Genomic DNA, 57,671 nt, shown 5'->3' with positions numbered 1-57,671 from the left:
TCGCCTGTTAGAAATGCTCCACAAATCCCCATTAATAGAAAATGTACCATGGCATGGAAATAGCGACCACGCGTATCCCAGTTATCACTTGCATACCATAAAACTGGTACTGCTAATGCGTAAGTCAGTGCCAGCATAAAGGCTGAAAGACGATCGAGTACAAGCACAATACCAAATGGCGCGGACCATTCACTTAATTGGTAAACAGTAATTTGCCCCGTGCTGGCGTAACTAAGATAAACAATAGCGGTAATTAATCCGGCAATTGCTGAGATAAGGCTAATGCCACGACGCCAAGGTTGGCGCCAGTCATCTTTTAAAGCACCTGCCCCAGGGTTGCCTAACAGTAATAAGATAAAAGCAGTAAATGCTGGGATGAGAATGCTAAAAATAGGCGTGTGTTGTTGCCAAAAAGATAAAAAATCAAACATCACGGCTCATCCTCACGTGGGTCGTATGTTGGAGAAGCATCTTCTTTAGCATCAACATGATCACTACCTGATTCATAACGGCTACGTAGCGCAAGTTGTACAATAAACGCTGTAGTTGCAAAACCGATCACGATGGCGGTTAACACCAACGCTTGAGGGAGTGGATCGGTTATTTTTGTCGTTTCAGTTAAAATTGCTGGTGAGCTGATTTGTAATCGACCCATAGCAAATAAAAATAGGTTTACTGCATAACCGATTACAGCCAATCCGAGCACAACAGGGAAAGTACGAGCACGTAAAATCAGATAAATACCTGTGGCAACAAGTAAACCAATAGCAGAAGCCAGTAAGAATTCTAAACTGATCATGATGATTCCTCCCGATGTGGTACAGGACCGGACATACTCGAATGACGAGAGTCGCCTAATACAGAGATGAGCAACATTGTCGCGCCTACAACGGTGATATAAACACCCAAGTCAAAACTTGCAGCTGAAGCTAGATGTAGTTTTCCTAGAATTGGTAATTCAACATAGACATGAGCACTTGTGAGGAACGGACGTAACCAGAACCATGCTGCTATACCAGTCAGACCTGCAATCGTTAATCCTGTGCCAATCCAGACTTCGTAAAGGCGGCCAGACTTCGCTTTTAACAGCTGTTCTGCTTGATCTTGACCTAGTGCAATATATTGAATGATTAGCGCCATTGAGGTGATTAGACCTGCAATGAAACCACCGCCTGGATAGTTATGTCCTCGCAAAAAGATATAAACACTGACGACAAGCGCTAGAGGTAATACCCAAGAGGCCGTAATACGGAACATAAGCGGAGAAGGATTAAAACGGTAGGTGAGGCCTTGCGTCATGGTTGTGCCGTGTACACGCATACCATCCATTAAACATAGGGCACCAATCGCAGCAATGCCTAATACCGTAATTTCACCGAAGGTATCGAAGCCACGGAAGTCAACTAAAATGACATTTACAATATTTGAGCCACCACCAAGTGGTAAAGACTGTTGGGCAAAGAACCAAGAAATTGAATTATGATCACGGGTTAAAATCAGCCAAGTAATCCAGCCAATTCCTAGACCTCCAATAATTGCTAAGGCAGCATCTCTCAAACGTCTAGAACGACGAGATTCATACGGCGTGAGCTGTGGAAGTAAAGATAAGCTCATTAATAAAAGAACAGTCGTTACAACGTCTACTGTAATTTGAGTCAGCGCTAAATCTGGTGCTGACATGGTGACGAAGACCATCGTTACCACTAGACCAATTGCACCACTAATAAGTACTGCTTTAATGCGCTCATGGTGGAACCAGAGCATCATCCAACAGCCTGAGAACAACGTCAGCCAAAGAACCACAGCAATCCATGGAGCATGGGTGAGTTCACGTGTACCTGTGCTCAGCCCTTGATTGAGTAAAGGCATAGTGACCATGATGATGCTAAAAGCAATGATCCAGAACAAATAACTTTGCAATGAACCATTTTCAGTTTTTTGTTTGATTTTTCGGCTTGTAAGCAGCAGATGTTTTAAAAATAAATCAAATAAGATACGGCCTTGTAATTTGCCTAGACGTGGGTCAAGGTCAATTTTACGAATCATGCCGTCTTTTGCTAAAGCAAAGTAGAACAGCGTACCGCCCACTAAAGCAATAATACTCATCACAAGAGGAGCGTTGAATCCATGCCAAATTGCAAGGTGTGTACCCGCAAATTTTGGCTGCATCATGCTTGCTCTAGTTACGCTATTGACCAGTGGTTCTACCAATAAGGAAGGCAGAACGCCGACCAAGATACAGAGTACAGCAAGAAGAATGGCTGGAGCACGCATCCCGATAGGTGGTTCATGTGCATCTTTATTTGGAACTTGTTTACCAATTGGGCCGTCAAAGAACACACCATGCACTAAGCGAATTGAATAACTTACTGCGAAGATACCAGCCAGTGTTGCGATGATGCTGGCAAAGATAACTGTTGAACCTGAAAGATTTGCCAATAGCTCGGTAAAGAACATCTCTTTTGAAATAAAGCCGTTGGTAAGTGGTACACCTGCCATAGAGGCAGCGGTAATCATGGTGAGTGTGGCAGTGAAAGGAAGTAATTGCCAAATACCACTGAGTTTTCGAAGATCACGTGTGCCGGTTTCATGATCAATAATCCCTGCAAGCATAAACAGCGCTGCTTTAAATGTTGCATGGTTAATAATATGGAAAATAGCAGCGGCAACCGCTAAAGGAGAACCGATACCGAGTAAACAAACAATAAGCCCTAAATGACTAATGGTTGAATAGGCTAACAGTCCTTTTAAATCTTCTTTGAAAATGGCAAAACACGCTGCCATACAGAGCGTAAATAGGCCGACAAACGTAACGATATTATGATAAATCGCAGCGCCTATAAAAATTGGAAGTAAGCGGGCAAGTAGAAAAATCCCCGCTTTTACCATGGTCGCAGAGTGTAGGTAAGCAGACACTGGTGTGGGTGCCGCCATTGCGTTAGGTAACCAAAAATGAAAGGGAAACTGAGCACTCTTCGTAAATGCGCCAAGCAAAATAAGCAATAACATTGGAATAAAAAGAGCGTGGGCTTGGATAACATCTTTCATGCCCATGATTTCGCTAATTTCATAGGTTCCGGTGATTTGTCCTAATAGAACAAATCCACCTAGCATCGCTAAACCGCCCATTCCTGTAATGGTGAGTGCCATCCGAGAGCCACGTTGAGCAGCTTCATAGTGACTCCAATAACCCACTAACAAGAAAGATGAAATACTGGTGAGCTCCCAAAAGACTAATAAAATAATAAGATTATTAGAGAGCGAAATTCCCAGCATTGCTGCCATAAACAGCATGAGTAAAGTATAGAGTTTACTTAATGAGTTTTTAGGGCCTAAATAATAATAGGCGTATATATAAATGAGTGTACCGATACCGGTAATAAGAAGAGAAAATAATAAACCAAGAGCATCAAGTCTAAAGCTCAGATTGATCCCTAATTGAGGTAGCCAATCCCAGCTTTGTTGAATGCTTGCACCACCAAGCACAGTTTTAGCTTGAGTCAGTAATAAACCAAAACTGGTTAAACTGACTCCAATTGCCCCTAAAGCCGTTACTCCACGCGAGAACCGTTGAAGCAATGAAACAAGGGTGGTGCCTAATATTAACGGTAATAAGATAATTATCGGTAGCACACTCGTATCCATATGTGATTTAGGTCGAAACCTAAAGGTGAAATTTTAATTTCAGAATAGATAGGAATTCAAAGAGAGTTCCAAAGCTTATTATTCCGAAAACCCAACCAAATTAGAAAATAAAGCGAGAAACAAGTTGTATTGCGCAACTTGAAGAATAAAAACGCAAAATGAAATTTATTGTACACTAAAAAAGCATTGAAAATCTGATGTTATTACATGTAGTAACAACATCTAGTTATTTTAATGCCTAAAAAACCGTACTCCACCATATATTTTGTGAGTGTGGTTTTTTTTGATTATAAAACTCAAACCGAAGGGCTTTCTTCCGGTGCGTCTCCCGCATGAATCATCCTTAATAATTCATTTTTTTGTTGTTCATTTAAACCCTGAATCTGCTGAAATAAAACTTCAATCGGTGCTGGTGTTGGGTCTATTAAACTCAAAGGCTGTGCTTCCATAGATGGTATTAAAGGTTCGCTTCTTTGAAGTAAGGTGTAGATATGTTCAAGCTGTTGTTTGGTGGTGTTTAAATCAAGATGGCTAACTTTACCGTGCTCTAATTTTAGACATTGATAGGTTGAAGCATGTTCGAGTAACTCTTCACGACTTCCTGTTGCAATAATTTGTAGGCGTGGGAATGCTTGATGAAGTCGATTTAAGATCTCGGAGCAATGTGTTGAGTCGAGCTGTGCATCAATCTGGTCAATGAGTAAAATGCCGTCTCCTTCAAGGCAAGGGTTTAAACTTAATGGATTGAGTAAACAGAGTCTGCGGGCTATATCGCCTACTAAAGCAATCCAAGTTTTGGTTGTATTTGAAAGCTGCTGAAAAGGTAAGGTTTGACCTTCATAATCAACCATAAGTTGCAACCGAGGCTGATATTGTAAATAGATATCTTTAAGCTCAGGTAAAACTATACTTAATGCATTCTTGAGGGCGTAGAGATTGGGTGAAGTGAGCTGTTTAGGTTGCCCTGATAACTCTTTTTGGAGCTCATTTAATAATTCTGTTTGATCTTGCTGATCTGACTGTTTAGATCTAATCCGTTGTACTAGATATGCAGCTTGAGCATTTTCAATATCACTGATTTCTCGTAGCCATTCAAAAAAGCGTGTAAAAGTTGTAAACGGTAGTGGGCTAATATCATAGGCTGAAATGGCTTGAGTAATGCCAGGTAAATTTTTATTAAGCAGATTAATATCATTTACAAATCGCTCGGCTGGGTAGTAAGCGATTAAGGGAAGTCCTTGTAATGGATCTTTTTTTATGACTTGTTGATAAAGAGCCATGGTTTGGTCAAGTTGCTGAGTTTCAACTTGGCTCACTCCAATCCCACTTGCATTTAAGGTTTTAAAAAGCTTCCAGCTACACAGTGAAGAATCTACCTGCTGAGCAGAGGTACTTTCTGGCAGATGACCAATTTCTGAAGGAACTTGAATAGTCACTTCAATTTTTGATTGTAGACGTGACTGAGTAATGTCTTGATCAGGCATGACAATACCGGGACTGCGCAAATCTTTAAGGCGAGCAGGGAACCAAGTTAAAGCATGGTAAGTATGTTTGAGCAACATACTTTTACCAGTTGCCTGTTCACCTAAAATTAAGGTGATTGGCTGTTTTTCATAGTGAAAGTGTATTTTAAGGTCGTGAAACAGAGCAATATGTTTAAATTGGACAGATTCAAGTTTCATAGGCTCACCTAAATATGAGCGCTTCAACCAACCGACTGACGAAGACTTAAAGGCGCCCTTAGTTTTAATTGTTGTATCAGATCATAAAGATGATGGATATTTAGACTTACTTTAGCACGAGTACAGGCAACGTACAGTAATCTTAATTCTTCATCGGTAATCTTGTGTTCTAACCCATTAATTTTAAATTGATAGTCATCTTCAATATGAACGCGGTTCCATTCTAAGCCTTTCGCTTTGTGGGCTGTAGAGATGACATAATCAGCTTGCTCAAGTGGTGTAATCTTTGCAAGCGCTTTTTTTAGTGGGTCGGTACCGTGGTCATCGACAAGTTTAACCAATGGCTTAATATCACTACCTTCATTAGTTTCACAGTATTCATGAACATCATGCCATGAATTAAACCATGCTAATTCAGGTACATCAGTAACCCGTTTTCCTTGCTTTAAGAGGCTTGCAGCATCTACAAAACGGTTTAGTTTTTGATGGTCAGCCTGCAAACTTACTTTATCGCCGTGAACTAAACCAGCTAATAAAAGTTCCATTGCACGAGCATTGGTACGGCACAAAATCGCATCACGCATTTTAGTGTGTGGTTTATTTACAACACTTGATTTCTGGTTTGGATTACCAAGCAGAGGAACAGTTTCATTTAAGCCGCCCAGCAATGCATTGGCAACATCTGCAATCGTTTCACCAAAACGAAAAGAAGTGGTGAGGCGAGACTCTGGCAATGGTAATTGCTGCATGGCATTAATTGCACCACGCCACGCGTAGATTTGCTGATGTGCATCGCCAACATAGATAACCTGAGTATTTTTTTGACGAAGCAAAATGCCCAACATTAAAGGATCGGCATCTTGTGCTTCATCAAATAGTACATAATCGGCTGGAATGTTCGGTTCAGACAATGCCCAAAGTTTGAGGTAAATATCGTGACCAATTCCTGCCTGATGATTTGGGTCGATCGACTCTAACCAGCGGCGTTCAACAGCAGGGTAAAGATGAGTTTGTAACTCGGTAATATCGTCTGGATGTAACCAGTTTGGTGCCTGAATATGTCGAGGAGCAGGGTATTGCGAGCTGGTCGAGCAAAAATAGCTGACAGCATTGGCGACAAGACTTGCGAGGCGACTTGGCATTAAGACGTATTTTTCATAACGTCCACCCATCATGCGTCGCAAAGTTATAGGTTGTAGTCGATATTCTTTTGCAATAAAGCTTGGGCTTAAGCGAGGTAAGCGTAATTTATCAGTCACACCTCGTGGCACACTGCGAAAAGCGAGGGAGTGAAAAGTACGACAATCTACATTACGATGAAATTTGTTTTGTGCTTCGCCTGCAATTGCCTTGTTAAATGCTAGATACATACCGCGCCGTTCAGGCATGGCATCACTAATCATTTGTAAGGTAGTAGTTTTACCTGTACCCGCATAGGCAATCACTTTAAATGATTGCCCAAGACGTGCGTTATCTATGGCAATTGCTTGCTCATAGGTGGCTTTAGGTTTTTCGATATTCGACACTGAGTGATTTTAAACCTTGTTGCGGTTAGCTTTTTCAACTAAACCAGATAAACCCTGACGACGAGCTAATTCGTCAATAATAAGTTGTGGATTAAGATCGAAATAACCCAACATGACAATGCTATGGAACCACAAATCGGCAGTTTCATAAATCAAGTCATTTAAATTACTTTCTGTATTTTGAGCAGCGTAGTCTTTCGCAGCAATAATGGTTTCTACGCTTTCTTCACCGACTTTTTCCAAGATTTTATTGATGCCCTTTTTATAGAGGCTTGCAACATATGACGTATCCGCTTCTGCTTGTTTACGCTCTTGCATTAATTGCCCTAAGTGAGCAAGTACATCCACTTGTTCTGTCGTGTGATCATGATCGTGGCTTTCAGTTTTGGCTTTATCGCCATAAATTGCAGTAGGGTCTTTTAATTGTGCATCGACAATTTCCCAGCCCTGTGGGGTAAGTTTACGGTAGAAACAAGACTCACGACCTGTATGGCATGCAATACCGCCGTGTTGCTCAACTTGTAATATGATTACATCGCCGTCGCAGTCCAGACGAATTTCATAAACCGTTTGGAAATGACCTGATTCTTCACCCTTGTGCCAAAGTTTTTGGCGAGAGCGAGAGAAATACACCGCCTGATTTTTTTCTGCTGTGAGCGCAAGTGATTCACGGTTCATCCACGCCACCATCAAAATACGTCCGGTTTGATGATGTTGAGCAATGGCAGGGATAAGACCTTGTTCGTTAAATTTTACTTCATCGAGCCATTGCGTGTTATTCATGAGGAATCACCAAAGAAATATGAACTATAAATTGATTTCAATCAGATGCTAAAAATAGCTTGTATAGTGTACGGCATCAACGTCGCTTTGCGGAAAAATTCTTTGTCCTTTTTGTCTTTGTCAGCGTAATGAGTAGCTTGTACTTTTTACTCATAAGTGCCTTATTCAGATGGCTGAGTCATTAGAATATTTGAAATCTCAATCAAATTTTGATCTGGATCACGAATATAAACTGAAAGAATAGGATGCATTGCACCAGTACGTTCAATCGGACCTTCTTCAATTTGAATATTTAATTGATTAAGGTACGCAACTACTTCTGAAATGGGAGTGTCAGAAATAAAACACAAATCGGCAGATCCAGGAGTCGGCTGTAATGCCTTGGGTTCAAACTCATTGCCTTGCTGGTGTAAATTTATTTTTTGATTTCCAAACTTTAGGGCCTTTCTATTACCTTTAAACGTGATGACCTCAAACCCCAATACGGTTTGATAGAAATGACAGGTGGTTTCAATATTCGAGACAGTTAAAACAAGATGATCAAGATGGCTGATTTTCATGTGTTACTCACTATTATTTGGTGGGGTTAATAGTCAGACAGAGATTCGCTTTCTAAATGAAATGCACTGTTTTCTTTAGGCGTTTGAGCTACCTGATCATAATCAAGTTGCTGGAATGGACCAGTCTTTAAGCCTGAAATCGTAATTGCCATTTCTTTTCGAAAATAAGGGATTTGATACATCCACGGAAAAACTAGATCTCTTAAACCTCCAGCCCACCAATGATCAGATTGATAAAGTGGTGTTAATAAGCGACTAAGAAATTGATAAAACTGGGTGGATGAACGGCGAAGCTGGTGGTAGTGCTGCCAGAGCAGGGACCAATCAATACTCTGGTTCTTTTGAGCATGTTGTAATGATTGAGAGAAAGCCCAAGCATCCAATAATGCCATATTTGCACCTTGACCTAACTGTGGACTCATCGCATGAGCTGCATCTCCAATTACTCCAACTCGACCCTGACCAAATTGAGTCAGGACCACATCGCGGTAGTTTGCAGATAGCCATTTAGGCTGAGTTTGACTGTTATACAAAATTTCTTTCAGCCATTCTGCAACTTTGGGCCAACGTTCTGAGACTTGCTTTAACCAAGCTTGTTTAGCCTGCTCATCTTGTAAAAAGCTTTGTAGTTGTGGTGTAGGTAGACTCCAAAAAACACTTGAAAGGCGCTGTTGAGGTTCAGTTGGAATCGCTCCTGTAGGAAGAATTCCCATCATAATTTTCGAGCGATCATAAAATTGATGCAGAATTTCAGAATCGAGAACTTGGCACTCAGGTACGATACTCCATGCCGCACCCCAAGGATAAGCTTTGTCAACCTTTACCCATGCTTTAGGGCGTAACTGGCTACGTGCACCGTTGGCAATGAGTAGGCTATCAAAGCAAGCATCAAACTTTTGGTTTTGATGACTGCCGAATATCCGAACTTCATCATTATGTTCTTCAAAACTTTCAACAGAATGGTTCATATGCCAAGTGATCTGGCTTGAATACTCGCTAAGCTTTTGAGTGAGTACATGACACAAAGTGGCTCGGTGTATACCTAGACCATAGAGGTTTGCTGATGCTTCGTGATAATGACTATTAACTAAAAGGCGCTTGTCCGGAAGTTGTCCTTCTAGGCCTGTTACTCTTGCGCCTAATGTTAAGGCTTTTTCGAGCACACCTAAGTGTTCAAATACAGCTAAGCCCGCAGGTTGTAGTAATAAACCGGCACCTACCGGAGATAACTCATCAACTTGTTCAAAAATAGTAACGTTATTGCCTTGGCGGGCAAGCAAAATAGCAGTGGCTAAACCTGCTGTACCTGCACCGATAATGGCAAAATGAGGTGTTTTCATTGTTTGTTCTTTTGAAGCATTTATAGCTTCAATTTAGCAATGAACGAATAGCTGATCTATAAATTTTTTGAAAATTAAATTTTTTCCATAAAAAAATCCCTTGCATTGGCAAGGGATTTTGAACTTATTTCAATATACGCCAAAGCGCTAATAAGCTACTCAGCACAATTAGAATAATCGAAACAAACCAAGGGCTAATAATTGCAATAGTCAGCAAAATCAGCATAGTACTGCCGAACATCCAACTACGGCGTTGCTGATGTTCCATTTGCAAACGAAGTTGCTGAATTTCGCGTAACTGGCGGTCTTGCCAAGCTGACTGATTTTTTAAACCATTTAAGCTATCAATAATTAAGCTTGGGAAATCTTGAGCGCCTAAAAGCAGGTCAGGTAATTGCTGGCCGAGTTCTTTTACATTTTTGACTGGGTTCATGTTGGATTTGACCCATTCCGTCAAAATTGGTTTTGCCAATTTCCAGATGTCGAGTTGCGGGTAAAGGTCAGTCCCTAGGCCTTCTACATGCACTAAAGTTTTGAGTAGCAGCATGAGCTGTGGCGGAATCTCAAGATGGAAGCGACGAGCAATGTCCATCACTTGAATTAAGATACCCGCAAAATCAAGCTGGTCCATTGGTTTAGATACCATTGGCCCAACAGTACGGCGCATTTCACGTGCTAAAGCATCTTGGTCTGTACCCGGTGGAATCCAGCCAGCTTGATGCACAATTTGAATGAGCTGCATAAAGTTGCTGTTCATGACAGCAAGCAACATACGGGCAACTGTCATCTGGTCGTGCTTAGAAAGCTCACCCATAATCGCACAGTCCAGCGCAATAAAGCGTGGATTGCTTGGATTAATGGTTTCTACAAAGACGTTACCAGGGTGCATGTCTGCATGGAAAAAGTTATCGCGGAATACTTGCGTAAAGAAAATAGTTAACCCTTTTTCTGCAAGTTGTGCGCGATCCATGCCTAAACGGTCAAAGGTTACCGTGTCTGAAATAGGCACGCCTGTAATGCGCTCAGCCACCATGACATCTTTGGTGTCCATGTAGACTTCTGGCACATACATCATGGTTGAGCCAGTAAAGTAATGGCGCATACGACGGGTGTTATCAGCCTCAATACTCAAGTCCAGTTCATTTAAAATGATCTGGCGGTAGTCTTGAATAATTTCGGTGAGATGCAACGCACGAGCAGCTTCAAGGCGGCTTTCTAACGTATTTCCTAGCCATGCCAGAATTTCAAAATCTTGTAAAATTTGATTGCGAATATCAGGGCGAGTCACTTTAACAACGACTTCGCGACCATCATGCAATGCAGCAGTATGCACTTGGGCAATTGATGCAGCAGCTAATGGCTGGTCATCAAAGCGAGCAAACAGTGTATTAATGTCAGCTTTTAAAGAATCTTGAATACGTTGTTTGGCAACATCTCCATCAAAAGGTTTTACTTGATCTTGAAGTAAAACCAGTTGAGCGAGTACCTCAGGTGGAATTAGGTCACGGCGAGTAGACAGTAATTGACCAAGCTTGATTGCAAGTGGTCCCATATCTTCTAATGCTTCTTTGAGCTTTAAAGGATTTTTACGTTCACGACTCGACCATGCAGCTGGATGCATTTTAATAATATTTAATGCATGCTGAGCTTTAACTGGTAATTCATCCGCAGGGAACAACGTATCGAGTCTATAGTGCGCTGCAATACGCCAAAGTTCGAGTAAACGTGAAACGTGCGGAATCATATACAGTCTTACCTAGTCTTGAGAGGGTTGTAGTTGTGCATTGAGTTGCTGCAATCTTGCTTCAAGACGGTCAATGTCTTGATTAAGCTTGCGAGTTGCTTGAGTTAAGTCGTCCATTTCCCAACGAGGGGCAAATAGACCGCTATCTTCTTTTAATGCGTCTTCTGCGAAAAATAGATGACTTTGCACCGAGCGTTTTAAATGTTTTGGTGCAAGTTGAATCTTGCCAATTTCATGAGCGAGTTGAGGACCGACCCATCTTGATAAATGCGCAGCTAAATCAGGTTCAGCTTGCTGCATAATCTTTTGAATATCCTGTAGGAGGTGGTAATCACCTTGCAATGGGATATTGCCAATCTGGTCTGGATCGCTGATCAATAATTTAATCAGTTCAACGACATCTTTAACATGCAAAGTTGCGGTTGCTTCAGAAATTTTTAATTGGGCATCAAAAGGACGCTGTTCAAAAATAGAAGGCTTTTCACTATGACCTGTTACGGTAGGTTCAAGACGTACTTTTTCTTGGTCAAAGAACACATCGACAGAAAGCTGCGGGCTATCAATCACAACACGCAACATTTTGCCCTGTAACTGATTAAGCTGAATGCGAGTAACCGCATCCAGATCTATCAGATGATGAATGATACGTTCGACTGCACCGAGTGCCAGAATCGACCACATATCGTTATCCCTTACAGTTTGAAGCCACGGTGAACAGCAACGATACCTGCAGTAAGGTTGTGATAGTCACAGTTCTGGAAGCCAGCATTTTCCATCATACCTTTTAAAGTACGTTGGTCTGGGTGCATACGGATTGATTCAGCCAAATACTTATAGCTTTCTGAGTCATTCGCAACCAATTTACCCATGATCGGTAAAGCGGTGAATGAATAGAGGTCATAAAGTTTCGAGAATGGCTCAAATACAGGTTTAGAAAATTCAAGAATCAGTAAACGGCCGCCTGGTTTTAACACACGGAACATAGATGCAAGTGCTGCGTCTTTATCTGTCACGTTACGTAAACCAAAGCTAATGGTTACAAGGTCAAAGCTGTTGTCTGCAAAAGGCTCTAAAGTTTCTGCATTGGCAAGAACGAAGTCAACATTGGTACAGCCTGCATCAATTAGACGGTCACGGCCAACATTGAGCATAGATTCGTTAATGTCTGAAAGTACAACATGACCTTGCGGACCAACTTCACGGCTAAATACTTTTGCTAAGTCGCCTGTACCGCCAGCAATGTCTAACACGTGTTGACCACGGCGAACACCAGACATGTTAATTGCAAAACGCTTCCACAAACGGTGAATACCAAATGACATCAAGTCATTCATCAAGTCATATTTGCTTGCAACTGAATGGAAAACTTCTGCAACTTTTTGTGCTTTATCTTCAGTTCTAACAGTTGAGTAACCAAAGTGTGTGGTTTCACCAACGTTGCCAGTATTACCAGCACCACGAGGTAAATTGTATTTAGGTACAGAACCATTCACAGGTGTGTCTGTTAAGGTTTGCTGTAAAGTTTGTTGTTGCCCTTGAGGAGTACCTTGAGGTAAAGGTGAGCTTAGGAATGGGCTAACTTTGTCTGAACTTTGTGCCTGCTCAGTTGGAGATGTTGGCTTTTGGTTTTCGTTAGACATATTGTCTCTCCTAGACTCAAACTCAAGTGAAACGGAATAAGTTCTGCATGATGACAGATTTTGTCTATTTTTACAGGCATCATCATGCAAATATAATGAATAAAATCTCAACTTCGTGAGGTTGAGTTTTTCTATGTGCCGACCTTATCACACTCTAAACGGATTCGGATGCCCTGAATGTACATTTTCAATAATCTGGCGTTCTTTTTCAGTAAAAGTCTTGATAAAGGTCTCGGCTGATTTTAACGGTTTCATCGCACTAAAACCATCTTGAATGAAATCATACATCAATTCGAAGTGATATTTTTGGGCAATACCTTTACACATTTTAAAAGCAGTAAACATCATAAATGAGCGCATGTATTTATCGAGTGCTGCACCTAAATCGTCAAGAAGAGCAAGTTGTTGATAACGAGCTTCGGCCTGATCCAGCTTGATTAAGGTTAAACGCATAATCTCATCAGTGAGTACGGTATCTGCCGGATAGTCCTCAAGAAGTTGCATTGCTACTTGCTCATCAAGTTGAGTTGCAAGTACAGCTAAACTTACCGATTTAGTGCCTGTTTTAATTGCATTTTCAGGTAAGACTTTTTCGGCTTTATGCGCATATTTCAATAGGCGTTCAATTTGAGCTGCTAAAGCATCAAACTCTGGACCGCCATATAAACGATTTAAAAAATACTCTGACATGAGCTTGTGCGCTGGCAAATTAAAAAAGTCGTGATGCGTATCTTTCATCCGCTCTTTTAGCCATGTTTGTACATCTTGCAAACGTTGGACAAGCACAGGATTATCGTGATAATTAAATGTTTTATATTGTTGTAAAAGATCATCAAAAGCAGCGAGTTTAGACATTTAAGGCTCTAATATTGGGCTATTTGCAAAAAATCATAAAAGGCATTGTAACCTTGTACTATGGCGAGTAGATGTAAAAAAAATGATTCATGCGTCAATTTTTAAACAGAATTTTGTCGCAATGACATAATTTGTATAGCAATTCATCATTTAACCGCATAAGTTAAAGATCATCGAAATTAAACAATAAAAGATTAGAGCCGTGGACTATGAGTGAACAACAACCAAAATTTGAGATTCGTGATGAAGAACAGCTTTCAGTCGATTTGATTGAAGCACAATATGCGTTAAAAGAAAGTCGGGGCAAACCCAACGCTAAAAGCACACTGATATTAATGAGTGGTATTGAACTGGCTGGAAAAGGCGAGGCCGTTAAGCAGCTTCGTGAGTGGCTAGATCCACGATATTTACGAGTCAAAGCAGACGCGCCACGTGTGCTGACAGACACAGAAGCATTTTGGCAATCTTACTCGGAGTTTATTCCGACTGAAGGTCAAATCGTGGTGATGTTTGGCAATTGGTATAGTGATTTGCTCGTCACCGCAACGCATGTTTCCGAGCCTTTAGATGATTCTCGCTTTGATGAATATGTTGAAAATATGCGGGCATTTGAACAAGATTTAAAAAATAACTATGTCGATGTGGTTAAAGTCTGGTTCGATCTATCATGGAAATCGCTGCAAAAACGTTTAGATAAAATAGATCCGTCAGAGCAACACTGGCATAAGCTGCATGGTCTAGACTGGCGTAATAAAAAACAATATGACACTTTGCAAAAGTTACGCCGTCGTTTTACCGATGATTGGTACATTATTGATGGCGAAGATGAAAAGCAGCGTGATCAATTTTTTGCTCAATACCTTTTACAACACATGCGTCAACTTCCAGAGCATGAAACTGAAGTTAAAGGAAAATGGCAGCAAGCTAAAATTCCAGAGAGTTTATTAAAACCTTCTAATGAACCACTTGAAAAAGCTGAATATAAAAAAGAGCTGGATAAGCTGAGTAAGAAAATTGCCGATGTCATGCGTTTTGATAAACGTAATGTCGTGATTGCTTTTGAAGGCATGGATGCAGCCGGTAAAGGTGGGGCCATTAAGCGAATCGTTAAAAACTTAGACCCACGTGAATATGATATTCATTGTATTGGTGCACCTGAACGCTTTGAAGCACGACATCCTTACTTATGGCGCTTTTGGAACCGCATTAATGAAGCTGAAAAAATCACGATTTTTGATCGGACTTGGTATGGGCGTGTGCTTGTTGAACGTGTCGAAGGTTTTGCTTCACCTTTAGAATGGCAGCGTGCCTATGATGAAATAAACCGCTTTGAAAAAGATTTATTTGATAGTCAAACGATTGTAGTAAAAATTTGGCTAGCGATTAGTAAAGATGAGCAAGAGCAGCGTTTTAAGGCCAGAGAAGAAACACCGCATAAACGTTTTAAAATTACCGCAGAAGATTGGCGTAATCGTGATAAGTGGGATGATTATTTAAAGGCAGCAGCCGATATGTTTGAGCGAACCAGTACTGAATATGCACCTTGGTATATCGTTGCAACTGATGATAAATATACGGCACGTCTGGAAGTATTGAAGGCCATTTTAAAACAGCTGAGAGCAGACTAAGCTCTCAGCTACAAGGCAAACATTAATTTACAATAGTGCCACGGCTTTTTTGCTGAATACGTTTTGCAAGGTTATAACTGTCATTCAGATGAGTTTCTGCTATTTTTTTCATCATGAAATAGCCTAAACTTGCTGCTACAATTTGTCCGCCTAGCGGTATAAATTTAGTCACCTGTTTTGTTACGATTTTGCCTAAAAAGCCGTTAAATGTTTTTTTAACGGTAGTACGTGCGACTACAAAACCTGAAAATTCAAAACCGCGTTTACGTAACTCATCCCAATGAATAGTTTTAGTTTTTGGGTCGTAAACGCTCACGTGCTCAGGTGCTAAACCAAAACGGGAATTGATATCTGGAATCAGGTGCGACAAAATTCCCAAATCTACCGCCACGTCAAAAAAAGGAATCGGTACAATTGCCGCTCCGGCTGAGACGTAAGCTCTTTTTTTGATGAGATCATGGCACTCATCGCGAATTTGTTCCAGATTTAGGCTAGGATCAATATAGTCAGGAATCTTGTCAATTTTCATAATGTCTACCTGTATAAGTTCTTGATGGCGTCATTCAAACCAAGTGTAAGTGACACCTTGAGTTAAATTATGCTGTGTTTAAACCAACGTGACATAGTCAGATTCAGTTGTATAGTAATGAATGTTTATGATTTTGTGCATAAATTATGCAAGCAGGAAATGAAATAAATGGGGATCCATGTTATTCAAAGTCAACGTATTGATGTGTTGTTGCAAGGTGTATTGGCGTCTACATCTCAAGCTTCAACGCATCCATTACAGGTTTTGAAAACCCAACATTTTATTGTTCCAAGTCCTGCGGTCGAGCAGTGGCTGATACAAAAACTTGCAGAACAGCAAGGCATGAGTGCCAATTACCAGTTTCACCAACGGGTACGAGGTTTCCAATGGTTTGCCTATCAGCAAGTTTTAACTGCGCATAAAGAACAGGTTCGTAAAGCGAACATCCCGCGTTTGATTTTTAAATGGCGGGTGCATCAGGCTCTACACGAATTTATTCAACCTGACACGATGAGCATCGATACGTCGCATCCTTTACATTCTATTGTTCAGCGTATTTATGACAGTGCAGATCGACTCGAACAAGGCATAGATAAACAATTAAAAAAACAAAAAATGCTGTATTGGGTCGCTGAGCAGGTTGCCGATCTATTTAGCAACTATATGATTTATCGTGGACAGTGCCAGCGTGGTTGTGAAAATAGTTGTACCTGTCCGGAAAACTGGTTGTCTGCTTGGGGACAGGGCCGAGCACTCGATATTGAAAAATATATTGTGAAGAAAGATGAAGAAGTGACTGCTTTTGCATTACATCAAACTGAGGAGCTAGAGCGTTGGCAGCGTTGGTTGTGGCAGCAACATTTTCATGATGATTTTGTGCAAATGCAGCAAATTGACGCGTTGTTTTGGCAAGAGTTAGATCATCCAGACCGTGGTAAGCGTGCTATTTCAAGATTACCTAATCAAGTAGTGATTTTTACATTATTAGATTTGCCACCAAGCCAGTTACAGTTTTTGCGCCGTTTAGGCCAATATATTGATGTCTTGATTTTGCACTATAACCCTTCACAAGAATATTGGGCCGATAGTGTCGATCCACTCTGGAAACAGCGTTATGACTTAGGGGTAAAAGAGCGTTTTATTGCGAAAAATCCAAAGGCTACTGATGCTGAAATTAGCGATTTCTTTAATAAATTCACACTCAACTTTAATGCTGAAGCGCGTGAGTCTAGACATCCGCTTTTAACCAGATTGGGTAAACAAGCCCGCGACCACTTTTCTTTATTATCGAATTTATCTACGGGTGAAGAAGGTAAGTGGGTGGATGCTTTTGTAGATGATTTCCCTGAAAGTTTACTCGGTAAAGTTCAGTCAGATATTTTGCATTTGGTAGAACCGCAAGCTAAGCAATATGAGCTTGTTCCAGACGATGACTCGATTCAGATTCATGTTTGTCATTCGACTTTACGTCAGCTTGAAGTTCTAAAAGAGCAATTGATTGGCTGGTTGGCTAAACCACATGAGCAGCCGCGCCGACCAAACGATATTTTAGTTTTAGTTCCTAATTTGGCCGACATAGAACCTTTAATTCGAAGTGTATTTCCCGCTACTGCCACTGAGCAAGGTGTACATTTGCCAGTGAAAATTGCAGGTGTTGCATCACTTGATGCACTTAATGCTTGGCGTGCCGTAATTGGGCGTATTCAACTGATGCAGGGCCGTTTTAGCTTTGATGATTTTGCTGATTGGTTAAGCTTGCATGCGACCCAGCAACGTTACGAACTTGAGTATGTTCAGGTCGAGCGAATTTTAAATTTACTTGCCGATGCAGGCTTTAAACGAGGGCTTGATGCAGAACATCTCAAGCGCAGTTTGTGTGACGGTGATGATGATTATCGATATAGCTTTAAATTTGCCTTAGAGCGATTGGCTCTTGGTATTGCCGTGCCTGTACATGCGACGTTTAATCAGGTATTGAGTTATGCCAAAGTTCAACCGGGTGATTTCGAGCTGATTGGTACACTCATTCAGATTTATCAAGATTTGAATGAGCGCCGTGATTGGCTGACTCTGCATGAACAAGGAAAAGTCTATACCGTTGAATATTGGCTTCAGGTACTAGGCAAAGATATTGTTGAATTTGAGCAGGTTGGTGTTGCTGCTTTAAAAGCTGTGCGGGAAATTGTTAAAAAACAAGAACGGATGTTGACACTCGCAAGTTATTACGCCGAGACAGAAACCGGAACTTTGCGCAAAATTACTTTGCCTCTGCCTTATATTATTGAAGAAATTCAACGGACATTAGAAAGCCAAAGTGCACAAGCTGAACCGACAGGGCAAATTACCTTTGCCCAAATTGGACACATTCGACCGTTACCTTATCGTTTAATGGTCATGCTAAATCTTGATGCAGGGCAATTTCCAAACCGTGATACACACGTTCCATTTGATTTGATGGATGCACTGCGCCAACAGTTAGGTGATCGCTCTCGACTTGAAGATGATCAAGGTGCTTTTTTAGATGCTTTATTATTAGCCCAAGAAAATTTATGGCTGTTTTATAACGGCTTTGATGTGAACGATGGCGAGGTGCGCGAACCTTCCAGTATTCTTCAAGAGTTTCGTGAACATCTTGCGTTGATCGTGAAAGCTGAAGATGGTGTATCTGAAAGTGTCGTTATTGAAGGAATTGAGATTCCATCACAGTTAAAACAACTCTATCACTTACATGATTTACAGCCCTTTGACCCGAAAGGTTTTACTGTAGAGAAGCGTGTTATTCGCTACCAAGATCACTGGTTTAAGGTCGCTTCACAAATTCAGCAAGTTTCAGGAAGCCGTCAACCTTGGGCGAACACAACCTATCCGCTACAAGCGCCTGACATGCTGGTTTTAGAAAGTCAGCAGTGGATACAGGATGTGACGTTCCCTGCACGATTATATTTGAAAACTTTAGGGGTAGAAAACTTAGGAAGCGTCGGAGTACTCGACCAAAATGAACCTTTATTATTAGATGGTTTAGGGCGCTATGCGATTCGACATTTTTTACAACAATCTGAACAGCAAGCACAACCTGAAGTATTAATTGATCAGTTGCCTGTCGGTAAAGTCAAATATAGCGCATGGCAACAAGGTGTTTTTGAGCAAGAATGTTTACTTGAACGCCTTCACCATTATGCACCAGCAGTGACACAAACAACTCAGCGTATTTGGCGAATTGCTAAACAGCTTCATATGAATATTACGGTTCCGAAGTCTGAAACTCGGGACTGGGTGAGTATGGAACCTTCAAGCGCTCGCGCAAAAAGACGTGCTAAAGTCTGGTTAGAATATCTGCTCTGGTTAGCTTATTTGAATGAGGGTAGTGCAGGAGCTGAAAAGCGCCGTATTGTGGTTTTTAGCGATCAAACTGTGATTTGTAGTGGGATTAGTTCTGAGCAAGCTCGGCAATATTTACAACCATGGTTTAAAATCTGGCGCCATGCACAGCAACAACCATTGGTTTTACCAGCAGCCTTATTATTAAAGCCATTAGAAAAAGCTAAAGCATATCAGTGGGAAACAACAAATCAGACAGAAAAAGCAAAACTGGATGAGAAGAGCTATGCTGAGCTGCTAAAATACTGGAATGAAACAGGGTCATTTACCACGATGGATATGACTCAAAATGAAGCTTGTAAGTTGCATCAAGACTGGAGCTTTATTTTGCAAGAACAAGATGCGCAAGCTTTGCTTCAACATGCTTGTGATGAGTTTGCGTATGATTTGTATCATCCGGTTTTTCAATTTCAACATTCGGAGTAAGGCATGAACTCAAGAGTACAGGTGTCTTATCAACCTATTATTGATATTGAATTTAGTGGTTTACACTTAATTGAAGCTTCGGCTGGTACAGGAAAAACCTATACCTTATCCAGTTTGATGGTCCGTATCTTTCTTGAAAAATACTTGCCTAGACAAGTGATTGCGACCACGTTTACCCGTGCTGCTGCTGCCGAGTTAAAAAGCCGTATTCGTGCACGTTTGGTTGAAACGTACCGTTATTTAGATGCCAAGCGTAGTTTTACAGAACAAGAATTACTTACGCAGGCAGAGCAAGAACCTGATTTATTACTCCAGCATATTCTAAAGCATTTTGCGACGCGTATTGCCTATGCGTGTGAACGTTTGAAATTGGTTATAGATCAATTAGACGAGTTATTTGTCGGGACACTCGATAGCTTTAGTCAAAAACTATTACGTGAGTTTGCTTTTGAGAGCGGCAAAATTGAACGCGCTCAAATTACGGATGATGCTAAAACTTATAGTCGGCAACTGATCCATGATGTACTGCGTGAATGGATACAGTCTCAACCTCAGACTGTGATTGATGCGTTGTATTTGGCAGGTGAGCTTAAGAGTGTCGACAGTTTTGTCAAACTCGTTGAAGACTCACTGAATTTTAGTTCGGCTCATTTTAAGCTTCCCGAAAAACCAACCATTCAATTTGAACAGCTTGCTCAGCTCAAACAATTAGCGACAGAAATTGATATCAGCCTTTTAGAAGCATATTACTTGCTTGATGGCGAGCACTATAAACATGTGAGCGGAACAGTATTTAGAAATGGGGCATTTAATAAACTATTTAGTGAATGTTTACCGCAGCTACTACAAGTTCTAAAGCAAAGCGACATTATTTTAGTTTTTGACTGGTCATTAGCCGCACAAAGAGAACTTATTTTTAAGTTTTTAGGTCAACTTGCCGATCAAAAAGTTTTCAAAAAATGTCCTGCTGAAATTTCAGATGGTTTCTATCAACATCCTTGTATTCAACAGATTCAACAGCTATTTGGTGTGCTGAAAAACTACGCTGAGCAGTTCGACCAGCTTCATATTTTTTTAAAAGCCTATTTATGTGTAGAGGTGAAAAAACGTTTACCTCAGGTTTTGCAAAATAAAGGTGAAACTACTTTTTCTCAGCAAATTCGTACACTTTCAGAAGCTTTAAAAGGTGAGCAGGGGCAACGTTTTGCTGTATTTGTTCAGGCACGTTATCCCTTAATTTTGGTCGATGAATTTCAAGACACTAACCAAGATCAAGATGATATGCTCGCCAGTATTTGGCGCCATCCAGAGCGCTACCAAAAAGGTTGTATGATTATGGTGGGTGACCGTAAACAGGCGATTTATGGTTTCCGTGGTGGGGATATGCTCACCTTTTTAAATGCCTATAAAGATATTCAAGCCAAACATGGTCGTGAATATAAGTTAATTCATAACCATCGTTCTGTTGCTGATCTGGTTGATGTGGTCGACGCCTTATTTCAACGACAAATTGATTTTGGTGAAGAAGTTCAATATGACCCAATTCGAGCAGGCACTCGGCCTCATCCTGTACTGATTGAGCAGAATAATCATAATCCTCACCCTTTACGCTGGTTAATGCTCAAAGATAAAGAAACAGAGGCTCAGCAAGTTGCATGGAAGATTCGAGATCTACTTAACCAGTCACATGCTGGACAACTATATTTTCAAAAAGATACTCAGACTCAAACCTTAAACGAAGATGATATTGCGGTATTGTCTCGTAATCATGATGGGCTGGATAAAGTTCAATTTGAGCTAGAACGTTTAGGAATTAGGGTTAATAGGCCATCAAAACGAAGTGTTTTCGATTGCTCGATTGCTCAAGACGTGGGGGCTTTGCTGACCGCCATACTTCATCCTTACGATGAAGCAAAAGTGAAGCGAGCTTTGATTAGCCGTCTATTTGCCATGGATTTAAAACAACTCTTGCAACTTGAGCAGACAGCCGAAGGGTTAAGCCAGTTTATGACTGGTTTTGACACGATTAGAGAGTTGTGGTCCACTCAAGGCTTTTTAGTGGCATGGCAACAATGCCTCATCCAGTTTGATATATGGCAAAATTTGGTTGCAGCTCAAAGTAAAGATAATGAACGGGTTGTGGTGAACTTGCGTCATTTAACTGAAATTCTGAGTCAGCACAGTGAGAAATACTCAGGCGCGCAAAACCTTTACCACTGGTATCTCAAACAGTTGAGTTCTCCTCTGGATCGTGATTGGGAGTTAGAGCGTAAATTGTCGAGTGAAGCTGGTGTTCAGCTCATGACCATTCACCAGTCAAAAGGACTGGAATTTAAGATTGTTTTCTTATTAGGTGCAGACAAGCCCTTTCGAGAAAATAATAAAACTCTGAATTTTTCGACCCAAGATGTAGTCCAACCAGACTCAAGTCAGACCTTAACTCAACGTGTCGTTGCGATTGCTGATAAGACTTATTTGAATGAAATAGAACTTAAGCAACACGAAGAACGAGCGCTTGCTGAACAGAATCGCCTTTGGTATGTCGCTTTAACGCGAGCAAGCCACCGCGTCTACGCTGTTCTACAAGATCTTGATGGCAAGTCAGTATCAGGACTCGCATTTTGGAAAAATAGAGCTGAGCCTTTTCAACACCGTTGCTGTACGGATGAAATGGTTTTGGAACAGATTCCACAAGCAATTCATTTAACCAAGCAAACCAGTGTTATTGAAATACAAGCAAAACGGTTTCCTGAACAACGTTTTTATTCGAGAGGGAAAACCAGTTTCAGTTACTTGGCACAGCATTTAAAACATAAGGCTGGCACAGATTTATTGGCTAGCCAGAGCAATGATGCTGTATTGGCAGAAGATGAGTTGGACTTAATCAACACTGCAGAAGCAAGCAGTGCTCAGCCGATTGACTGGATAAAGAGTAACTTTCCGCGAGGAACGCTTGCTGGTAATTTCTTACATGAAATCTTTGAGCATATTGATTTTCAATGTTCAGATGACTGGGTTATAGAAATACGTCGTCGTTTTAAAAATGACTATAGCAGCCTTTGGCAAGATTTACTCAGTAAATATAACGAGAGCTTCCCAGAGCAAGAGGACGCCGAGAACCTGCTTTACCAGTCAGTTGCAGACTGGTTGAAAGATATTTTGCGGACACCGCTTTATCAAGGCTTTCGATTAAATCAGCTCCAACAAGATCAGTATTTATCAGAGTTTCCTTTTTATTTAGCTCTTTCAGATCGGGTTTTAGCAATGACACGTATTCAGCAGCTTTTTGCTGAGTATGGTTTGCATATGCCAGAACTGCTTGAAGCTCGTTCAGCGCGTTACCTTAATGGTTCTATCGATTTGGTTTATTTTGATGGGCAGCGTTACCACATTGCCGATTATAAAAGTAATTATTTAGGTGATGATCTTGCAGATTATCGTAGCGATAGCATTGCCCAAAGCATGTCTTTGGCAAGTTATTGGCTACAGGCAGGTTTATATCTCGTTGCATTACATCGCTATTTGCAAGTCAAAATGCAGGATTACCAAATTGAGCAACACTTAGGTGGGGCAACTTATCTTTATTTACGTGGCATGAATGGTGAAGCTGAGCAGGGCTATTATTACTGGCAGCCTAGCATTGAGTTTATTCTGCGTCTTGATGCCATTTTGGGGTATTTTGCTGAGGATAAAATAGCATGAAAAATGCTGATAAAATGCGTAATTTTAAGATTAACAAATACTTGACATGTGGATAAGCCTGTCTATAACCATGTGGACAAGCGTGTGGAAAACTAGGTGGATAAGTGTGTGGACAATCTAAACAGCCCTGAACAAGCCGATTTAAGCTGGTTAACAACGTGGAGTAACTTCTTAAATCAGGCTCCATTTACTGAACAATCGCAAGTGTCAGAAGCTACTTCTTACTTGCAGCAGCTTATTGAAGCGAGCTTACAAGGCGATAGTTGTATTGATATCAGTTCAGAGCAAATTGCAGCACTTGGTCAGCTTGCTATATCTGCCGATCAAGCAACCTCAAAAGTTGCGCCGTGCGTCTACGATGAGCAGGGGTTGGCATTATACCGATATTGGCACCTAGAGCAACGACTTGCAGAACAAATTTGTCGATTAAAGCAACAATTAATTCAACCTGTCTCTTGTGATGACTATTTAGACCTGCTTACCGATCTTCATCAACAGGCAGCTTTACAAATGGTTGCTCGGCAGAGCCTGAGTATTATTACCGGTGGGCCGGGTACAGGTAAGACTTATACGCTGGCACGTATTATTGCTGTGCTGAGTCAAGCAATTCCGCATATTCGTGTGGCGATGGCTGCTCCAACTGGTAAGGCAGCACAGCGAATGCAAGAGGCTTTACAGAACTCATTTAACGATCCTAAATTGCTTGAGTCCGGATTAGTGAGTGAAGAGCTCAGAAATCAGGGAACACAAACGATTCACCGTTTGTTGGGGATGGGACATAGCCAGACACCACGGTTTAATCAAAAACAGCCTTTGCCTTATGACGTGATTGTCGTCGATGAAGCTTCCATGCTGGATTTAAATCTGGCTACTCTTTTATTTGAAGCTGTGCCTGAGTCTTGTCGAATTATTTTATTAGGAGATGCAAATCAGCTTGCTTCTGTCGATGTCGGCGCGGTTCTTGCAGATTTGCAGCAAATACAGGCGTTGGCTGATAACCGAGTACAATTACAAACCAGTCGTCGTTTTGCTGAAGGTGCATTGATTGGGCAGGTGGCACGTTTTATTCAAATGCAAACCAGTCAGATTAATCATGAGCAGGTTTTGCAACAGTTTGAAATCGACATTGTTCAGGTTTCAGAATTACGTTCAATTCCTTTAGAAGTTGATATGCCCGATGTGGTTCAGCTTGAGTATTTGCCAGAAGGGAATCACGCAGAAGTCGAAATTTACTATCAGAAGCTCATGCTCGGTTTCCAAGGGTATGTACAGAGTCTAAAAAATTATTTAAAAGAAGAGCGCTCGATTGAACAGATCCAAAACGTAGTAAAAGCATTTGATGACTACCGGATTTTAACCGCGGTTCGTCATGGTCCGTTTGGATTGCAGCAGTTAAACCAATATGCGCAGCGTTGGTTGCAGCAGCAACTTTCAATAGTGACAGCAGGGGGATGGTATGTCGGTCGTCCTGTAATGATGACCTATAACGATTATCAGCTCGGTATTTCAAACGGGGATATTGGTTTGTGCTTTGAGCACAGGACTCAGCCACAGCAGTTTGAAGTATATTTTCCAAGTTTGAACAAATGGGTTGCTGCAAATCGATTACCAAAAAGTATTCAAAGTGCATTCGCTTTAACGATTCATAAATCGCAAGGGTCTGAATTTACCCATACTGCTGTCGTTTTAGATCAGGCTGCCAAGAACTTATTAAGTCAAGAACTTATTTACACTGCGATTACACGAGCTAAGAAAGTAGTCAGTCTTTTGGTGCATCAAGAGGCTTTATTACAAGCATTTACAGTTCGTACTACACGAAAAAGCGGTTTAGTTCAAAAAGTTAATCGGTTAGTTCGTTAAGACAAACTTAATATTTTTACCCTTGTAAGAAAAAGCTTACATAGATTCGAGATATTTGCTGCTAGAGTACACCCCGTGTTTTTGAGATTATAAACGCACAACGAGCTTGGCACGGAATGTCGGGCAAAATCGCACAATAATAATAACTTAAGTCGAGAGACTGCGAACTTACAATGAAGTAGGTGTATAAAGAGGAAACTTACAGCCGCTAAGCCTTGTAGTTTTGGGAGAGACTACAGGGCTTTTTTATATTCTACTTTTCACCATGTTTCAAAAAGCATTCGAACATTTCGTTTTTAACACTATCTTCACTCTGTTTTTGTCTAAAGATTTAAATCAATAATATCAATATATTTATCTATAATATGATTTCAAAACAGGCATTTTTCCTGTGAATTGTTAAGTTATATGTTATACAGAACTGTACGTTAAAGGTTAAAAATGGCTATTTACCAAATATTATACAGACCTGTACGTTTTCACTTACATGATGATAAGAAAAATACTACTTTTCTTCATAATTGGATATGTCACAATACATCACATAAGGAAATAGAAACAAAAACATCGGAAGTGAGTTAAAACAACAAGAAGGATGTGACTAGCATCTCACCAACGACAATAAAAACAGCAATAACACGATAAACAAAAACTACAGCGCAAAAAACCCAAGCAGAAATGCTTGGGTTTTTTATTTGTTTCTACACTAAGTCAGCTTCATGAGAATCACTACCAAATAACGAACGGCGTTGATCTCTCGATATACGTGGACATTGAGTTGAGATTTGATAGAGTACTTTAGCCAAAGCAGGTAGGTGAGTACCCACTACAGATTTACCAGTTGTTAATAAGGAAACACTGATATCTCTTTCAGGGTCAGCCCAACATAAAATGTTAGAGAATCCTAAATGACCAAATGCTTGTCCTGTCATTGGGCCAAAAAGTCCTACAGGATTGCTACCTAACATTGGTCCTAAAGCATAGCGCATTGGAATTAACAAAGTACGGTCAATGTTAACGCCTGTAGTTGGCAGTGTTGCTCTGAAAATTGTTTTCTCACTAAAGATTTGCTGACCGCCGTAGCTTCCTCCACTTAAAAGCATTTCAAAGAAGCGGCCGGCTTGTTCTGCACTGGTATAGATGTTTCCAGCTGGGCAAATGGTGTCCATAAAACGACTATCGTTAGTCACATCAACTGCAAGTTGTAAACCGCCACCTAACACATGATTCAGGTAGTGATCGGTACCAAGGCGTGGGTGCAGACCTGTTGCACAGTTTAAGGCGACTTCTGAACGGTATTCTGGTTTTAAGCCATAATTGAAATAAGGCATCCCCATTGGTTTTTCGATAGTTTGATGTACAAATTCACGTAAATCCTGCCCAGTCACCCGTTCAATGACTTCTCCTAAAATATAACCTGCCGTAACAGCATGATAGGCAAGGTGATTGCCAGCAGGAGACACAGGTCGGGCAGCATATAAACGTTTTAAAATTTCGTCTTTATCAAATAATAAATCTGGTGTGACATCGCCATCAATATAAGGAATGCCACCACGATGTGCTAATAAATGAAAGATCGTGGCACGACGCTTACCGTTGACTCCATATTCAGGAACATAATAGCTCACAGGATCAAGCAAATTGATTTCGCCTTTTTCATCTAATAGATGAATCAACATGGCTGTGATCATCTTTGATGCTGAAAATAGGCAAACAGGTGTATCAGGTGTTGCAATCAGGGCATTTTCTTGAAGTCCTGCCGGAGAGTTTCCTTGGGCATATCCAATACTTCTATTTAGCAAAATTTTACCTTGCCTGCGTAAACAAAAGGTAATGAGTGGATAGTTTCCGGTTTTATATAGTGCTTCTATACTTTTCCAGATTTTTTGAATCTGGTGATCACTCATTCCACCCTGTTCAGCAGCAACTTCATCTTTTTGTCGAATGACTTGCTCAATATTGTCCGGTACTGGACAAGTGTTGGTTGAAAAAATTTTCACACGTCCCTCGCGCTTCTTTCTTTTTATTCGAGGCTAGTGTGCAGGGTTAAGGTCTTCATGTCAGTGTCTAAAATGACAAGTTACTGAAAACTATTTTGCAATCCACCTATAGATACCTTAAAATAGGCGACTTGCTGTAGTGATGCACGGCAGTCAGTTGCCTCAACTGATTCATATCGTTTACTTTTTTAAGCATCTCGGAGAAATCGAATGGCTTTAACTAATGCAGACCGCGCAGAGATCATTGCTAAATTTGCTCGCGCTGAAAATGACACTGGTTCACCAGAAGTACAAGTAGCTTTATTGACTGCTCAAATCAATGATTTACAAGGTCACTTCAAAGCTCACAAACACGACCACCACAGCCGTCGTGGTTTGATCCGTATGGTTAACCAACGTCGTAAATTGCTCGACTACTTAAATGGTAAAGACCACGGTCGTTACACTGCTTTGATCGGTGCTTTAGGTTTACGTCGTTAATTCGATTTTTACTTTGTTTTCGCTATTTCGCATGTCGCAATGCTTTATCGCTGAAAAGAGAGTTTCACTTAATGTTAGGTTAAGTGATTTTTAGAAGGGGCGCTTGTGCGCTCCTTCTTTGCGTTTAACTTATTTTAAATAATTGATCTAGTGTGATGGCTTCTAAGCTTTGTCATTTATCTACCAATCGGTGTAGTCTGAATGCCAAACCTTAGGGGTCTCACTAGAATAAAATTAGGAAAATACAATACATGTCAATGTTTAATATCGTTCGTAAAGAATTCCAATTCGGTCAACATCAAGTCGTTTTAGAAACGGGTCGCGTTGCACGTCAAGCAAACACAGTTTTAATCACTATGGGTGGCGTAACTGTTTTAGTTGCAGTTGTTGCTCAGCCTAAAGCAAAAGCGGGTCAAGACTTCTTCCCGTTAACAGTGAACTATCAAGAAAAACAATATGCAGCTGGTCGTATCCCTGGTGGTTACGGTAAGCGTGAAGGTCGTGCTTCTGAAGCTGAAACTTTAATTTCACGTCTTATTGACCGTCCAATTCGTCCGTTGTTCCCAGAAGGTTACTTCAACGAAATCCAAGTAACAGCAACAGTTGTTTCTTCTGACAAAACTATGGATGCTGACATTGCAGCAATGCTTGGTACATCAGCAGCATTGTCTATTGCTGGTACTCCTTTCCGTGGTCCAATTGGTGGTGCACGTGTTGGTTTAATCAACGGTGAATATGTTCTTAACCCGAACTTCGAACAGTTGAAAGAAAGTGACCTTGACCTTGTGGTTGCAGGTACAGAATCTGCTGTATTGATGGTTGAATCTGAAGCGAAAGAACTTTCAGAAGACCAAATGCTGGGTGCTGTTCTTTTCGGTCATGACGAAATGCAAATTGCAATTCAAGCGATTAAAGAATTTGCTGCCGCTGCTGGTGCTGTTGAGTCAACTTGGGTTGCTCCAACTAAAAACGAAGCTCTTCTTGAGCAATTAAAAGCAGCTTTCGAAGCTAAAATTTCTGAAGCATATACAATTGCGGTTAAACAAGATCGTTACGCAGCACTTGATGCACTTTATGCAGAAGCTGTAGCTCAGTTCGTTCCAGAAAATGACGAAACTGGTATTGCTGATGAAGTAAACGAATTATTCGAAGACCTTAAATACCGTACAGTACGTGACAACATCTTGTCAGGTAAGCCACGTATTGATGGTCGTGATACTAAAACTGTTCGTGCTATCGACGTTCAAGTTGGCGTATTAGATCGTGCACACGGTTCTGCCTTATTTACACGTGGTGAAACTCAAGCGTTAGTAACAACAACTTTGGGTAATACTCGTGATGCGTTAATGGTTGATACCCTTGCTGGTACTAAAACTGACAACTTCATGTTGCACTATAACTTCCCTGCATACTCTGTAGGTGAAACAGGCCGTGAATCTGGTCCTAAGCGTCGTGAAATTGGTCACGGTCGTTTAGCACGTCGTGGTGTTCAAGCAGTTCTTCCTGCTGCTGACCGCTTCCCGTATGTAATTCGTATTGTATCTGACATTACTGAATCTAACGGTTCATCTTCAATGGCTTCTGTATGTGGTGCTTCATTATCACTTATGGATGCAGGTGTTCCGCTTAAAGCACCAGTTGCGGGTATCGCAATGGGCTTAGTGAAAGAAGGCGAGCGTTTCGCAGTACTTTCTGACATCTTGGGTGATGAAGATCACTTAGGTGATATGGACTTTAAAGTAGCAGGTTCTGCAAACGGTATTACTGCGCTTCAAATGGACATCAAGATTGAAGGTATTACTGAAGAAATCATGGAAGTTGCATTAAACCAAGCATTTGCTGGTCGTATGCACATCCTAAACGAAATGAATAAAGTCATTTCACGTGCTCGTGCTGAAATCAGTGCTCATGCACCGACGTTTGAAGTGATTAACATTAACCCAGACAAGATCCGTGATGTTATTGGTAAAGGCGGCGCAACTATCCGTCAAATTACTGAAGAAACTAAAGCTGCAATTGATATCGAAGACAACGGTACAGTTCGCGTATTTGGTGAAACTAAAGCTGCTGCTAAAGCTGCAATTGCTAAGATTCAAGCAATTACTGCTGAAGTTGAACCAGGTAAGATCTATGACGGTAAAGTAATCCGTATCGTAGAATTCGGTGCGTTTGTAAATATCATGCCAGGTACTGATGGTCTTCTTCATATTTCGCAAATTTCAAATGAACGTATTGCGAACGTAACTGATGTTCTTAAAGAAGGTCAGGAAGTGAAAGTACAAGTTGCTGATGTTGATAATCGTGGTCGTATCAAATTGACTATGAAAGACATTGAACAAGCATAATTGTTCTAGTGACATGAAAAAGTCCGCTTGATGCGGACTTTTTTATGGCATGATGCAAGTAATACAAAAACAGATCATTGTGGTATGCAGGTTTATTACTTTTATCGCCATCAAGCTGACGGTTATGTCTTTTTAAGCCGTGAACAGCATAATGAACACATTCTGGAGTTTTTCTGGATTGATAGTGTCAGAGCTGATGTGGTGAACCATAACGAAGAATGGCAACAAAAGATTCAGCAGCTTTCAGGTGTGGTTATTAATGAATTTCATATGCGAGATATTGCGAATATTGAGCACCCTTGTGCATTTGATACGCTTGAAGAATATGACCTGCTTATTTTTAGAAAGCTCGTTACACCTGATGATGAAATTAAAAATGGGGAATCCCATGAGAGTGTATTTGGCCTAGCAACCACGCCGATTAGCTTTATTTTTACTCCTAAAGTTCTGATTAGTGTTCGTGAGCAGGGCAATAAGTCGATTGAAAACTATATTCAACGTCTCGAAAATATTTTATGTAAAACTTTGGAAGAACAAAACAAAACCCGTAAGCTGCCTAATTCACCTGTAGATTTATGTTTACGACTGCTTAATAGTATGGTGGATGGCTACCTTGATATCCGTTCACCTTTGACTAGAAGGGTCGAGCATTGGCAACAGCAATTGCTGCAAGGTAATCGCCGTTTTAAACAATGGCATCAGCTGTTTCATGAAAACATGGCCTTTCAGCAGGTTGAAAATTTATGCGAAGAGCAAATCGAAACCTTACAAGAGTTTCGAGATGAAATTGTAGAAAACTATCATCATGTTATTGGTGAGAAGACACATAATTCTCAAGATCTTCTGTTAGTTCGTTTGAATGATTTAATGAGTCATGTCGAACGTATTCAAAAACATACTTTACGTTTACGTAGCGCTATTCAGTCAGCGATTGATTTGCACTTCTCAGCAATTGCAAACCAGACCAATGAGAATATGCGTATTCTTGCCATTATTACTGCCGTATTTGCACCGCTTACTCTTTTAACGGGTATTTATGGAATGAACTTTGAGTTTATTCCAGGGCTTAAGTCACCAGTAGGTTTCTGGATTATGCTGGGTGTCATGCTGCTAAGTACGATTTTCTTGCTTTATTACTTCTATCGACAACATTTGGTAGGGCGCGGTGAAAAAAGTGTGATTGATTTATTGGCTCAACAACATCGTCAGGATCGGATGAATTTGTTCTGGTTTTTGGAATATGAACCGATTAAGCAGACTTTGAAGGAAGTGGAAAAGATTACTCGGTTGAAATAATTCTTCAATTTTTATTGAATTTTTTCCAAATTTGCTTGAGCTAAGCGTCATCCACAACCTGCCCATAATTTAAAAATTATTGTTTTTGCAAAGTAATATTTTAAATGAAAGTAGTGAACAGGTTTTGTGGATGACAATGGTTTTGGTTACTTTTGCCAAAACAAAAGTAACGTAATTAACTGATGAAATAGATAGGGAGTGCCAGTAGGACTCCGTCGTGACTATCTAATCTAATGAAAATGCTTCAACTGTTTTCTAAGTTGTTGCACTTCATCAATCAAATCTAACATCACAGCAACTGCCGCCAAACTTGCGTCAAAGTCACGTTGTAGACGATACGCTTTACGTGCACGTGCGACATCTTCGCCCATAAACTGGTGTGCTTCAGGTGTGTTCTCGACTGATAAAATATCATATTCAATGAGCTGAAGAATCCAGTCAGGACTTTGGCCGCAAGCTTGGGCAAATTGTTGTAAATCAAAAGTCGATTGTTCATCAACGACCTCTGCACTAAAGGTATGGCCGTCATATACAATTTCTCGATAGTGAATGGTTGTCATGATCTTGCTCCCTAATGAGATGAACGAGGTTCGAATGAAGCAAATGCTTCTGCCAGTTGCTGATACGCTTCTTTTTCTTTTTCAGAATTTGCAGGCGGGAATACAATATTTAAAATTAAATACAGATGCCCTGGCGTTTTATTTGGTATCCCTTTGTCTTTTAAACGTAGCTGTTGTCCTTGTTTTGCATTTTTAGGTAAATTTACATGTAAAGATCCTGCTGGTGTTTTTACTTCAATACCTTGGCCTAATGCTGCTTCCCATGGAGCTACATCTACAGTCAGATATACGTCACTGCCTTCGACATGAACACGATCTGTATCTTTATACTGGATTTCAATATAAAGATCGCCGTTGGCACCACCATTAATCCCACTTTGGCCTTGCCCACTTAAGCGGATTTGCTGACCTTCTTTCATGCCTTTTGGTATTTTTACCTGTAAAGTTTTACGTTGAACTTCAGGCTCACCATAAGCATTCATGGTTGGAATTTGCAGAGTAATTTGCTGGGTTGAACCATGATAGGCAATATCAAGATCAACCTCTATGCTGGCATGTTGATCTTCACCGCGATAACTACGTTGTTGTCTTTGATATTGTTGTTGGCCACCGCCAAAGCCTGCACCAAAGCGTCCAAATAAATCTTCAAAACCGCTAAAGTCTGCTTGTTCACCGCCTGTAAAACCTTGACGATAAAACTGTGTTCCATCAAAACCACCTTGTGCAGCACCTTGACCAAAGTTATTAAAACCTTGAGGATGATCTAACATTTGGTCATATTCGGCTTTTTTATCCGCATTGCTTAATGTGTCGTAGGCAACATTAATGGCCTGCATTTTTTCTTCTGCATCTTTTTCTTTGCTGATGTCGGGATGATATTTACGGGCTAATTTTCGATAAGCTTTTTTAATTTCATCAGCAGAGGCTTTGCGTGTAACCCCTAATTCTTCATAATAATTTTTTGCCATAATGTTTTATCACGATGGTGTTGTTTATTTCATTATGAAACGATTTTTAGAGTTTTCAATAAGCTAGATTGTATAAGAGTTGTTCTATTACGAAATTAAATTAATAGGAAGAGGCATAGACAAATTAGACCATACCTCTAATGAATTAGATAAAGCTCTGATACAAGCCGTAAAGGGCAATCAGTAAAAGTAATAAACCACATAGACCCAATATTTTTGGATATAAATGACTGTTAGAAAGGCGGCGGAAAAAGATATAAACCAAAGATAGGGTGAGGAAGTCTAAAACGATCCATGTCAGCGTAAGTAGGGTTAAACTTAAATTTAATTGAGGAGTAATAGAGACGAATTGCGGAAAGAAAGCCGAGAAAAAGATAATATCTTTTGGGTTTGAAATACCAACAAGAAAACCTTTTTTAAAGCCGCCATTTTGTGCTGAAACTGTTTGTATCGCTTCTGGATGAGGGGCCTGAATCACTTCTTTGAGAATACTAAAACCTAAATAACCAATATATAAGCAGCCTAAAATACGAATGATATTGAGGTAACTATCATTAACACTTAGTACTCCTTTTAAAACCAGTACTGAAATAAAAATTAAAACAAGGGATGCTAGGTTTGTACCAAAAATGGTTTCCAGTGCTTTTTTATAGCCTCCTTTAAGTCCAGCGCTTGCAACTAAAATCATGACAGGGCCAGGGGTCGCAATCATGATAACTACACTAAAAATAAAGAGAAAATAATCAAAATAATTCATGGTATTTAGGCATCTTATTTATTAGGCTATAAAGTAGTCTTATATTATCCTATTTAAATTAACATGTTGAAAATTATCATCAAAAAATACAGCTAAATAAAAAAGGCGGTATAACCGCCTTTTTATAAAGTTAAAATATTAACTTAAATGTTCACCAAATAACGCTAAAGCTTCTTCAGCGGTAAAGGTATATTGCGTATTACAGAACTGACAGTCCATACGAATCGGGTTCTGCTGTTCTAAGGTTTCATGAACAGCGTCTACACCAATTTGAATCAGGGCATTTGCACAGCGTTCTTTTGAACATGTACAGCCAAATTTTAATGCTTCAATTTCTGGTAAACGAACTTCTTCTTCGTTATATAAACGATATAAGATTTCATTTGCATCTAAATTGGTAAGCTCTTCAGCTTTTAATGTTTCGGTCAACATTGTCAAACGTGGCCATAAATCTTCATCAACCAAGTTTTGCTCTTCTTCATCATGACGTGGTAAGAGTTGAATCAGTAAACCACCAGAACGTTTATCTGTACTTGCCAACACAATACGAGTTGGAATTTGTGCAGACAAATCATAATATTGCATCAAGCAACCTGCTAAAGTCACTTGATCAAGCGGCACGATCCCTTGATAACGTTCGCCAAATTCCGGTTCAATATTAATAAATAAAACCGGATTAACTAAAGCGCCAAGAACTGTACTGCTGTCTGTTGCTTCAACAAAGCGAGGGTCGGTTTCATAGTCGGCTAAAGCACGAACCTCTCCTAAATGGTTACATTCAGCCATCGCCCATTTGAAGGTACCGCTAGCCTGGATTTGCAAGCTGATACGGCCTTTGATTTTTAGTGTACTTGCAAGTAATGCAGTCGCACTCAACATTTCACCTAGCAGAATTTTAACCGCAGGCATATAGTCACGTTGAGCTAAGATAGTTTGTAGGGCTTCTTCTAGATGAACTACTTCTCCACGTACTGGAAAGTTCTCTATATAAAAGCGTTGGCGTAAATCAGACATAATATTCTCCAGGGCCCTAAGCAGAGTATAACTATTTCGTTTTAATCAAGCTCAGGAAATGCAGCTAAGCCGCAAGCCGGACAGGGGCAGCTTTGTGCCCATTGTCCAATTATTTAGGCAATGTGAATAAGTCCTTAATATAGCCATTTTCTGAAATCTCAAGTTATTCTAGATGATCTCTTGTAATGTCGATGCGATTTGGTTGTAAATGACGCTTTAAATTAACATCATGTTTTGATGTAGCCTGTTGCTGCGCATCACTTTCAAACAAATGTTCAAGTTCGGCTAAGGCATTACGATGTGTTTCAAAAATCTTCTGTTCATCAGTATAAATACTTTGCTGCTGTATGAGCAATTTCTCATCATAATCCCGAAAGATTTCGATATTGTTATAGGCTTGTTCATCAGAGATTCCGAGTTCTCGTAAAGCGCGATAAGCCATACCTAATGAAGATAAATACGTTTCACGCCAAATATATTCAACACCTAAATCTCTTAAAAGATGGACATGGTGGCGGTCACGAGCACGGACTAATAGCTTTAAGTTTGGATAATTTAATCTAAGATGACGTGCAACATTCATGGAGTCTTCAACATCATCGATTGCTAAAATAAAGACTTTAGCTTTTTCAATACCGGCAGAGCGCAGTAAATCGGGCTGGGTCACATCGCCATAATAGAGCTTGCCGCCGTAGCGACGAACAAAGTCCACTTGATGAAGATTGTTGTCGATTGCAGTAAAACCTAAATGTTGTAGGCGGGCAATACGCGCGATGATTTGTCCAAATCGACCAAAACCTGCAATGATAATCGGATTATCCTGCTGAGGAATTTCATCATACTCAGGTGGACGTTCTTTATTAAACAAAGGAATAACCTGAGTTGCCATAATCCAGTAAATTACTGGAGTAAGTACCATCGACAACGTTACGATCAGGGTCACTGGTTCTAATATAGCTTGAGTTAAAACCTTCTCACTTTTTGCAAGGCTCAAAATTACAAAAGCAAATTCTCCGCCTTGTGCTAAGCAAGTACCTAAAAGTAAACTGTTATTCCAACTGTATTTTTTATAGCGGGCAATGGCGGTCAATATCAGCGTTTTGATGAGTAATAAGCCGACTGCACCACCAATAATAAGCAAAGGCATTTCAATGAGTAGTGACAGCTGTGTAGTCATGCCGACGGTCATAAAGAATAAGCCAAGCAATAAACCTTTAAACGGTGCAATACTCGCTTCAACTTCGTGGCGAAATTCTGAATCTGCTAATAATACACCTGTAAGGAATGCACCTAATGTGGTGCTAATCCCTAAAGTGTCCATAAGCAACACAACAGCAAGAATAATAAATAATCCTACTGCTGTAATAAGTTCAGTCGCTCCACTTTTAGCAACAAAGCGGAAGAAGGGACGCATCACATAGCGGCTAAACATAAATAGACCAGTAAATGTTGCAATGATAGCCGCAAAATAAGCCACCCCATGATGGGTTGATTCTGTTCCTGCCAATAATGGAATAATGGCAAGTAAGGGGATAGCCGCTATATCTTGGAAAAGTAAAATGGAAAAAGACTGCTGACCATAAGTCGTATTGAGTTGCTGCTTTTCGGTCAGAAGTTGTAATACAAAAGCTGTAGAAGAAAGCGCAAGGGCAAAACCAATCACAAAGCTGACAGAAAGCTGCTGTTGAAAGAGTAATAGTACGATCAGCATAAGAATAGCCCCACTAGTGAGGACTTGCAGACTTCCCATTACAAAAATAGAGTCACGCATTTCCCATAAACGTTGGGGGCGTAACTCTAAACCAATCAGGAACATTAATAAGATAACGCCAAATTCGGCAAGTTCCATAATCGCTTCAGGGTCATGTGCAATATTTAAAACACTAGGGCCCAGAAGTATTCCTGTAAATAAATAACCTAAAACTGTTGCTATCCCTAGGCGCTTGCCAAGAGGGACTAAAATCAGAGAAGCTCCAAGAAAAATTGTTGCTTGCAGTAAGAATGACATTCATTGCCTCGAATGTATTAGTCTCTTTTAAGTGTAAAGCCAAAAAGGCTTCTTCACACCATGATATTCAAATCATCTAATTAAATTCTTGCGGATCAACATCAATTGATAGCCGAAGTTGATGCTGCCGTGGTGCATGAACCAATTGTGACCACCATTGCCTTAAGTAAAAATGTAGGCGAGCACGGTCAGCAGATAAAATCACCATGTGGGCGCGGTAGCGCCCAGCTTTACGTTCCATCGGTGCTGGAATTGGACCCCAAATATCAACAATTTCACCTGCAATTTGGCGTAATTGTTCCGCCGCTTCATTTAAAAAATGTAAGGTATAGTCACGATCTTTAGATTCTGCACGTATCAGTACTGCATAACGATAAGGTGGCAGCAATGCGACTTTACGTTCCGCAAGAGTCTGTTTAGCAACCGCCCGATAATCTTTTTCGATGAGCGTGGTTAGTAAAGGGTGATCTGGTCTTAAGGTCTGTAAATAAACATGGCCTTTGTGTTCACCACGACCTGCACGTCCAGCGACTTGTACAATTAACTGCGCAGTACGTTCTGGCGCGCGGATGTCGACACTAAGTAACCCCGCATCAATATCTAAAATGGCAACCAAAGTCACGTGTGGGAAATGATGACCTTTTGCCAGCATTTGAGTGCCAAGCAAAATTGTTGGTTTGTTTTGATGAATCCGATCATAGATTTTTTGCCAGCTACCGACACGACTGGTGCTGTCACGGTCAACCCGAATCACATCATAGTCTGGAAATAGTTCTTGTAAGTGCTCTTCAACCTTAGCTGTTCCAGCACCTAGGGTTTTTAGGCTTTTTTGCTGGCATTCAGGGCAGTGATCGGGTAAGCGATGAACAGTACCGCAGTGGTGGCAGTGTAAATAAGAATAAGGCTGAGTGTGCAACGTAAAATGTGCATCACAATGTGGACAATTTGCTTGCCACCCACAACTTTCACAGACCAGTACAGGTGCATAGCCACGACGGTTTAAAAAGATTAAAACCTGTTCTTTTCTTGCTAACGTATGCTTGATTTGCTCAATAAGAGGTTGGCTAATTCCATGTTGCTTTTTGACAATTTTAAGGTCAATCAAATGCATTTTAGGCAAAAGCGCATGGCCTGCACGTTGGTTAAGTTGCAGTGAAGTTAATTTACCAGTTTCGACCAAATAATAACTATCGATGCTCGGTGTTGCTGAACCTAAAATAACTGGACAGTTTTGTAAGTGACCTCGGTACAGTGCGACATCACGTGCATGGTAACGGAAACCTTCTTGCTGTTTATAAGAGAGGTCATGTTCTTCATCTAAAATGATTAAGCCCAAACGTGGCAGTGGCGTATAGATCGCAGAGCGTGTTCCTAAAATAATAGATGCTTTACCAGTCTGGGCCTGTTGCCATGCTTGTAGGCGTTTGGAGTCATTTAAGCCTGAGTGTAATAGAGCAATATCACAGTTAAAACGAGACTTAAAACGAGAAATCGTTTGAGGGGTTAAACCAATTTCTGGAACTAACACCAGTACTTGTTTACCTTGCTTTAGAACCTCGTGCATGATGTGCAGATAAACTTCAGTTTTACCACTTCCTGTTAAACCATCTAATAAAAAGGCTTGGTATTGATGCTGCGCGTTTACGACGTGCTGAGTTGCTTTCTTTTGGTCTTCATTTAGCGTGAGCGGCATTTGTGCCAATTGAACAGGCGATGGGCTAAAGTCGTGTGGTTCAAGCGTACAGTCAACCAGTCCTTTCTTTTGAAGTGCTTTAAGCGTAGCCGTTTCTACACCACTTAGATTAAGAATATTCTCTGTAGTTCCGGCAGGATGTAACTTTAAAATTTGATACGCGTCTTGTTGCTTAACAGAGCGTTTAAGAAGTGCTTCAACATTATCACATGGCGTGATTTTCCAAAGATGGAACAAAACATCCATTGGTTTGCCCTGACGCAATAATGCGGGTAGGGCGGTTTGCATGACCTCGCCAATTGGAAATTGGTAATACTGAGCCGACCATGTCAATAAACTTAAAACTTGTTCATCTAAAATAGGCTGTTCGTCTAAAAGGTCAGAAATGGCTTTAAGCTGAAAGGTGCCTGTAAATGATTCACTTGGATCAACTTTTTCAGTAATGATGCCAATCAGGTTTTGGCGCCCAAATGAAATAGCGACGCGTGAGCCTACATGAGCCCGTTCATATTGTGCTTGGGTGAGTGTATAGTCAAAAGTGTCGTACAGATGTACAGGTACGGCTACACGCACACGATAAACAACTGAATCAGGCTTTGGCGTTATGGTCATAGAGGCTCATTTCGTCAATTTTAAAAAACGGCATAGCGTCGTGAAGAGGACTTGAGTATTCTACACAGGCTATAGAACGAATATGAATGATTGCGTAGCATAGATGCAACAGCAGCGACTATTATTTTTGGAAAATTAGAACATTACCATGCCTGCATATCAATTTACTGCCATTGATGCTTCAGGGAAGCAGCAAAAAGGGGTGCTTGAGGGAGACTCAGCGCGCCAGATTCGCCAACAATTACGCGATAAAGCATGGACTCCCATTAGTGTCGATCCTGTTGAACAAAAAGATAAACATCAGAGTCAGGGGTTATTCCAAAAAAAGTTCAGTGCTTACGATTTGGCGCTCATGACCAGACAACTTTCGGTTTTAGTTGCAGCTGCTATTCCACTTGAAGAAGCTTTGCGCGCCGTGAGTAGGCAAAGCGAAAAAACACATGTACAAAATCTTTTATTATCTGTGCGTTCTCGAGTCTTAGAAGGGCATTCACTCGCACAAGGTATGCAACAATCTGGACGTTTCCCTGACCTTTATATTGCAACGGTGGCTGCTGGTGAACGCTCGGGACATTTAGATCTCATTTTAGATCAGCTTTCGGATTACACTGAAAACCGCTTTGCCATGCAAAAGAAAGTTCAGGGTGCCATGATTTATCCAATCATTTTAATGCTGATGTCTTTTGGTATTGTGATGGGTTTAATGACTTATGTTGTGCCAGAGATTGTAAAAACTTTTGATCAAAATAAAGATGCTCTCCCGTGGATTACAGTCGCTTTAATGAAAGCCAGCGATTTTATTCGACATGCGTGGGTGTTTATTATTCTTTTTGCAGTGGTAGGTGTTATCGCATTCGTTCGGTTTTTAAAAACCACTGCTGGACATTATGCTTTTGATCGATTAACACTCAAATTGCCATTATTCGGTAAACTGTCACGTGGTATTAATGCTGCACGCTTTGCTAGTACCTTATCTATTTTGACCCGTTCAGGTGTCCCTTTGGTCGATGCCTTAAAAATTGGTGCAGCAGTGACCAACAACTGGGTTATCCGCGACTCAATTGCTCATGCGGCTGAGCGAGTGACAGAGGGGGGTAACTTAGGTACGCAACTGGAGCGCAGTGGTTATTTCCCACCAATGATGGTACAAATGATTCGAAGTGGAGAGGCATCAGGCGAGCTTGACAGAATGTTAGAACGAGCATCGACCATGCAAGACCGTGAGGTGACGACATTTATTTCAACCTTACTGGCATTACTTGAACCGCTTATGCTGGTTTTAATGGCAAGCATTGTACTGGTTATTGTAATCGCGGTTATGCTGCCAATCGTAAATATGAACAATATGATTTAATAACTTTGATATTAGAGATAATGATGAAAGTAAAAAATATTCAAAGCGAAACAGCGATGGAACAACATAGTGAATCTGCGGTTTCAAATCAGTTTGAGCCAACGTGCCATTCCGAGCATAGCTCTCTATCAGATATTTGCTCCTCAAGCGTAGCTTTCGGACTTGCGGTACGTTCGAGCGGTGCTCGAATGAAGCGTGCCTCAGGTTTTACCCTCATTGAAGTCATGGTCGTGATTGTAATTTTAGGTGTGTTAGCAGCTTTAATCGTACCAAATGTCATGGGGCGTAGTGAAAAAGCTAAAATTGATACAACTCAAATTGCATTAAAGGGTGTGGCGGGTGCTTTAGATCAGTACAAGCTCGATAATGGCCATTTCCCAACCATGCAAGAAGGTGGGCTAGATGCTTTGGTTAACCAGCCAGCTACAGCGAAAAACTGGATGCCAGGTGGCTATGTAAAAGGTGGTTATCCTAAAGACAGCTGGAAAAATGATATTCAATATGTCATTCCTGGGGCAGATGGGCGAGCTTTTGATTTGTACTCATTTGGAGCAGATGGCAAAGAAGGCGGTGAAGGTAATGATGCAGATATTTATTATCAACCTTAATTAAAATGTAATGGAGATTATCAATTCAGTTAAACAGTTAAAATGATAAATACGAATTGATAATCTCTCTCAATCAGAAAAATATAATAACTAACTGAAAAATATAAATTAAAGTTAATATCAATGTTTGAGATTTATAATAAGAATTATTCCCATATTTAATAGTTACAAGAAAGTTAAAATGTAGAGAAAAATAAGCTATATATTTAAACGAAAGCTTTGCATAATAACTAAAAAGCACTTTATTCAATTAAAAGGAGAGATTAAATGAAAGCATTTCTCATATTAGATGAACTGACTCAGTTTCATTGGGTAATGCTCAAGTCTGTCCTATTGATTTTGGGTTTATTACCGATTGCTGAAGTGTCATTAAAGTTATGGCTGAGTACAGAGGGAAGTAGCCAAATCATGATTGGTTTCTTCGCATTAAGTATTGTGAGTGCATGGTTAATGGTGAGCTTCTTTACAGCATTAAAAGCGAGTGTCTGGCAAGCTAAACAAATCTCTACTCAATATGAGCAATTCCTTTTTAAAGCTTACCGTTATGTACCCATGGTCTTTTTATCGAGTTTAGTTGCATATTTATCTCTGCAACTATCGATTGCTTTTTAATAATATTTTAAAACTAAATTTTTAGATAAAACGTAGACTCAACATCTACGTTTTATTTTTTAACTGGACTTAAAAACAGGGTGTTTCTTCATTTGTACATATTATATGCTTCAAATCAGCAATTTAAGAACATGAGAAATATGAAATGGAACAAATCGATTGGAATGATTTTTTAAAAGTAGAGCTTCGCGTTGGTAAAATTATTCAAGCCGAGGTTTTTGAAAAGGCACGTAAACCTGCTTATATTTTGCATGTAGATTTTGGTGAAGAGTTGGGAGTGCGTAAATCAAGTGCACAAATTACCAAGCTCTATCAACCACAAGATTTGGTGGGTAAATTAGTCGTTGCTGTAGTGAATTTCCCTAAAAAACAAATAGGGCCTATTCAGTCAGAATGTTTGGTGACAGGATTTCATAATGCAGATGGTGATGTCGCACTTTGTATCCCAGAGTTTGAAGTGCCTCTGGGTACAAAGTTATTGTAAATTAGCGACGAGATTTAAAAGAAACGTCAACTTTACGCGGACGATAAACCCAACCTAAAATCAGCAGTAAGACCGCGAATCCTAAAATTGGATAATCACCTAAACGGTTATAAAGAGTTTGGCCTTGCATGGCTGGTAAATCACCTCTCAAGACAAACTCTTTATCGATTGGTGCTTGTTCAGTGATATGACCATTTTGATCAATAAACGCTGTTACACCTGTGTTGGTTGCACGAATAAACCAGCGGCCATTTTCTTTAGCGCGCATCTGCACCATTTGTAAATGTTGCCAAGGCCCAGCAGTACCCGTAAACCAAGCATCATTCGATACAGTAACCAAAAAGTCGCTATCTTCTGCATTACGACGTGTTAGGTTCGGGTAAGCCACTTCATAACAAATTGCAGCAGCAAGCGCATGTCCTTTAATTAAAAGTGGTTTTTGGTCACTCTCACCACGTGTAAAACCGCTCATGCTAATATCATTTTGCATGGCTGGTAAAACCCAAGAAAGCAAACCTGACAGCGGAATATATTCACCAAATGGAACAAGACGCTGCTTTTTATAGAGTCCACTTGAATCGCTGCCAGAGGCCATAATACTGTTGTAATACAGCGGGCTACCAACTTGATGTGATTTTGCAACATCCCAGTAGGGAATTCCGGTTACCCATGCAGTATGGTTCTTTTTCGCTTGTGCATCCATTGCATCCAAAAACGGTTCAATATCGGTTTGGAAGAGCGGAATTGAAGACTCAGGCCATACAATCAGGTCACGACCCCATTCAGATTGTGTCAAGCCAGCATAAATTTCTAATGTTCTAACTTGATATTCAGTCAGCCATTTTAAATCTTGTGGAATGTTACCTTGAATGAGCGAAACACTAAGCGGCTTGGCATCTTTAGGTTTTACAAACTGAATATACGATGCTCCCCATGCACCCAAAACCAATAGGGCAGAAGGGATAACCCAAAAAATACGTTTACGCAGAACTTCGACTAAAGCACATGCTAATACAATGACGACGAAGGAAATTGCATAAATACCAAATAGCGGTGCATAACCATCGAGTAAACGTTCCGTAAAAGCGTAACCTACAAACAACCATGGGAAACCTGTAAATACCCAAGTTTTTGCCCATTCGAAAACAATCCAGAGCGGGGCAAAAGTAAGTGGTGTTTCAGGGAAGAATCGTCGGTAAACCCATGTCTGAAATGCCGTAAATAAACCCATCACAAGGGCCATAATAGCAATCATACACACGCTTAGAAAAGCATTGGTATCGCCATATACATGGATGGAAGTATAGAGCCAGAAAGCGCCTACAAACCATAAACCAAAGCCGTAGCTCCAACCAATGGCAAAGGCTTGTTTAGCTGAGCGCTTATGTAATGTTGCATAGAGTAGGGCTGGAGATAAAATTGCCAACCACCACCAATAATAAGGTGCCAGTGAAAAACTGAACACGGCACCTGAAAATAAAGCAATGAGTAAAGGAAAAATTAAAGGAAGCTGTTTTTGTTGTTGCGAAGAATCTAACAGCTTTTCAAAGTATGCTCTCATTGACGTACAGCTCGAATCAGATGAATAGTGCGGGCATCTGCTTCAACAATTGTAAATAACCAATTTCCAAGCTCAACAGTTTGACCTTGTAAATCACTTACCAGACCAATCTCTTGAAGCAATAAACCGCCGACAGTTTCTACTTCATCGTCAGAAAAATCAGCATCTAAAACAGTATTGAAATGTTCGATTGGTGTAAGTGCTTGCACCATCCACGCATTTGCTACCGTATGGTCATTGTCAGGAACAATGTACTGAGCATCTTCATCGACCGTGTCGTGCTCATCTTCAATTTCACCAACGATCTCTTCAAGAATATCTTCAAGCGTAACGAGACCGGCTGTTGATCCATATTCATCAATCACAATCGCAATGTGAGTCTGAGTATGTTTTAACATGCGTAGTACTTGATCGGAACGTGCACTTTCAGGAACAAATAACGGTTGGCGCATAAGAACTCGAATATCGACTTTGGTATTCGGTTCAGTTAGAAACGGCAACAAATCTTTTGCGAGCAAAATCCCGACAACATTGTCCGGCTGATCGGCAGAGAAGACTGGAAAGCGTGAGTGAGCAGACTCAACCAGTACATCAAGAATATCAAGTAATTGATCATCTTCTTGTAAACTGATCATTGCTGTTCGTGGCGTCATGACTTCACGAATTTTTGTAGCTGGAAGGTCAAGAACGCCTTCAAGCATAGCAACAGTATCGGGTTCTAAAAAGCGGCGTGAATTTTGGACTAATTTTAATAATTCATCACGGGTTTCTGGCGCTGTACCTAACCATTTTCGTAAGCCTCGCATTCCCCACGACGGACTTGGTTCCTCTTGCATGATCTTTCCTAAAGACTCAATGTATCAAATGAATACACAGATCATACCGAAGAAAAGATGCTTATGCATCTATAAAACAAGCTAAAAGACAAAACGTATATTGTTATGTAAAAGCCAGTTACAGTTAACAGCTCAGTAATTTGTTTATGCTAAAATGTGAAAATTCTATTTGTTCGAGTTTGTTATGTCAGAGCAACCCATTTCACCTACTGTACAACTCAATACGCGTGGTTTACGTTGTCCGGAACCTGTCATGATGTTGCATCAAGCCATCCGCAAATCTAAGTCTGGGGATGTGGTTGAAGTCTTCGCAACAGATAATTCGACCTCGTGGGATATCCCTAAGTTTTGTATGCATTTAGGCCATGAGTTGTTGTTGCAAGAAGAACGCTTAGATGAAAATGGTCATAAAGAATTTCATTATTTAGTGAAGAAAGGTTAATAGAATAATAAGGCTTCTAATAAAGAAGATTAGAAGCCATGAATAATTCAACTTTAATTTGAAATGATAATTTTTTACAAATAAGAATCGTTATATAATTTATAAAATTAAGTATATAAATGACGTATAAAAATGAATGATTATTTTGTGAAACGAAGCTTATTAATCTGTCTTTGGTTTTTCACTATTGCTGGTTTATTACATTTAGAGATCTCTTGGCTATCTGAAACTGTTGCTATCATTATTATATCTATTCTTATTATTTTAGGTTCAATTCTACTCGGTTATAGAAATACATATTTTGCTCCTGAACCAAAGATAAAGATGAGTTTGATCTTGCATACAAGGTTTCTCGGGCTGATGTTAATTCTTGATTTATTATTTGGTAAATCGGTTTGGTACTACGATTTAGCGCGGAACTTTGGTTTTCTTGGCTTATTTTTATTAGGCACATTTATTTTCTATAAAAAGAATTTTAATTTAAACGTAGCAAAAATACCGCCTTTTCAATAAGTGGATACTAATAAAAAAGCCCCGAATAATCGGGGCTTTTTTATTACATATTAGGATATGAGCCGCGGCTAAAGCGGCGCAAGGAATTACATGTTAGGGTAATTCGGACCACCGCCGCCTTCAGGCGTTACCCACGTAATGTTTTGAGATGGGTCTTTAATATCACAGGTCTTACAGTGAACACAGTTCGCTGCGTTAATCTGGAAGCGTTTAGAACCATCATCATTTTCCATGATTTCATAAACACCAGCAGGGCAGTAGCGCTGAGCAGGCTCATCCCATTTTGGTAAGTTCACATTCACTGGAATTGAAGGATCAGTAAGCTTCAAGTGAGCTGGCTGGTTTTCTTCATGTACAGTGTTTGAGATAAATACTGAAGATAAACGGTCAAATGTAAGTTTGCCATCCGGTTTTGGATAGTTTGGCTTAAAGCTTGTTGCATCAACAGTTTTCAATGCAGCAAAGTCTTGCTTCAAGTCATGTAAAGTGAATGGCACTTTAAAGACATTCTGGTCGATAAAGTTAAATGCACCACCCATCCATTGACCAAATTTATGCATTGCTGGACCAAAGTTACGAGAGTTATAAAGCTCTTCTTTTAACCAGCTGTTGTTAAATTTGTCAGTGTATGAAGTTAATTCTTTAACGAATAAATCTTCGCCTTCAGTAACACGTGCAATCGCAAGATCACCGCCTTTTTCTACACCCGCAGCAATCGCTTCAAATACAGCTTCACCACATAACATGCCTGATTTCATGGCAGTGTGTGAGCCTTTGATTTTTGCAAAGTTTAAGAAACCTGCATCATCACCAATCAAGCAACCGCCCGGGAAAGTTAATTTAGGCAGAGAGTTGAAACCGCCTTTCACTACAGCACGTGCGCCGTAAGAAATACGTTTACCACCTTCTAAATACTGTTTAATCAGTGGGTGAGTTTTCCAGCGCTGCATTTCCATAAATGGATACATATGTGGATTTTCATAAGACAAGTCCACGATCATGCCCAAAGTCACTTGGTTGTTTTCAGCGTGGTATAACCACCAGCCACCTGAAGAAGCTGTTTCTGCTAAAGGCCAACCTGCACCGTGCATGACTAAGCCCGGTTTATGTTTTGCTGGGTCAATTTCCCAAAGCTCTTTAATCCCGATACCGTAGTGCTGAGGATCAGCATCTTTATCAAGGTTGTATTTCGCAATTAGGCGTTTACCTAAGTGACCACGGCAACCTTCAGCGAAGAGGGTATATTTAGCGTGAAGCTCATAGCCTGGAGTAAAGTTATGCGTTGGTTCGCCATCTTTACCAATACCCATGTCACCAGTTTGAATACCTTTTACAGTACCATCTTCATGATAAAGCACTTCAGATGCAGCAAAGCCAGGGAAGATAGAAACTTCTAGCTCTTCAGCTTTTTGACCTAACCAGCGAACTACGTTACCTAACGAGATCACATAGTTACCATCGTTATGCATGGTTTTAGGAACCATCCAGTGAGGAACTTCTTTTGAGGTGGTGTCTGAAAGTAAGAAGAATGTTTTGTCTTCAGTTACAGGGACATTAAGAGGCGCGCCTTCATCTTTCCAGTTCGGGAAAAGTTCATTGATGGCACGTGGCTCAAGCACAGCACCAGACAAGATATGCGCACCTACTTCAGAGCCTTTTTCAACTACACAAACAGAAAGATCGGGTAAGTTTTTTTCAATCGCTAATTGACGGATCTTAATCGCAGCAGATAGACCTGCAGGTCCTGCACCTACGATGACAACGTCAAACTCCATCGATTCACGTTCGATGTGTTCCATGTAGGACTCCTCAATACTTAAAGGTGGCAACCGTCATATTCAGATAATTCGGTGCTGCCGTGAGTGTTTTAATCCATAGGCGCAAATATGCTATTGTGCCTTTTATCGTTTGGGCTAGTATAGTTTTAAACCATGATCTAGCCAATTGGCTGAGTCGTAACATTTTTTCGTCAGCAAGGCATAAACTATGGTAAATCAAAATAATTCACCATCGGATATGGGAAAAATACCGTTATCTGATGATAAAAACTTAATGAACATTGCACAATACTTAAAAGGTGTACAGCAAAGTCACAAAAGGTCAATTCCACCTTTAGAGCAGTGGCATCCAAAGCATTGCGGCAAAATGGATTTGACAGTGAAATCCAATGGAGAATGGTGGCACGAAGGTCAATTAATCAAGCGCCAAGCTCTATTAGATCTGTTTACCAAAGTCCTATGGAAAGAAGAAGGCAAATTCTACCTGAAAACCCCTGTAGAACAAATTGAAATCGAAGTTGAAGATGAACCTTTATTAGTCAATCAGGCAGATCAGGTCGAAATTTCAGGTGAGCAGTTTTTACAACTGACCACCACTAACCAAGATGTAATTTTGGTTGATGCAGAACATCCTATTTTTATGCGTGAATATGCAGGAGAGTTGCGTCCTTATGTGCATGTCCGTTTTGGAATTAATGCACTGATTCAACGTCAGGCTTTCTATCATTTGGTGAACTATGGAACACTGATTGAAAACGATAAAGGTGAAACCATTTTAGAGCTAAAAAGTGGTAATTTGCTCTTGCAATTAGGCACTTGAGGTTTAAGCTTTAGGGAGTGAAATTTTCTGACACTTCAGTACAGCTATGACCGCCATACAACCTTTATTTTCCGAGCTAGAACCTATGCCTAAAGCATCAGCAGATGCCCCAATTGGTATTTTTGATTCGGGAATTGGAGGAATGTCAGTTGCAGCAGAAATTGCCAAATATTTGCCCAATGAACGTATTGTGTATTATGCCGATACTGCCTACGTGCCTTATGGTCCACGTTCTGATGAAGAAATTAGAGAACTCACGGCTCGAGCAGTCGATTGGCTATATCGTCAAGGTTGTAAAATTGCAGTCGTAGCCTGCAATACGGCTTCCGCATTTAGCCTTGATCATTTGCGTGAGCATTATGGTGAACACTTTCCAATTGTTGGATTGGTGCCAGCATTAAAACCTGCAGTATTACAGACACGTTCTAAAGTGGTTGCCGTCTTGGCAACGCCTGCTACTTTTCGCGGCCAGCTTATTAAAGATGTAGTCGAGAAGTTTGCTGTTCCAGCAGGCGTTAAGGTGATGACCTTAACCAGCCTTGAACTTGTTCCTTGTGTAGAGGCAGGTCAGCAAATGGGTGAAATATGTTTAAAGGCATTAAAAGAAGTTTTACAGCCCGCCGCTGAGCAAGGTGCCGACTATTTAGTGCTCGGTTGCACGCATTATCCTTTCTTAAATCAAGCAATTCATCATCTTTTTGATAACCAATTCACACTGGTTGATTCTGGATTGGCAGTTGCCCGACAAACAGCCCGTATTTTAATAAAAAATGAGTTATTATGTGACCAAATAGGTCAGAATGTTGCACGTATTGAATGTTATGTCAGTGGTAATAATGCTGAGGCACTGCAACCTGTTTTACAACATATGATTCCACAAGAGTTAACTTGGACACTTCATAATCTAAACTGATCTTTTAGCATCATTTAGAAAGTAGTGTTTTTTAGATTTATTATTTTATTTGGGGCGGTTCATGATCTTGGCGGATATTAAGTCACGGACAGATCATGGGGCGAAAGGGTATTGTTATGCTCGATACACGCTATCAGATTTTTATTTCAACATCCGGCCGCGATATGCAGCCAGAGCGAATGGTTTTGTCTCAAACCTTGGTAGGGATGGGCTTCTTTGCTTGGGGATTAGAACAACGAACACCCCTAACCACTACGCTTGCACGTCGACAAATTGATGAATGTGATTATGTAATCCTACTTTTAGGCAGCCAGTATGGAGAGCAGTCGATTTCTGGTGTGAGTTATTTATCTTTAGAATATGAATATGCGTTAAGTCAGGCTAAACCTATTATTGTTTTCATGCATGAGCAGCCCGAAAGTCGTGAAATACATTTACAAGAAACACATCCACAGCTTAAAGATAAATTTCTCGTATTTAGAAAAAAGTTATTACTTGATGTGAATCATATTTTTTACTTTAAAACTCCACGTGAACTAGAGTTGGCTGTCCGTTTAAATATGCCTTTAATCATGGAGCAGTATATCGGACAAGGTTGGGTGCCTGCTCATCAGGCTCATCACTTAGAAGATGAAATCAAGCTATTAAAAAGTAAAATTTTACAGTTAGAACAGCAATTAACAGAGTCATCAGCTCAAGTAAATGAAGTTGCTCCCCAAGATATTTTTGCATTTGAATATCAAATTCAAGCATTTCAGGATGGCAATTTTAAAGAGCTTAAACGACAACGACAAATGACTTGGTCCCAGTTGTTAAGTATATTGGCAAAGCAGTTTGAAACAGCTACACCAGAAGAGAATTTTGGGACATGCTTAAATGAATATTTAAATCAGGCTGGCCTAGAAGATGCTCGTCAGGAGTTACCTCGCGTTCATGCTGTTGCCTGCGCTCAGATTAACCATAAGGCATTGTTTCGGATTAAAAAGCAAATGCAGTCACAGGGTTGGATTGTTCCAACTCAAACTGAACAATCCTATAGCTTATGGAAAGTCACAGCTAAAGCTCAAAAGTTATTACTTAGCTATAAATGGAGCCATCGGGGCATTCGATTAAAAGCTTAGAGCGATTCAATTTATATATGACAATAAAAGCTGTTACATTAGTGACATAAGATGAATTGAAAGGCATTTACACATGTCGTTTGAACAAAAACCGAAAGTCACAGTCATTTTAGCGAATTTAGGTACGCCGGATGAGGCCACTGTTCCTGCGGTTCGCCGTTTTCTAAAGCAGTTTTTATCTGATTCACGTGTAATTGAAATACCGAAATTCATTTGGTGGATTATTTTAAATCTGTTTGTTTTACCTTTTCGCCCAAAAAGGGTAGCAGATGCCTATGCTTCGGTATGGTCAAAAGATTCGCCCATGCGTGAAATTGTGTTTGAGCAAACTCAACGTATTCAGGCTTATTTGCAGCGAGAAAATAATCAGTTTGATTTAACCGTGATACCGGCGATGACCTATGGTAATCCCGGTATTGATACAGTTTTAGAAAAACTGGCAGCTAACCCGCAAGAGCATGTCATTTTATTGCCTTTATTTCCTCAATATTCAGCCACTTCTACAGCACCGTTATATGATGCTTTTGCCAAGTGGATTCCAGCCCAGCGAAACTTGCCAGGTCTAACAATTATCAAAGACTACTATCAGCATCCAATGTTTATTCAGGCATTGGCAGAAAGTGTTTTAGCTTATCAAGAGCAACATGGTAAGCCTGAAAAACTGTTGATGTCATTTCATGGTATTCCACAGCCTTATGCAGACAAAGGCGACCCTTATGCAGATCGTTGTCGCATCACAGCAAAGTTAGTCGCTGAAGCCTTACATTTAAAAGATGATGAATGGGCAATTAGCTTCCAATCACGTTTTGGAAAACAAGAATGGGTGAAGCCTTATACAGATCAGCTTTTACAAGATTGGGCGAAGCAAGGTGTTAAGTCTGTTCAGGTATTAAGCCCAGCTTTTTCTGCCGATTGTTTAGAAACACTTGAAGAGTTAGCTATTCAAAATGCAGAGTTGTTTCAAGAAGCAGGTGGTGGTAGCTATGCTTATATTCCTGCTTTAAATAGCGATCAGGCTCATATTGATTTGCTTGCAGGTTTAGTTCAGGCTAATCTTGATGCCCTTACTTATACCTTAGCCCACCGTTAATTGCGTTTTAGCCAGAGGTTCTTATGTTGCAAGTCAAAATTGTTCCAGTTACTGCATTTGCCCAAAATTGTTCCCTTGTCTGGGATAGTGAAACAAAAGAAGCAGTTTTGATTGATGCTGGCGGTGACGCTTCAGTTTTGATGAAAGAAGTTGAAGCCTTAGGTTTAAAGGTGAAAGCTCTTTGGCTCACTCATGGGCATTTAGACCATGCAGGAGCGGTGGGTGAGCTTGCCAAAGAATGGAACGTTCCAGTTATTGGGCCACATAAAGAAGATCAGTTTTGGCTAGATATGATTCAGGAAGTTTCAGCACGTTATGGTTTTCCAATTCCACAGCCTGTAAAAGTCGATCAATGGCTTGAAGGTGGCGAAGTGCTAAAACTTGGCGAAGATGAGTTTGAGGTACGTTTTGCTCCCGGTCATACACCAGGACATGTTATTTTCTATAATAAAAATCATGGCTTGCTTTGGACTGGTGATGTCTTGTTTAAAGGCTCAATTGGCAGAACAGATTTCCCGCGTGGTAATCACGATCAGTTGATTGAATCGATTAAACGTGAATGTTTTAGTCTGCCAGATGATACTCAGTTTATTTCTGGACATGGTCCGATGAGTACCATTGGCTATGAGAAACAATTTAACCCTTTTGTTGCAGGTAAAGCGGGTTAATCCTCGTAATCATCTTCATTTTGACTACCCTTGTCATGCTGAGGCGCATCTTGGGTAGGCAGTCTATATTCATCATTTGCCCAGGCACCTAAATCAATTAATTTACAGCGTTCAGAGCAAAATGGACGAAATTCGTTACCTTCCCAAACACTTGGTTCACCACAACGTGGGCAGGGGAATGTACGTGGCATAAAGCGATATCCTCAAAGTGAAGAGAAATAGATTAGGCAAAAGTCAGGTGACTTGTTAGACTTATGCCGATTTTTATTTAGTTTGATGTGATTATGCAGATTCGTCAATTTCAAGCACAACGTATGCAAGCGCCTCGCGATTTTACCCAAATTGAAAATACCCCGATTTGTGTAGAAATTGGAGCGGGCAAGGGTAAACATGCTTTGCTTTTTAGCGGGCAACAGCCGCAGCACACATTGTATGCAATTGAACGAACCCGAGAAAAATTCTTGGCAATGCAAAAACAGCATGGTCTGGAACCAAGAGATAATTTAATCCCTGTGCATGCAGATGCTTTGCCGTGGGTGGTACATGCACTACATCCTGCTCAAGTTGAACATTTCTTTATTCTCTATCCAAACCCAGAACCACATAATCCAGCACAGCGCTGGTTGAATATGCCATTTTTTGAGTTCTTAATCTCTCGTCTGCAAACAGGTGGAACCATTACTTTGGCAAGTAATATTCCTGAATATATTGAAGAAGCTGAACAACAATTAATTAATGTCTGGAAGCTGCCTTACCAAAAAGAAAAAATTGCTCAAACATCTGCACGTACTCATTTTGAAATTAAGTATTTAGAACGTGGAGAACTTTGCCAACAGCTTGTGATCACTAAACCTGAAGGTTACAGCACACGTTTTGATGAGTTTGCCCCATTACAAGGTCAAGTGCATGGCGAATAAGCGGGTTGCCATTATTGGTGCAGGTCCGGCTGGTTTAATGGCAGCTGAGGTACTGAGCCAATATGCTTATGATATTGATGTATACGAGCAGAAACCTTCAGCTGCGCGTAAGTTTCTCATGGCAGGTAAAACGGGGTTAAACATCTCGCATGCCGAACCTTTAGCGCAATTTATTGAGCGCTATGACCGTGTAGAATGGCTCAAACCGTGGGTGGAAAAATGGGATGCAGTCTGGATTCAAAATTGGATGAAAAGTCTGGGAATTGAATCTTATGTGGGTACTTCAGGTCGTATTTTTCCTGTCGAAATGAAAGCAGCACCTTTACTGCGTGCTTGGCTAAAACGTTTGGCAGAACAGCAGGTTAAATTCTTTTATCGTCATCGTTGTATTAATTTGCAAGGCACAACGGTAACTTTAGAAAACCAAAATAATCAAAGCACTGATACCTTTACCCAGCAATACGATGCAGTAGTATTGGCTTGTGGTGCTGTGTCTTGGTCACAATTAGGTAGTGATGGTGCTTGGCAGCAATGGATGGATCAATCCAATATTGAAGCTTTTCAAGCGAGTAATGCAGGCGTATTGCACGCTTGGTCAGCTTTTATGGAAAGCTGTTTTGGTGAACCTTTAAAACGTATCAATGCGTGGGTTGAACCCAGCCAAGTTAATCATGGTGATATTGTGATTACTCACTATGGGTTAGAAAGTGGTGTTATTTATAAACTTGGACGTGCTTTACGAGAACAACAGAAACAAGGGCAAAGCTTAAATTTGTTTTTAGATTTATTGCCTGATGTAGAGTCGTCACAGTTAGTTAAAAAATTACAGGCTAGCAAAAAACAATCGCTCACCAATATTTGGCGTAAAGCAGGCTTAGACACAGCCAAGATTAACTTAATCAGAGAAGTGGTCGATAAAGCGCTATGGAGCCAACCAGAGATTATGGCTCAGCAGATCAAAGCGCTCCAAATTAAGCTAGAAGGGTTTAGACCCATTGAAGAAGCGATTAGCTGTGCTGGTGGTGTTAAGCAGAATGCATTAAGTCAAAGCTTAGAGCTTACACAAACCTCAGGTGTTTTTTGCTGTGGTGAAATGCTCGATTGGGATGCGCCTACGGGTGGATATTTACTTACAGCATGCTTTGCTACAGGGCGAGCGGCTGGTGAAGGTGTGCATTCATTTTTAGAGAAATAACAGGATAATTTGGTGCTATGTTTGATATGTGAAAAGTGTTATTTTTGAGCAATCAATAATAATAGGATTTACGAGAACATGTCTCAAGCATCACCAGTTTATCAAGGAAGTTGTTTATGTCAGGGTATTCGCTATGAAATTAAGGGCGATATCGGAGATATTATTCAATGTCACTGTCAACGCTGCCGAAAAGCCAATGGAACAGCATTTGCCACCAATGCTCCAATCAACAGTGCAGATTTTAAAATTACCCAAGGTGAAAACCTTGTCAAAAAATTTGCTGTGAACGGGGTGTATCGTTGGTTTTGTAGCGAATGTGGCTCACCTTTGATTAGTTCTCGTGATGCGCAGCCTGAATTATATCGTTTAAGAATAGGGACCCTTGATACAGTATTAGACAAAAAGCCGACAATGCATATTTTTGCTGCTTCTAAGGCGGAATGGGAATGTATTCAGGATGATTTACCACAATTTGCTGAACGTCCATGATTTAAAAAGTATGTTTAAATCAAATTTTAGATGATCTAATATACTTGAAACAGGGAGATGGCATTCCTCCCTTGAAAAACCGCCATATTGGCTAATGATGCCTACGTTGCCCTCATGTATTTATATCGCTGGGTACGTAGGTTATTGCGTACTCTGCTTATTTTTTTTGGAGTACGCCGTGTCATATTTCCCTTCATTATTTTTTGCTCTTTTAGCGTCTATCTAAGGGGGTTGTCCTATGTATTACTCTCTACTTTCAATTGCTTTAGGCTCAGTTCTAGGAGCATGGTTGCGTTGGTTTTTGGGTCTAAAACTCAACCCGATTTACCCGCAGATTCCACTTGGTACTGTCACTGTTAATTTGGTCGGTGGTTTTATTATTGGTTTTGCAATTGCCTATTTTGCTCAAAGTGATTTAAGTCCGAACTATAAGCTTTTTGTGATTACTGGTTTTTGTGGTGCTTTAACTACCTTTTCAACGTTCTCGATTGAGATCGTCACTTTATTACAAAGTGGTAAGTTGGGCATGGCGATGTTGGCTATTTCTATTCATTTAATTGGGTCGTTAATTTTTACGTGTTTGGGTTTGGCGACTTATCATTGGGTAGCGGGGCATTGAGTTTTTATATTTAAGAATTGACCATAATTTCAAGTTGTGAGAGCTCATCGAAGTTGAGTGTTGGGTAGGATTTTCACGACGGAGTCTTATCGTTGAGTTATCTAATGGAAGCAGCTAATTAAGTTACTTTGGTTTTGCCCAAAGTAACCAAAGGCATCTGTCATTCGCAGAACCTGTTCACTGAATCCATTTATCTTATGCTTTGCAAAAACGATCTTTTATTGACACCACGCAGGCTGCGAATGACGTTATCGCGTATCGAATGTAAGAGATTAACTAAATAATTTAATTAATAATTAGTCATTCACTATCGTGATAGACGGCATGGATGCCGTCGTTTCGCTGTGCTACATGGATGTAGCATCAGCGCAACAAAGGATTTTTGTTACTTTTCATCCTTGAAAAGTAAGCTTAGCCTATACAATCCATCATTTGGATATCACTTCCATTTAAGGCAGTGCTCATAATAAAAATTAAGTCGTTTCTATTATTTATTTAAATCTATTACTTTTCAGTTAAAGCCTGACCTTCAAACTTCACACCATCCCAACCATTTTGCATAAACTGACGAATATTTTGGTGGTCAGTTCCCTCCGGGGTAGCTAATACAGATGCGTAGTGTTCTGCAAATAAACTTAAAGTTTGTGCTTGGTCTAACCCTTGTAACTTGGCAAAAGAGAAAACTTTTGCACTGCCTTGATTTTCAGTAGCAGCGTTATGTTGCGCACCATTTTGAAAAGCCGTTGGAGTATGTTGGTAACGTGCCTCAATATGAGCTAAAACGTCTGAAAATTTTGCTGTGCCTGCTTGTAATTGGGCAAGTAACTCTTGTGCCATAATCTTAAACTTCCTATCAAATGGGGGTTAAGCATAGCATTGAATACATGCTTTGAAAGCTTGGCAATTATAAAAATTGAGGAGTTATTGAAAAAAATCAGAAGAGTTTTTAGACAAATTGTGGATAAGTTTTCTTTTATACACAGTTTAGAAATGATCGAAAAAATGCACATAAAAAAAGAAGCCTAAGTGGAGGAGATAGTCTTAGGCTTCCAATGATTTAAGTGTATTGGTCAAATCTTAACGCAAGATTAACTCTTACGATTAAAGCGAGCGAAACGTTTATTGAAGCTTGCTACACGGCCTTCGTTACTTGCTTGACGTACTTCACCTGTGTAGAAAGGGTGTGATGCACTTGAAATATCAAGAGTGACATAAGGGTAGACTTTCCCTTGATACTCTTTGGTTTGTTTAGACTGAAGAGTACTACCAATTAAGAAGTAGACGTCTGCATTGGTGTCATGAAATAACACTTGTTGATAAGCAGGATGAATATCTTTGCGCATGAGAGATTGTCCTAAATTATTTTTGATTAAAGAAATGTTATAACATAACAATTAAAAAGTCAATGTAACCCATAAAAGGCTACACTGATCAGTAAATTAAGTTAGTTAGAAGGTGGTACAAGCTCTTCAAATAGATCGTTTAGATTGTCATGAACTTTTAAGTGAATCAGGTTCCAGTAATGTCCTGAAATGGTTCTGTTGACCATTAAAGTATCTGGTGATGGTTTAAAGACATCCCAATACTTCAAAGATTTTTTCACAAGTAACATGCCATCATGATGTGATGAGTTCTCTGCAAAATTATAAGTGGTGGTAAGCGGACGTAATAATACTTCAATCCAGAGTTTATATAGATCACTCGGGAATTTGCCTTTTTCAGCAAGTGAATGTAGTTCAAATAATTCTGTTTCGATTAGCTCAATATTTTCATGGCGAGCTGCATTTACTAAGCATTTAAAGTGCTGCACGATTTCATTTGAGAGCGTTTTAACACTGCCATAGTCATAAATAATGACACTACCATCTTGGCGGAAAGCAAAGTTACCCGGATGAGGGTCACAGTGAAAACGTTTTAAAAAGAACATTTCCTGACCTAAAGCACGAATCAAGCGGCGTCCAATGGTATTTCGAATTTCGATAGGCCAAGCGCTGGCAGTTTCAATGCTATCACCTTGTTCGAGACTCAAGGTTAAAATACGTCTTGAAGAGTAATCTTTATAAACGGTCGGGATGATAATTTTGTCATCTAACTGGCTATGGAATGTTTTGAAAACTTCAAGGTTTTGAGCTTCGATTTCATAGTTAAGCTCTGCTGACAGACTATCTTGAATCTCTGCAAAAAGCTGATCTTGTAGCTTTTTATCAATTTTAAGCACACCCATTAAACGAAGTGCCAAACGTACTTGTTTTAAGTCACTTTCACAGGCTTCATCAACACCCGGATATTGCACCTTAACCACGACTTGTTCACCACTTGGCAAGACAGCTTTGTGAACTTGTCCAATTGAAGCAGCTGCAAAAGGTTCTTGATCAAAAGATTTAAAGGCAACATTCAGCGGCTTTCCAAGCTCACGTTCAACTTGTTGCTGAATAGCAGCAAAGGGCATAGGCGGAGCTTGGCGCTGTAACTTAGAAATTGCTTTAGCGACCTCGGGTGGGAAAATATCTTTATATTGTGATGCAATTTGGCCGACTTTCATGACGGCACCTTTCATTTCGCCTAAGGTGTCGGCAATTTGCAAACCAATATCCTGAAATAGCTTAGTTTTTGAAGCCAG

The 57,671-nt window shown here is 40.3% G+C and carries 49 protein-coding genes and 1 riboswitch (2 of these 50 only partly in view); of the genes, 22 read left to right on the top strand and 27 right to left on the bottom strand.

Annotation, left to right across the window (positions count from 1 at the left end; genetic code table 11):
• The 12 genes from ACTJJG_RS05690 to ACTJJG_RS05635 form a co-directional block, all read right to left on the bottom strand.
• Positions 1–431: the 5' portion of a monovalent cation/H+ antiporter subunit D gene (locus ACTJJG_RS05690; protein WP_372552476.1), read on the bottom strand. It extends 1,381 nt beyond the left edge of the window; 431 of the gene's 1,812 nt are visible here — the first part of the coding sequence; the start codon lies at positions 429–431; the stop codon falls past the left edge of the window.
• Positions 431–799, bottom strand: a complete 369-nt coding sequence (locus ACTJJG_RS05685; RefSeq protein WP_002115033.1) for a Na+/H+ antiporter subunit C — start codon at positions 797–799, stop codon at positions 431–433. The genes ACTJJG_RS05690 and ACTJJG_RS05685 overlap by 1 nt, the downstream gene beginning before the upstream one ends.
• Positions 796–3,645, bottom strand: a complete 2,850-nt coding sequence (locus ACTJJG_RS05680; RefSeq protein ID WP_032062856.1) for a monovalent cation/H+ antiporter subunit A — start codon at positions 3,643–3,645, stop codon at positions 796–798. The genes ACTJJG_RS05685 and ACTJJG_RS05680 overlap by 4 nt, the downstream gene beginning before the upstream one ends.
• A 296-nt stretch (positions 3,646–3,941) precedes the next feature.
• Entirely contained in the window at positions 3,942–5,327 is a 1,386-nt protein-coding gene (locus ACTJJG_RS05675) for an AAA family ATPase (protein WP_032062858.1), read from the bottom strand.
• A 23-nt stretch (positions 5,328–5,350) separates the two neighbouring features.
• Positions 5,351–6,853 carry a UvrD-helicase domain-containing protein gene (locus ACTJJG_RS05670; RefSeq protein WP_032062860.1) on the bottom strand — a complete coding sequence of 501 codons (1,503 nt, stop codon included), beginning with the start codon at positions 6,851–6,853 and terminating at the stop codon, positions 5,351–5,353.
• A gap of 9 nt (positions 6,854–6,862) precedes the next feature.
• The gene (hisIE, locus tag ACTJJG_RS05665; protein ID WP_032062861.1) at positions 6,863–7,636 is read right to left on the bottom strand and encodes a bifunctional phosphoribosyl-AMP cyclohydrolase/phosphoribosyl-ATP diphosphatase HisIE; all 774 of its coding nucleotides are present in this window, start codon (positions 7,634–7,636) and stop codon (positions 6,863–6,865) included.
• A gap of 161 nt (positions 7,637–7,797) precedes the next feature.
• Positions 7,798–8,196, bottom strand: coding sequence for a VOC family protein (locus ACTJJG_RS05660; protein ID WP_032062863.1), 399 nt, complete (start codon positions 8,194–8,196; stop codon positions 7,798–7,800).
• A 26-nt stretch (positions 8,197–8,222) separates the two neighbouring features.
• Positions 8,223–9,536, bottom strand: coding sequence for an FAD-dependent oxidoreductase (locus ACTJJG_RS05655; RefSeq protein ID WP_032070417.1), 1,314 nt, complete (start codon positions 9,534–9,536; stop codon positions 8,223–8,225).
• Between the two features lie 124 nt (positions 9,537–9,660).
• Positions 9,661–11,280 (bottom strand): ABC1 kinase family protein, encoded by a 1,620-nt coding sequence (locus tag ACTJJG_RS05650; protein ID WP_032062866.1) that lies wholly within the window; start codon positions 11,278–11,280, stop codon positions 9,661–9,663.
• Positions 11,281–11,292: 12 nt separating this feature from the next.
• Positions 11,293–11,961 (bottom strand): ubiquinone biosynthesis accessory factor UbiJ, encoded by a 669-nt coding sequence (locus ACTJJG_RS05645; RefSeq protein WP_032062867.1) that lies wholly within the window; start codon positions 11,959–11,961, stop codon positions 11,293–11,295.
• 11 nt (positions 11,962–11,972) lie between these two features.
• Positions 11,973–12,920 (bottom strand): bifunctional demethylmenaquinone methyltransferase/2-methoxy-6-polyprenyl-1,4-benzoquinol methylase UbiE, encoded by a 948-nt coding sequence (gene ubiE, locus ACTJJG_RS05640; protein WP_002114829.1) that lies wholly within the window; start codon positions 12,918–12,920, stop codon positions 11,973–11,975.
• A gap of 147 nt (positions 12,921–13,067) precedes the next feature.
• A complete protein-coding gene (locus ACTJJG_RS05635; RefSeq protein ID WP_032062869.1) occupies positions 13,068–13,775 on the bottom strand; it encodes an FFLEELY motif protein in 708 nt (235 codons plus the stop codon).
• A gap of 209 nt (positions 13,776–13,984) precedes the next feature.
• Here ACTJJG_RS05635 and pap point away from each other — a divergent pair, with 209 nt between their 5' ends.
• A complete protein-coding gene (pap, locus tag ACTJJG_RS05630; protein WP_032062870.1) occupies positions 13,985–15,403 on the top strand; it encodes a polyphosphate:AMP phosphotransferase in 1,419 nt (472 codons plus the stop codon).
• Positions 15,404–15,425: 22 nt separating this feature from the next.
• Here the strand turns inward: pap and ACTJJG_RS05625 are convergent, their stop codons facing one another.
• The gene (locus ACTJJG_RS05625; RefSeq protein ID WP_016142355.1) at positions 15,426–15,932 is read right to left on the bottom strand and encodes a hypothetical protein; all 507 of its coding nucleotides are present in this window, start codon (positions 15,930–15,932) and stop codon (positions 15,426–15,428) included.
• Between the two features lie 168 nt (positions 15,933–16,100).
• On the opposite strand from ACTJJG_RS05625, the gene ACTJJG_RS05620 reads away from it, so the two are divergent.
• From ACTJJG_RS05620 to recD, 3 genes are all read left to right on the top strand, one after another.
• Positions 16,101–19,736 (top strand): exodeoxyribonuclease V subunit gamma, encoded by a 3,636-nt coding sequence (locus ACTJJG_RS05620; RefSeq protein WP_045126414.1) that lies wholly within the window; start codon positions 16,101–16,103, stop codon positions 19,734–19,736.
• Between the two features lie 3 nt (positions 19,737–19,739).
• Positions 19,740–23,438 (top strand): UvrD-helicase domain-containing protein, encoded by a 3,699-nt coding sequence (locus ACTJJG_RS05615; RefSeq protein WP_032070415.1) that lies wholly within the window; start codon positions 19,740–19,742, stop codon positions 23,436–23,438.
• 108 nt (positions 23,439–23,546) lie between these two features.
• The gene (gene recD, locus ACTJJG_RS05610; protein WP_069120445.1) at positions 23,547–25,298 is read left to right on the top strand and encodes an exodeoxyribonuclease V subunit alpha; all 1,752 of its coding nucleotides are present in this window, start codon (positions 23,547–23,549) and stop codon (positions 25,296–25,298) included.
• Between the two features lie 701 nt (positions 25,299–25,999).
• Here recD and ACTJJG_RS05605 read toward each other — a convergent pair.
• The gene (locus ACTJJG_RS05605) at positions 26,000–27,298 is read right to left on the bottom strand and encodes a serine hydrolase domain-containing protein (protein ID WP_233752357.1); all 1,299 of its coding nucleotides are present in this window, start codon (positions 27,296–27,298) and stop codon (positions 26,000–26,002) included.
• 210 nt (positions 27,299–27,508) lie between these two features.
• On the opposite strand from ACTJJG_RS05605, the gene rpsO reads away from it, so the two are divergent.
• The 3 genes from rpsO (at position 27,509) to ACTJJG_RS05590 (ending at position 31,419) form a co-directional block, all read left to right on the top strand.
• A complete protein-coding gene (gene rpsO / locus ACTJJG_RS05600) occupies positions 27,509–27,778 on the top strand; it encodes a 30S ribosomal protein S15 (RefSeq protein ID WP_002114951.1) in 270 nt (89 codons plus the stop codon).
• A gap of 257 nt (positions 27,779–28,035) precedes the next feature.
• The gene (pnp, locus tag ACTJJG_RS05595; RefSeq protein ID WP_170814194.1) at positions 28,036–30,123 is read left to right on the top strand and encodes a polyribonucleotide nucleotidyltransferase; all 2,088 of its coding nucleotides are present in this window, start codon (positions 28,036–28,038) and stop codon (positions 30,121–30,123) included.
• An 84-nt stretch (positions 30,124–30,207) separates the two neighbouring features.
• Positions 30,208–31,419 (top strand): magnesium transporter CorA family protein, encoded by a 1,212-nt coding sequence (locus tag ACTJJG_RS05590; protein ID WP_002114783.1) that lies wholly within the window; start codon positions 30,208–30,210, stop codon positions 31,417–31,419.
• 230 nt (positions 31,420–31,649) lie between these two features.
• On the opposite strand, the gene ACTJJG_RS05585 is transcribed toward ACTJJG_RS05590, so the two are convergent.
• From ACTJJG_RS05585 to ACTJJG_RS05560, 6 genes are all read right to left on the bottom strand, one after another.
• Positions 31,650–31,979: a chaperone modulator CbpM gene (locus tag ACTJJG_RS05585; RefSeq protein ID WP_002114963.1), complete on the bottom strand. Its 330-nt coding sequence runs from the start codon at positions 31,977–31,979 to the stop codon at positions 31,650–31,652.
• A gap of 11 nt (positions 31,980–31,990) precedes the next feature.
• On the bottom strand, positions 31,991–32,947 hold the full coding sequence (locus ACTJJG_RS05580) for a DnaJ C-terminal domain-containing protein (RefSeq protein ID WP_032062877.1): 957 nt from the start codon (positions 32,945–32,947) through the stop codon (positions 31,991–31,993).
• Positions 32,948–33,092: 145 nt separating this feature from the next.
• The gene (locus ACTJJG_RS05575) at positions 33,093–33,704 is read right to left on the bottom strand and encodes a LysE family translocator (RefSeq protein WP_002115157.1); all 612 of its coding nucleotides are present in this window, start codon (positions 33,702–33,704) and stop codon (positions 33,093–33,095) included.
• A 138-nt stretch (positions 33,705–33,842) separates the two neighbouring features.
• Positions 33,843–34,718, bottom strand: a complete 876-nt coding sequence (hslO, locus tag ACTJJG_RS05570; RefSeq protein ID WP_002114728.1) for an Hsp33 family molecular chaperone HslO — start codon at positions 34,716–34,718, stop codon at positions 33,843–33,845.
• 163 nt (positions 34,719–34,881) lie between these two features.
• Positions 34,882–36,726, bottom strand: a complete 1,845-nt coding sequence (locus tag ACTJJG_RS05565) for a monovalent cation:proton antiporter-2 (CPA2) family protein (RefSeq protein ID WP_069120440.1) — start codon at positions 36,724–36,726, stop codon at positions 34,882–34,884.
• Between the two features lie 76 nt (positions 36,727–36,802).
• Positions 36,803–39,031, bottom strand: a complete 2,229-nt coding sequence (locus ACTJJG_RS05560) for a primosomal protein N' (protein ID WP_032062879.1) — start codon at positions 39,029–39,031, stop codon at positions 36,803–36,805.
• Positions 39,032–39,179: 148 nt separating this feature from the next.
• Here ACTJJG_RS05560 and gspF point away from each other — a divergent pair, with 148 nt between their 5' ends.
• The 4 genes from gspF (at position 39,180) to ACTJJG_RS05540 (ending at position 42,089) form a co-directional block, all read left to right on the top strand.
• Entirely contained in the window at positions 39,180–40,385 is a 1,206-nt protein-coding gene (gene gspF / locus ACTJJG_RS05555; protein WP_005065941.1) for a type II secretion system inner membrane protein GspF, read from the top strand.
• 23 nt (positions 40,386–40,408) lie between these two features.
• Positions 40,409–40,993, top strand: coding sequence for a type II secretion system major pseudopilin GspG (gene gspG / locus ACTJJG_RS05550; RefSeq protein WP_032062881.1), 585 nt, complete (start codon positions 40,409–40,411; stop codon positions 40,991–40,993).
• A 267-nt stretch (positions 40,994–41,260) separates the two neighbouring features.
• Positions 41,261–41,605, top strand: coding sequence for a hypothetical protein (locus ACTJJG_RS05545; RefSeq protein ID WP_005804170.1), 345 nt, complete (start codon positions 41,261–41,263; stop codon positions 41,603–41,605).
• A 145-nt stretch (positions 41,606–41,750) separates the two neighbouring features.
• The gene (locus ACTJJG_RS05540) at positions 41,751–42,089 is read left to right on the top strand and encodes a tRNA-binding protein (protein ID WP_005079284.1); all 339 of its coding nucleotides are present in this window, start codon (positions 41,751–41,753) and stop codon (positions 42,087–42,089) included.
• Position 42,090: 1 nt separating this feature from the next.
• Here ACTJJG_RS05540 and lnt read toward each other — a convergent pair whose 3' ends face one another.
• Together lnt and ACTJJG_RS05530 are read right to left on the bottom strand one after the other, a co-directional pair.
• Positions 42,091–43,650 (bottom strand): apolipoprotein N-acyltransferase, encoded by a 1,560-nt coding sequence (gene lnt / locus ACTJJG_RS05535; RefSeq protein WP_069120437.1) that lies wholly within the window; start codon positions 43,648–43,650, stop codon positions 42,091–42,093.
• Complete coding sequence (locus ACTJJG_RS05530) at positions 43,647–44,486, bottom strand: HlyC/CorC family transporter (protein ID WP_002114976.1); 840 nt, start codon at positions 44,484–44,486, stop codon at positions 43,647–43,649. Before ACTJJG_RS05530 ends, lnt begins: the two co-directional genes overlap by 4 nt.
• 184 nt (positions 44,487–44,670) lie before the next feature.
• On the opposite strand from ACTJJG_RS05530, the gene tusA reads away from it, so the two are divergent.
• Together tusA and ACTJJG_RS05520 are read left to right on the top strand one after the other, a co-directional pair.
• Positions 44,671–44,928: a sulfurtransferase TusA gene (gene tusA, locus ACTJJG_RS05525; RefSeq protein ID WP_002053527.1), complete on the top strand. Its 258-nt coding sequence runs from the start codon at positions 44,671–44,673 to the stop codon at positions 44,926–44,928.
• Between the two features lie 132 nt (positions 44,929–45,060).
• Positions 45,061–45,441 carry a hypothetical protein gene (locus ACTJJG_RS05520; protein WP_032035414.1) on the top strand — a complete coding sequence of 127 codons (381 nt, stop codon included), beginning with the start codon at positions 45,061–45,063 and terminating at the stop codon, positions 45,439–45,441.
• Between the two features lie 86 nt (positions 45,442–45,527).
• Here ACTJJG_RS05520 and ACTJJG_RS05515 read toward each other — a convergent pair whose 3' ends face one another.
• Positions 45,528–47,240 (bottom strand): electron transfer flavoprotein-ubiquinone oxidoreductase, encoded by a 1,713-nt coding sequence (locus tag ACTJJG_RS05515; RefSeq protein ID WP_005804177.1) that lies wholly within the window; start codon positions 47,238–47,240, stop codon positions 45,528–45,530.
• Between the two features lie 187 nt (positions 47,241–47,427).
• Between ACTJJG_RS05515 and ACTJJG_RS05510 the strand changes: the two genes are divergently transcribed.
• The 5 genes from ACTJJG_RS05510 to ACTJJG_RS05490 all read left to right on the top strand — a co-directional run bounded on the left by ACTJJG_RS05510 (position 47,428) and on the right by ACTJJG_RS05490 (position 51,831).
• On the top strand, positions 47,428–48,039 hold the full coding sequence (locus tag ACTJJG_RS05510; RefSeq protein WP_002114653.1) for a DUF1285 domain-containing protein: 612 nt from the start codon (positions 47,428–47,430) through the stop codon (positions 48,037–48,039).
• 46 nt (positions 48,040–48,085) lie between these two features.
• Entirely contained in the window at positions 48,086–48,952 is an 867-nt protein-coding gene (gene murI / locus ACTJJG_RS05505; protein WP_069120435.1) for a glutamate racemase, read from the top strand.
• 116 nt (positions 48,953–49,068) lie between these two features.
• Positions 49,069–50,073 carry a DUF4062 domain-containing protein gene (locus ACTJJG_RS05500; protein WP_069120432.1) on the top strand — a complete coding sequence of 335 codons (1,005 nt, stop codon included), beginning with the start codon at positions 49,069–49,071 and terminating at the stop codon, positions 50,071–50,073.
• A gap of 73 nt (positions 50,074–50,146) precedes the next feature.
• The gene (gene hemH, locus ACTJJG_RS05495; protein WP_069120429.1) at positions 50,147–51,163 is read left to right on the top strand and encodes a ferrochelatase; all 1,017 of its coding nucleotides are present in this window, start codon (positions 50,147–50,149) and stop codon (positions 51,161–51,163) included.
• Between the two features lie 23 nt (positions 51,164–51,186).
• Positions 51,187–51,831, top strand: a complete 645-nt coding sequence (locus ACTJJG_RS05490; RefSeq protein WP_069122127.1) for an MBL fold metallo-hydrolase — start codon at positions 51,187–51,189, stop codon at positions 51,829–51,831.
• Here ACTJJG_RS05490 and ACTJJG_RS05485 read toward each other — a convergent pair.
• Positions 51,828–52,022 carry a DNA gyrase inhibitor YacG gene (locus ACTJJG_RS05485; RefSeq protein ID WP_069036481.1) on the bottom strand — a complete coding sequence of 65 codons (195 nt, stop codon included), beginning with the start codon at positions 52,020–52,022 and terminating at the stop codon, positions 51,828–51,830. The genes ACTJJG_RS05490 and ACTJJG_RS05485 overlap by 4 nt on opposite strands.
• 87 nt (positions 52,023–52,109) lie before the next feature.
• Between ACTJJG_RS05485 and ACTJJG_RS05480 the strand changes: the two genes are divergently transcribed.
• From ACTJJG_RS05480 to crcB, 4 genes are all read left to right on the top strand, one after another.
• A complete protein-coding gene (locus tag ACTJJG_RS05480) occupies positions 52,110–52,748 on the top strand; it encodes an SAM-dependent methyltransferase (RefSeq protein ID WP_081318687.1) in 639 nt (212 codons plus the stop codon).
• Positions 52,738–53,943, top strand: a complete 1,206-nt coding sequence (locus ACTJJG_RS05475; protein WP_069120422.1) for a TIGR03862 family flavoprotein — start codon at positions 52,738–52,740, stop codon at positions 53,941–53,943. Before ACTJJG_RS05480 ends, ACTJJG_RS05475 begins: the two co-directional genes overlap by 11 nt.
• Before the next feature lie 78 nt (positions 53,944–54,021).
• Positions 54,022–54,432 carry a GFA family protein gene (locus ACTJJG_RS05470; protein ID WP_017398757.1) on the top strand — a complete coding sequence of 137 codons (411 nt, stop codon included), beginning with the start codon at positions 54,022–54,024 and terminating at the stop codon, positions 54,430–54,432.
• Positions 54,433–54,476: 44 nt separating this feature from the next.
• Positions 54,477–54,543, top strand: a riboswitch (Fluoride riboswitch).
• Between the two features lie 127 nt (positions 54,544–54,670).
• Positions 54,671–55,051, top strand: coding sequence for a fluoride efflux transporter CrcB (gene crcB / locus ACTJJG_RS05465; RefSeq protein ID WP_019768038.1), 381 nt, complete (start codon positions 54,671–54,673; stop codon positions 55,049–55,051).
• A gap of 504 nt (positions 55,052–55,555) precedes the next feature.
• Here crcB and ACTJJG_RS05460 read toward each other — a convergent pair.
• The 3 genes from ACTJJG_RS05460 to ACTJJG_RS05450 all read right to left on the bottom strand — a co-directional run.
• The gene (locus ACTJJG_RS05460; RefSeq protein WP_002114866.1) at positions 55,556–55,888 is read right to left on the bottom strand and encodes a HopJ type III effector protein; all 333 of its coding nucleotides are present in this window, start codon (positions 55,886–55,888) and stop codon (positions 55,556–55,558) included.
• 251 nt (positions 55,889–56,139) lie between these two features.
• Positions 56,140–56,394 carry a type B 50S ribosomal protein L31 gene (locus tag ACTJJG_RS05455; protein WP_002114896.1) on the bottom strand — a complete coding sequence of 85 codons (255 nt, stop codon included), beginning with the start codon at positions 56,392–56,394 and terminating at the stop codon, positions 56,140–56,142.
• Positions 56,395–56,495: 101 nt separating this feature from the next.
• Positions 56,496–57,671, bottom strand: the 3' portion of a protein-coding gene (locus tag ACTJJG_RS05450) for an ABC1 kinase family protein (RefSeq protein ID WP_044101311.1). 123 nt of this gene lie beyond the right edge of the window; only the last 1,176 of its 1,299 coding nucleotides appear in the window; its start codon lies off the right edge, out of view — the gene reads right to left on this strand; its stop codon occupies positions 56,496–56,498.

Source organism: Acinetobacter sp. 22512 (genome assembly GCF_052044755.1).
Classification (GTDB): Bacteria; Pseudomonadota; Gammaproteobacteria; order Pseudomonadales; family Moraxellaceae; genus Acinetobacter; species Acinetobacter pittii.
This window is presented reverse-complemented; position numbering and strand designations above follow the sequence as displayed.

What these genes read in the sequence shown, in the direction of transcription:
- lnt (WP_069120437.1), bottom strand. Translation starts at nt 43,650, where the DNA reads ATGAGAGCATACTTTGAAAAGCTGTTAGATTCTTCGCAACAACAAAAA.
- ACTJJG_RS05540 (WP_005079284.1), top strand. Translation starts at nt 41,751, where the DNA reads ATGGAACAAATCGATTGGAATGATTTTTTAAAAGTAGAGCTTCGCGTT.
- ACTJJG_RS05685 (WP_002115033.1), bottom strand. Translation starts at nt 799, where the DNA reads ATGATCAGTTTAGAATTCTTACTGGCTTCTGCTATTGGTTTACTTGTT.
- ACTJJG_RS05510 (WP_002114653.1), top strand. Translation starts at nt 47,428, where the DNA reads ATGGTAAATCAAAATAATTCACCATCGGATATGGGAAAAATACCGTTA.
- ACTJJG_RS05645 (WP_032062867.1), bottom strand. Translation starts at nt 11,961, where the DNA reads ATGTGGTCGATTCTGGCACTCGGTGCAGTCGAACGTATCATTCATCAT.
- ACTJJG_RS05460 (WP_002114866.1), bottom strand. Translation starts at nt 55,888, where the DNA reads ATGGCACAAGAGTTACTTGCCCAATTACAAGCAGGCACAGCAAAATTT.
- hemH (WP_069120429.1), top strand. Translation starts at nt 50,147, where the DNA reads ATGTCGTTTGAACAAAAACCGAAAGTCACAGTCATTTTAGCGAATTTA.
- ACTJJG_RS05565 (WP_069120440.1), bottom strand. Translation starts at nt 36,726, where the DNA reads ATGTCATTCTTACTGCAAGCAACAATTTTTCTTGGAGCTTCTCTGATT.
- ACTJJG_RS05470 (WP_017398757.1), top strand. Translation starts at nt 54,022, where the DNA reads ATGTCTCAAGCATCACCAGTTTATCAAGGAAGTTGTTTATGTCAGGGT.
- ACTJJG_RS05530 (WP_002114976.1), bottom strand. Translation starts at nt 44,486, where the DNA reads ATGCAAGAGGAACCAAGTCCGTCGTGGGGAATGCGAGGCTTACGAAAA.
- rpsO (WP_002114951.1), top strand. Translation starts at nt 27,509, where the DNA reads ATGGCTTTAACTAATGCAGACCGCGCAGAGATCATTGCTAAATTTGCT.
- ACTJJG_RS05585 (WP_002114963.1), bottom strand. Translation starts at nt 31,979, where the DNA reads ATGACAACCATTCACTATCGAGAAATTGTATATGACGGCCATACCTTT.
- ACTJJG_RS05520 (WP_032035414.1), top strand. Translation starts at nt 45,061, where the DNA reads ATGAATGATTATTTTGTGAAACGAAGCTTATTAATCTGTCTTTGGTTT.
- ACTJJG_RS05575 (WP_002115157.1), bottom strand. Translation starts at nt 33,704, where the DNA reads ATGAATTATTTTGATTATTTTCTCTTTATTTTTAGTGTAGTTATCATG.
- hisIE (WP_032062861.1), bottom strand. Translation starts at nt 7,636, where the DNA reads ATGAATAACACGCAATGGCTCGATGAAGTAAAATTTAACGAACAAGGT.
- gspF (WP_005065941.1), top strand. Translation starts at nt 39,180, where the DNA reads ATGCCTGCATATCAATTTACTGCCATTGATGCTTCAGGGAAGCAGCAA.
- ACTJJG_RS05635 (WP_032062869.1), bottom strand. Translation starts at nt 13,775, where the DNA reads ATGTCTAAACTCGCTGCTTTTGATGATCTTTTACAACAATATAAAACA.
- ubiE (WP_002114829.1), bottom strand. Translation starts at nt 12,920, where the DNA reads ATGTCTAACGAAAACCAAAAGCCAACATCTCCAACTGAGCAGGCACAA.
- ACTJJG_RS05650 (WP_032062866.1), bottom strand. Translation starts at nt 11,280, where the DNA reads ATGATTCCGCACGTTTCACGTTTACTCGAACTTTGGCGTATTGCAGCG.
- ACTJJG_RS05620 (WP_045126414.1), top strand. Translation starts at nt 16,101, where the DNA reads ATGGGGATCCATGTTATTCAAAGTCAACGTATTGATGTGTTGTTGCAA.
- ACTJJG_RS05675 (WP_032062858.1), bottom strand. Translation starts at nt 5,327, where the DNA reads ATGAAACTTGAATCTGTCCAATTTAAACATATTGCTCTGTTTCACGAC.
- pap (WP_032062870.1), top strand. Translation starts at nt 13,985, where the DNA reads ATGAGTGAACAACAACCAAAATTTGAGATTCGTGATGAAGAACAGCTT.
- ACTJJG_RS05615 (WP_032070415.1), top strand. Translation starts at nt 19,740, where the DNA reads ATGAACTCAAGAGTACAGGTGTCTTATCAACCTATTATTGATATTGAA.
- ACTJJG_RS05545 (WP_005804170.1), top strand. Translation starts at nt 41,261, where the DNA reads ATGAAAGCATTTCTCATATTAGATGAACTGACTCAGTTTCATTGGGTA.
- crcB (WP_019768038.1), top strand. Translation starts at nt 54,671, where the DNA reads ATGTATTACTCTCTACTTTCAATTGCTTTAGGCTCAGTTCTAGGAGCA.
- murI (WP_069120435.1), top strand. Translation starts at nt 48,086, where the DNA reads ATGACCGCCATACAACCTTTATTTTCCGAGCTAGAACCTATGCCTAAA.
- ACTJJG_RS05455 (WP_002114896.1), bottom strand. Translation starts at nt 56,394, where the DNA reads ATGCGCAAAGATATTCATCCTGCTTATCAACAAGTGTTATTTCATGAC.
- ACTJJG_RS05490 (WP_069122127.1), top strand. Translation starts at nt 51,187, where the DNA reads ATGTTGCAAGTCAAAATTGTTCCAGTTACTGCATTTGCCCAAAATTGT.
- ACTJJG_RS05625 (WP_016142355.1), bottom strand. Translation starts at nt 15,932, where the DNA reads ATGAAAATTGACAAGATTCCTGACTATATTGATCCTAGCCTAAATCTG.
- ACTJJG_RS05590 (WP_002114783.1), top strand. Translation starts at nt 30,208, where the DNA reads ATGCAGGTTTATTACTTTTATCGCCATCAAGCTGACGGTTATGTCTTT.
- ACTJJG_RS05500 (WP_069120432.1), top strand. Translation starts at nt 49,069, where the DNA reads ATGCTCGATACACGCTATCAGATTTTTATTTCAACATCCGGCCGCGAT.
- tusA (WP_002053527.1), top strand. Translation starts at nt 44,671, where the DNA reads ATGTCAGAGCAACCCATTTCACCTACTGTACAACTCAATACGCGTGGT.
- ACTJJG_RS05560 (WP_032062879.1), bottom strand. Translation starts at nt 39,031, where the DNA reads ATGACCATAACGCCAAAGCCTGATTCAGTTGTTTATCGTGTGCGTGTA.
- ACTJJG_RS05475 (WP_069120422.1), top strand. Translation starts at nt 52,738, where the DNA reads ATGGCGAATAAGCGGGTTGCCATTATTGGTGCAGGTCCGGCTGGTTTA.
- ACTJJG_RS05680 (WP_032062856.1), bottom strand. Translation starts at nt 3,645, where the DNA reads ATGGATACGAGTGTGCTACCGATAATTATCTTATTACCGTTAATATTA.
- hslO (WP_002114728.1), bottom strand. Translation starts at nt 34,718, where the DNA reads ATGTCTGATTTACGCCAACGCTTTTATATAGAGAACTTTCCAGTACGT.
- pnp (WP_170814194.1), top strand. Translation starts at nt 28,036, where the DNA reads ATGTTTAATATCGTTCGTAAAGAATTCCAATTCGGTCAACATCAAGTC.
- ACTJJG_RS05580 (WP_032062877.1), bottom strand. Translation starts at nt 32,947, where the DNA reads ATGGCAAAAAATTATTATGAAGAATTAGGGGTTACACGCAAAGCCTCT.
- ACTJJG_RS05660 (WP_032062863.1), bottom strand. Translation starts at nt 8,196, where the DNA reads ATGAAAATCAGCCATCTTGATCATCTTGTTTTAACTGTCTCGAATATT.
- ACTJJG_RS05515 (WP_005804177.1), bottom strand. Translation starts at nt 47,240, where the DNA reads ATGGAACACATCGAACGTGAATCGATGGAGTTTGACGTTGTCATCGTA.
- ACTJJG_RS05485 (WP_069036481.1), bottom strand. Translation starts at nt 52,022, where the DNA reads ATGCCACGTACATTCCCCTGCCCACGTTGTGGTGAACCAAGTGTTTGG.
- ACTJJG_RS05655 (WP_032070417.1), bottom strand. Translation starts at nt 9,536, where the DNA reads ATGAAAACACCTCATTTTGCCATTATCGGTGCAGGTACAGCAGGTTTA.
- gspG (WP_032062881.1), top strand. Translation starts at nt 40,409, where the DNA reads ATGAAAGTAAAAAATATTCAAAGCGAAACAGCGATGGAACAACATAGT.